Consider the following 57,671-nt stretch of genomic DNA (forward strand, 5'->3'; position numbering starts at 1 on the left):
GACAAGACAAACAGCTTGTCAACGCATCAACCGTGACCCAGTCGACTGCCAAAGAGACATCAGGTGGTTATTGCGGCGGGGTCCCACCTCTTCCCATTCCGAACAGAGAAGTTAAGCCCGCCTGCGCCGATGGTACTGCAATGCAATGCGGGAGAGTAGGTAGCCGCCTTCTTTTACTTGGAGCCCCGAGGACAGCAATGTCTTCTGGGCTCTTTTTTTGTTTTGTGGCCAGCACGATGCACCGGCGGACAAGGCTAAGTGAAATCAGTCCTGGTCAGAGGCAAGGCACCTTCAGCCTTGTTACAGTCCGATCCCAGCCATATTGCGAAGCAATCCCAGCCATATTAGGCGCTAATTACAGCCAGATTGCGTAGCAATATGGGTGAGATTGGAGCGCAATATGGCTGAAAAGAGAAGGAAAAGTCGCGACTTAGAAGTATTCGCGATAGGTTTTGATATCGAGCCAGCCCGCTTTTCCGTCCTTGATGATATGGTAGAAAGACTCGGTTTGCTGCTTTATTGCTGTGTAGCGAGGCTCTTTGTGGCGAGGAAAAAGACCGATTTTACCGTGCTTGAAGAAGTAGGTAAGACCGTCGGAGCCGAAATAAATCGAGTCGTTGTCAATGGGGAGAAGTGTTTCTCCCGTGATGTTCGCGATGGGATAAACCCGTTTTTTGCGTTCCCAACCATGATCGCGACAGACTACAGTCTTGGGTTTTGCATTATTGGGTTGGTCATATTGATAGCCAATGATGCCGGATTTCCCATTTCTCTGCACCTTTATCCACTGCGGAGAAACGTTGATATCATCAAGAAAAGAGCTGTTTCCGTCATAGCTCGTTTCCTTTCTTCCATCGGTGAAAGCAACGGAATCGCTGGGCAGACAGCCTGACAATGCAAAATATTCCTCTTTATCTTCTCGCACACCGGGGCCACCGGTATATTTTTGTAACAGGTATTTGCCGTGTTTTTTCAGGATTGTAAACGTCCAATGTGGAACGGTTCCGCATAGATAAAGGGGCTGTTTAATGGGGTTTGAGACCCTTTTTCCCAGCTCATCATAGTAAGCTGGGCCCGTTTTGTTGAGCACTTCTATACACCCGATGACGCATCTTGTGATTTCTCTTGCTTCTTTTACCGTACCCAGATTGAGTTTCTTGAGATACAGATTGAACACGTCAACCGCTTGTCCCGCCTTGGCGATGAAGAACCCCCTGTCGTATGTAATCGTGTCGTAGTCTTTTCCGAGTACATTATTGTCGAAAGCATCAATCAACCGGCATTTCCCAGCCGTACGATGTACGCCATAGAATTCTTTCATTTGGAAGAAACAGAAATCGTCCGGGGCAGTATCGTCATATTTTCTCCCGGCAAGTGTCAGATAAGCCGGCATTCTTATCCAGCCGAACCGAACCAACCGATCGCCTTTTTCGGTCGGGATGAGCATATAGCTTCTCCCGTTTGCCCTGAAAACAAACATTCTTTTGCCGCCTTTCATCTCTATTATCGTCGGCAAAAGATAATGAGAATTGGCCACACGCCACATCACCACGGAGTCAGGAATGATAGTCATTGATGTGCGATAGTCGGCATATCCTTCCTTGCAACCATGATATAACTCTTGCACGGCAACGATGTTGCGACTGAGAAACTTCAGAACGAGTGAAGAATGCTCGTGTATCCGCCTCCAAGTATTGTTGTCGTTGATGTCGAACGTGTGGCCCACATAATCGCTGAGTGTCGCCGGACGCAAGTCAAGTGCATCGATAACACCCTTTTGTGCGGCCCGTATCTCCGTTCCTGTCACAGTGTCTGCCGACTCAGAAACATTCCATTTGATGCGCCTCATGTATGAACCTTTGTCCACGCCGGCATCATCTGAGCCTATATCCACATTCCTTTTAATATAAAGATCGTTGCCAATTCTCGTGTATGCATAGAGCCCAACTCCGCCGATATCATAGCCGATGGCATCCACTTCGGGCAGTTTCAACACCTGCTGTGCCCGAAAATCAGTTGCAAAGCAGCAGCAGAACAAGAGCAAAACGGCTGTTTTTTTCATTCTATGCTTGTTCATTATGGATGTTTTTTCATTTGATTCTATTTGCAAAGATAGTTCTTTTAGGGTTCAATTCCTAATCTTTCAGCAGGAAATCTTTTGAGAAACACTTGCATATTCCAAGATTTTTTACGAATATTGCAGGCCGAAAGGCATACCGGAAACAGAATTCCATGATAAAATATCATCTGAAACGCATTTGGAACTGGCTGCGCCGCATGGGTTATTCGCGCGGATTCGGCGTCCAGTCTCCGTCGGCATATCGCTTCATTCGCTATGTGTTGACCGAGCATTACCCCTATTATGCCTATTCCGAGTTGGGGAAGAAGCACAAAGCATCGGGGCACGAAGCGAACAAGATGGGCCGGCTTTATTTCCGATTGGCCAATGATGCGCAGGCCGAATGCTGGTATGACTATCTTTCAGGCAGCGAGATTTATGCCGATTATGTGCGTTCGGGCTGCCGTACAACCGTTTTTGAGGCTATGGACAGTACCTCGGTTCCACGGCATTTCCGCATTGCACGCCTCTCGATGAGGGCCGATTACAAGACCGTTTATCGCAGACTTGTGCCCGTTGCAAGCAATGATTCGCTCTTGATTTTAGAGGGAATCAACGACAATCCCGATGCAAAAGCCTTTTGGCATGAGGTGGTTGAGAGTGCCGAGGCCGTCATTACCTATGACCTTTATGCGTGCGGCATCGTGCAGTTCGACCGTTCCAAGTACAAACATCATTACGTCGTTAACTTCTGAACAGCGTCGTTGCTTTCCCGTCTGCCTGCCGATGCATGGCTTTCCGGCCGGTTCTTTTAATTATTCTTGACTTTTCAGACGAAAAATATCTGTGTCTTTGCTTGTGGATAAGATTTATTTTGCTACTTTTGCACGCAAATTTGTAAACATAAAAAAGATAAGACTATGTATTGGACACTTGAATTGGCTTCAAAACTTGAGGATGCACCATGGCCTGCAACAAAGGAAGAATTGATAGACTATGCGATTCGGTCGGGTGCGCCCCTTGAAGTGCTTGAGAATTTACAGGAGATAGAAGACGAAGGCGATGTCTATGACAGTATAGAAGATATATGGCCAGACTATCCATCCAAGGATGATTTCCTTTGGAATGACGATGAATATTGATTGTTTTGCGCCATTAAAGGTCGCCGTTTCATACGTATAGCGAAAGGTCACTCCGAATATGAGTGGCTTTTTTTGATGCTTTTGGTAAAAGATTGTGAGCGGTAAGGGCTCTATAAGCATAAAAAATGCAGAGTTCTCTTCTAAGCATTTGAGAGATATGGGGTTATGGAGAGTCTGTAGTATGGCCCGTTTTAGTGTTCAATCTCACCCATTTTACTGCGCAATATAGTTGAGATTACACGGTAAAGTTGCCCATATTGCGCGGTGAAATGGCTGAGGTTGGAAGGCTGAATGAGCGGGGCCGAATGCGGAACGGGAAACATGCTGCAATATTCTGCAGGAAACGGCGTTATATAAACGTGCAGAAACTTCTCAGAAACATCATCATTCTTGCGGCGTGGTTGGCCGGATTGTCGGCCAAGGCACAGTATGACGCGGCCTTCAGTCACTATTTCGACATGGAACCCTCGTTCAATCCTGCGGCCGTGGGCAAGGAGAATAAACTCAATGTGAACCTTGCCTACGCGATTGACTTTGCCGGTTTCGAGCATAATCCCCGCACGATGTATGCCGCGGCCGACCTGCCTTTCTATGTCATGAGGCGTTATCAGGGGGCCGGTGTGCAGTTTGTGAACGAGAAAATCGGGCTCTTCAAGCATCAAAGGTTGGCCGTTCAATATGCCTGTCGCTTCAAGTTGGCGGGCGGAAACCTGCGGCTTGGCTTTCAAGCTGGGCTGTTGAACGAAGGCTTCGACGGCTCGAAAGTAGACCTTGAAACGCCGGGCGACCCTGCCTTTTCCACTACCGATGTCAACGGAAATGGCTTGGATTTGAGCGCAGGACTCTATTATATGCGTGGCGATTGGTATGCCGGTGCGTCGCTACAGCACCTGAATGGGCCCACAATCCGCATGGGCGACGTCAACGGACTGGGGATTCCGGCCACCTATTATTTGACGGGAGGATACAATATAAAGCTGAGAAATCCGTTCTTGAAAATAAAACCTTCGGTGTTGTTGCGCACGGATGGCACTGCCTATCGGGCCGATATTACGGGCCGATTGGTCTATACACACGAGGGAAAAATGCTCTATGGGGGCATTGGTTACAGTCCCACGAACTCCGTGACTGCCCTTTTTGGCGGCACGTTTCACGGCGTTGTGCTGGCCTATAGCTATGAGGTTTACACCTCGGGGCTTAGTCTTGGCAACGGAAGTCATGAGCTTTTCGTGGGCTATCAGATGGATATCAATCTCGTAAAGAGGGGAAAAAACAAACATCAAAGCGTTCGAATATTATAAAAAAGATGAAACATCAAATCACAATATGGGTTGGAATGCTGCTGACGAGCGTCATGTTTGCGGCTTGTTTCAGCGGAAAGACCATGTCAATGGCCGGCCGTGGCGGTGAGGTTGTGGGCGTTGGTGGCGGAAGGGCCTTCAATGAGCCGGCTCCCTACGGCATGGTGAAGGTTGACCGCGGCTTTCTTCACATGGGAATCAACAAGCAAGACTCGCTTTGGGGCAGGAAAATGCCCGTGAAAGACATCTCTGTTGACGGCTTTTGGATGGACGAAACCGAGGTAACGAACTCCAAATACAAACAGTTTCTGATGTGGGTTCGCGACAGTATTCTACGCACTCGCCTTGCCGATCCGGCCTATGCGGGCGACGATAGCTACATGATTACCGAGGATAAGAACGGAGATGCCGTCACACCGCACATCAATTGGAAGAAACCTTTACCCAGAAAACCTAACGAAGACGAGCAACGGGCCATTGAAAGTCTCTATGTCACGAACCCCGTCACAGGCGAAAAGCTCCTCGATTGGCGGCAGATGAACTATCGATATGAGATTTACGACTACACGGCGGCAGCCCTTCGGCGCAACCGTATGAATCCCGATGAACGCTCGTTTAACACAGACAGGCTCGGCGAAGCGGCCGAACCGGTGATGATTTCAAAGGATACGGCCTACGTAGATGACGAAGGACACATCGTCAGACAGACGATAGACCGACCGAGAACGGGCCCTTGGGACTTCCTTAATACCTACATCGTGAACGTCTATCCCGATACAACTTGTTGGGTAAATGACTTCAAGAACTCCGATAATGAGATGTATTTGCGCAACTATTTCAGCAATCCTGCCTATAATGATTACCCTGTCGTGGGCGTCACTTGGGAGCAGGCGAATGCCTTTTGTGCGTGGCGCACCGACTATCTGCTCAAAGGTTTGGGTGCAGAAGCACGCTATGTGCAACGCTATCGCCTGCCCACAGAGGCCGAATGGGAGTATGCTGCGCGTGGAAAATCAGGTAACGAGTTCCCTTGGGAAAACAAGGATATGAAGAATGGTAACGGCTGTTTCTATGCCAATTTCAAGCCCGACAGGGGCAATTATACCGAAGATGGCAACCTGATTACCAGCAAAGTGGGCATCTATGGAGCCAATTCTAACGGACTATATGACATGGCTGGCAACGTAGCCGAGTGGACCAGTACGGTTTATACGGAGTCGGGCGTCGACGCAATGAACGACCTTAACCCTCAACTCTCTTATAACGCGGCTCAAGAAGACCCTTATGCATTGAAGAAAAAGAGCGTGCGTGGCGGTTCATGGAAGGACCCCGAGAGCTTTATTCGCTCGGCATGGCGCACTTGGGAATACCAAAATCACCCGCGAAGTTATATCGGTTTCCGTTGCGTTCGCAGCTTAGCAAATACGACAAGCAGTAACAAAAGCAAGAAAAGATGACGAGATACAGTAAACATAATATCATCTATCGGCTGCAAAAGTGGATGGATAGCGTGCCCGGACAAACCTTTCTGAACTATGCATATAGCTGGGGTGCCGCGATTGTTGTGCTGGGTGCATTGTTCAAATTGATACATGTTGAGGGCGCAGACTTCTGGTTAATGCTCGGCATGGGCACTGAAGTTGTCGTGTTTTTCCTGTCGGCTTTCGACCGTCCCTTTGACAAAACGACCGACGGAATGGAGCTTCCTACGCACGTGACCGATGAATATTTGGAGCGAAAGGACGAAGAAGAGACTCCCATTTCAGTCTCGGTGGCACGGCCAAAACAGCCGGTCGGCCTCGCATCGCCGGTGGAAAAAGCCGCTGATGTCGTGGCCGCTACGACACAAGTTGCCCAAGTGAGCCTGCCAACGGCCGACCCTGCGATGGCCGAAGCCCAGCAAAATTATGTGGATGAGCTCAAGAAACTCACCGAAGTATTAGGGAAAGTGGGCGAGCAGAGCGTGCGGTTGACACGCGATAGTGAGGAGATGGAGAACCTGAACCGAACGCTGACAGGCATCACAAGAGTGTATGAAATGCAGTTGAAGAGTGCAAGTCAGCAGATAGGAACCATAGACCAAATCAACGAACAAAGCCGTTTACTGGCCCAACATATCGAACAACTCAACGGTATTTACGCCCGCATGATCGAGGCAATGACGATAAACATGCGCGCGGCAACGCCAAATCAAACCCCATAGTTGCATGGCTATCAAGAAAAGACCGGTATCTCCTCGTCAGAAGATGATCAACTTGATGTACATCGTCTTGTTGGCCATGCTTGCACTCAACATCTCTACGGAGGTGTTGGACGGCTTTTCAATCGTGGAAGATAGCCTGAACCGTACCACGGCCAATGCTTCCGAGGAGAACAGATCGCTCTATCGTGACTTCGAGACTCAGCTGAGGCAGAACCCTGAAAAGGTGAAAGCATGGTTCGAAAAGGCTACGGCCGTGAAGCAGATGAGCGACTCGCTCTTTGAATTTGCACGGCAATTGAAGGTGGCTATCGTCAAGAAAGCCGACGGAGCGCAGGGAAACGTTGAAGACATTGCACACAAAGACAACCTCGATGCAGCCGGCGAAGTGATGCTTGCACCGCTGACCGGAAAGGGAAAACAGCTTTTTTTGCGCATCAACAGCTATCGTGAACGCATCTTGAAACTGGTGGACGACCCCCATCAGAAACGTATCATCGCCGACAATCTCTCCACTGCCGTTCCGCGGAAAGCACGTCTTCAAGGTAAGAACTGGCAGGAATATATGTTCGAGAACATGCCGGTAGCGGCCGCTGTTACATTGCTTTCAAAGCTCCAAAGCGATATGCGTTATGCCGAAGGTGAGGTGCTTCACACGCTGGTTTCCAACATCGACGTGAAGGATATCCGTGTGAATAAGCTCAATGCCTACGTGATTCCTGAGAAGACGGTGCTGTATCCGGGCGAACGTTTCAATGCAAATATCGTCATGGCTGCCGTAGACACGACGCTCAGACCACAGATTTTTGTCAACGGTCAGCGTGTCGTGGCACGCGAAGGACGGTATTCTTTCATGGCTCCCAGCGTGGGCGAGCATGCTTTCGGTGGCTATATCATGATGCAGAACCGCAGGGGAGAGGTCGTTCGTCGCGATTTCTTGCAGAAGTATAGCGTGATTCCTGCGCCGACGAGTGCCACGGTTGCCGCCGATATGATGAACGTTTTGTATGCCGGTTACCCCAATCCAATGAGCGTCAGTGTGCCGGGTGTGCCGGCGAATGCAGTCTCCGTGTCGATGAGCGGAGGTGCAATGACGGCCAAAGGTAACGGACATTTTGTTGCCGTTCCGGCTGCCGTGGGACGCGATGTAACCATTCGTGTCACGGCACGCGACAAGGGACAGGTGCGTACGTTGCCCCCGTTCGTGTTTCATGTGCGCAAGTTGCCCGACCCAACAGCCTATATCGCCCTTGGAACCACACGCTTCAAGGGTGGTGGCATGAGCAAATCGGCATTGATGGGTGCTACGGGTATTCATGCAGCCATTGATGACGGACTGCTTGATATCCCGTTCCGTGTGCTGAGTTTCGAGACCGTATTCTTTGACAACATGGGAAATGCGGTCCCTGTCGCATCGGCTGGAGCGGATTTCTCTGACCGTCAGCGCGAAACGTTCCGTGGTTTGGCGCGTAACCGACGGTTTTATATCAGTCATGTCAAGGCCGTGGGTCCCGATGGCATAACCCGTACGTTGACAGGTGCCTTGGAAGTAATCGTAAGATAATGGAAATGAAGATGAAAAAACGATATGTAATGCTACTGATGGCAGGTTTTGTGCTGAACGGCATGGCACAATCACCGCTTCGACAGGCTGAGGCAGCTGCCAAGGTGAAGAAGAACAATGCCAATAACCTGACGATGCGGGCACAGCTCATGTTCCCCACGCAGGAAAAAATGGGCGAAGACGTGGTGTGGCGTCGCGATGTCTACCGCGAACTCAACCTCAACGACGATGCCAATGCCGGGCTCTACTATCCTGTGGAGCCTGCAGACGGGCGAATGAATCTGTTTACCTTGATATTCAAACTGATGATGGCCGGACCGAACCGTGGCGGCATCAACGTCTATCAATATCAACTTGACGGCAATGAGCGGTTCACCGACGATGCGAAACTAAAGCCGTTGACCTTCCTCGACGACCATCATATCTTCTATGAGCGCACCGATCGTGGTGTGCATATCAACAACAGCGACATACCTTCGGCAGAAGTGAAGGGCTATTACCTGAAGGAAAGTTCGTATTTCGACCAATCTACAGCGACATTCCACACCAAGGTGCTCGCTTTGTGCCCGATTATGGAGCGCGAAGACGAGTTCGGCAACGGCGCAACGAAGTATCCGCTCTTCTGGGTGAGGTATGATGACATTGCTTCGGCACTTGCCAAGCAGACCGTGATGACCAGTAATGTGAACAATGCGGCCGTGATGAGTCTTGACGACTATTTTACGATGAACCTGTATAAAGGGAAAATCTACAAAACCACCAATATGCAGGGCAAGACGCTGGCACAATATTGCAATACCGACAGTGCGCTGAATAAGGAACAGCGGCGCATTGAAAGCGAGATAGCCTCGTTTGAGAAGAACATTTGGGGCGACCAAGCACGCAAGGACTCACTCGACAGCATCTCAAGACTCGACCGCAAGCAACTCAAGGCCGTGCGTGCCAAGGGTCAACGCGCAGCAACAAGTCTGCGTCGCAGCCGTCGTTCGACCTCGGGAAGCAGTGCGCCGGTAGCAGGTTCGGCCCGTGTCACCGTGCGTCGGCAGCGTCATTGAAGTGTGACAACGTTTAACCATTAATCATAAAAGTGTATGAAAAAATCATTGGTCTTATTGACTTTCGCCATGATATTCGCAACAGCGTCACAGGCGCAGTTGAAGTTTGGTTTGAAGGGCGGCCTCAATGTCACCAACCTCTCGCTCAAAGATTTTACACATGACCGAAGCAACCAGTGTGGTTTCTTTGCCGGCCCTACAGTGAAGTTCACTTTCCCGGCCATCGGCTTAGGCTTTGACGTTGCAGCCCTTTACGATCAGCGGCAAGCTAAGATTAAGGGCACGGAAGACGACCTGAAACAACGTCAGATGATAGTTCCCGTAAACACTCGTTATAGCTTCGGTTTGGGCGATGCCGCCAGTATCTTCTTCTTTGCAGGTCCGCAGTTCGGTTTCAATATCGGCGATAAGGACCAGCCGATAGGTGTTATGGCAGATGGCCGCTATGAAAATGTTGGCGAATGGCGGTTGAAATCGTCCAACTTCAGCGTGAACCTCGGCTTCGGTGTAATGCTGTTCCATCATCTTCAAGTGAGTGCTAACTACAATATTGCCTGCGGAAAGACCGGAGAGTTGAAGTTCGGTGAAGCTGCCGGCACCGTTTGGAATGCCTTGCAAGGTAACAGCTATGAAGGACGGGCCAATGCTTGGCAGGTTGGTTTGGCTTATTATTTTTGATGAACGGCTGAAAAATAGTTGACAGGACGTCTTTGTCAGGGGCGACAGGACAACAGATACTTTCCTTTGGTTGAATACCTTATGAGCGTATTTGTTGCCTTGTCGCCCCTTGTTTTGTTTGGATTGTTGGCTTTTTTTGATAAAAAAGTGTCTATTTTCTTGCACCCTAAAAAAATAAACACTATTTTTACATGGTAAAAACAAATTGAGTATATTATCCATGAAAACAAATATCACTGAAATAAAATAGTAAGGTTGGTTATGAGATTCAAGATTACATTTCGTATAGACCGCAGTCTGGGCGATTGTTTACCAATAAACTATCAGTATGAACAGTCAGCAGTCATATATAAGATATTGTCGAATGCTGATAAAGCTTATTCGGACTGGTTGCATGATAATGGCTTTCAGCTTGATAATGGAAAGCATTTCAAGTTGTTCTGTTATTCGCGTTTCCAGTTTGAAAAATACCGGATCATGCCCAAGGTGGGTTGTATCAACATCATCGGCGATAAAGTGGAGTGGTTTGTCAGTTTCCTTCCGGAGAAAAGTACGGCCGAGTTTGTCCATGGTTTGTTTGCCAATCAGCATGTAGTGATTGGGAATAAGGATTATCGGGTAGCCTTGGATGTAGTCGGCATTGAGGCTTTATCTTCTAAGCCTTTAGAAGACGCAATGACTTTCCGTGTAAACTCTTCTATCTGTATTCGGGAGAAGAAAGATAATCGGGTACAATATCTCTCTCCTTTAGACAATCATTATAAGGAGGGCTTGTTAAAGGGGCTTCTTGCACGTTATGAATCGTTTTATGGCTGCCCTTTTGTGGGAGACATCTCTTCGTTTGGATTTGAGTTGCTGACTCATAAGCCGAAATCTGTTCTTATTACAATCAAGGCTGACACTCCCGAGCAAACTCGCGTTCGTGGCTATCGCTATGATTTCCGCTTGAAGGCTCCAATAGAATTGATGAAGATAGCCTATGAGGGTGGTTTGGGCGAATTGTGTTCTCAAGGTTTTGGATTTATAGAAATAAAATAGAAGTGTATGATAAGGGAAATAATTAATTTTACTAACGGATTGTTGTCTGATATTCCTGATATTATGCAATGGAATATTCAGCCAGACAAAGGACTTCATGTGTTTATTGATATTGATGAAACAGGAAATTGGGCAAATCAAAATCTTCAGCAAAGTATTGATTATGATTATTACGATGGAAAGAATCAAGATATCAAGTTGTGGAATGATTGTATTCGGTATCAAGAAGCTACAGAATACATAACGATGAATAAGGTCTCTAAGTTTGATAAGAAAAAGAAGATACATTCTTGTTCTCCATTTGCTGTTGCATTTAATTTTAATTTCAACGACAAGGAAAAATCAGAGTTAGGAATCAAAATTTTCAAAAAGTCAGATAAGCCTTCAAAAGAAGAGCTTAAAAGCAATAATGCTCTTATCAGGGCACAGCGCCGGATTGTTATTGAAGAAAGATTGAAAGATTATCAAAGCAATTCATTGTCGATTTATGGAATAAAGAAAAAAGATGGAGATTTGTTCTCTAATCAACCTTTTATATATGGTAAGCAAATAATGGGGTTCTTCAATAATTTGCATAAGATACTTAATGCTGTTGAATTAATAGCAGAATATTCTCTGTTGACAGGAAAGGATTATCTTCACTTATATCTTAGGACGATTCCGATTGATGTTCAAGAAGAGTTGCATAATAGGTATGTAAAACAAGAAATATTTAGTGGAGAAGTAATGTTAAAGGAGCATTTTGGCTCTGTTGGATTTTTTACGGCATATAATCAAAAAAAGCCATTTCTTAGACATCGAACAAGTTTTCTAAAAGATGGTGTAAGCCAAAGATTCTCAGAAGAGGATGCTATTACTCTTTATACCTTTGAAAAGTTATTAAGGAGGAAACCCCAATGTTTGCCAAATCCTCTACCAATTATGGTTGATGGAAGGGAATGGAATAAACGTGTAATCAAACTATTTAATGAGAGTGGTGATACGTTATCTTTTCGGGATCTTCTAAAACAACTTTTCGCAAAGTACAACATGAAATCTTTGCCTAATTACTATTTACTTAATCTGTCGAAAACTGTATCGGGCATTGTCATCAATGATTTTGATTTTGTGCCATTGTTCAGATATTATTTGGATGGCGATATTGTTGTTTCAAATGTGACAAATAGTTCAAGTCTTCAAGATAAGTCATTTGAGCGGGAGCGTGAAATCAGTATAAAAACAATATTTGATTTTGAAAGAGTTGCTGTCAGGGAAGTCTTTAATAACTCTTTAGTGAAGATTAAGGAAGATAAGTACGTGACGAATTATTTCGGTGAGATAGATTCAAATTATGTCATAGGAGGAACACTTATGTCCAATCTTATGCAAAAATACAGAAAAGCTATTTACGCATATATATATAAGTCAGATACAAATGCTATAAATGCGAGTATGTTTGATGATATAATGTATCAGTCTGTCCTGTCTAATATCAAACTGGATACTTTTGAAAATAAACGATTTGAATGGAATAATTCGATAAAAAAGAAAATAAATATATGGTTTAGTTTATATAAAATGTTCAATCAAAATGATAAAAGAGAAAATATGGTTACAAAAATTAATGAATTAAAGAATGAAATCAGTCGGGTAACTAAAGGTGAAACCGACTTGTTGTCCCCAGAGTCTTTTGCTTTTGGAGCAGGACAACTTGTTTCTTACCTTATGGATAGGAGTGTGTCAACTAACAAAACGTATGCAATGTTAGAGCCTTATTTACAAAAAGGGAAATCCCGGTTTTTGCAAGATGCTATCGCCCAAACAGTAACGGTTTATAAACATGATATAAATCAAATATATAAAGGTAGATTCGAGTTCTTGGCTTCACAAGTTTTGACTTATGGGGGAGATATAGATATGAAGCCACTGTTAAAATACTTTTTAGCAGGTTGCTTTAGTCCTTGCACTATATATGAAAAAACAAAAGAAATAACGAATAACAATTAAAATAATACAATTATGGAAAAGTTTGAAAACAGAGTGTTTGGTTGTGTCGTAGTAAAAGCTATTAATTCAAATTATAATGCGGACTTCTCAGGACAACCCAGAACCTTACCTAATGGTATCGTATATGCTACAGACAAAGCATTGAAATATACGATTAAAAATTATGTGAGGACTATAAATCCAACATTGAATATCTTTTATTTCAAAACGCTTAATGAAAATCTGAATCCTTTGTCTTTAGATGACAAATATATAAAACTTTTTGGTGATTATCCTAAAAAGAATACCAAAGAAACTGTAGCTAGAAATCTTTTATCATGCATAGATATTAGACTTTTCGGTGCAACTTTTGCAGGAAAAACAAATATATCTCTACATGGTCCTGTCCAAGTAGATCATGGTGTAAATAAGTGGAAAGAAAATAATATATTTACGGAGCAAATATTATCCCCTTTCAGTAATAAATCAGATAATCCAGAAGCGGAAAAGGGAATGACGACTAATGGACGCCAATCAAGGTTGGAAGAGGGGCACTATCTCCATCACTTTTCTGTTAATCCTCAGACACTCTATGAAATGTATAATATATTAGGTAAAGATGTATGTACATTAAGTATTGATGATATTGATAAATTGAAGGAGGCTATGCGTCGTGGAGTAACATGGCTTGACTCAGCTTCAAAGATTGGTAGTGAGAATGAAATGTTGGTTTGGATACAGTTAAAGAAGAACTCCAAACTCGTATTGCCAAGTCTAGATACTTTAGTAGAAATGGAATCCGAGAAGCAAGAAGGAAGGGTGGTTTTTGATTTTAGTAAACTTTCAAATCATTTACAGCAGATACAAGATAATGTAGAAAGTGTAGAGGTCTATCTGAACAAATTGTCGTGTGAAGCTAAAGGTCTATTAGATGTAGTAAAAATTTTTGATATATAATGAGATAATAATATATGATGTTAATATCCTTTGATTTATGTGCACAAATGGGGTTCTTAAAGAAACCCGATATTAATGATGGCATTTATCTAACATACAATATGTTGCATAAGCCTGCACTTTTAGGTATGTTAGGTGCTATTATCGGTTTAAGGGGATATTGTCAGAATGGAGAACTTCCCGAGTATTATCAAAAGTTAAAGCACCTAAAGGTCGGTATACAGCCATTGAAATGTGATAAAGGGAATTATGTAAAAGAAACTCTTTGCTATAATAACGGAACGGGATTTGCTAGTAATGAAGATGGTGGGAATTTAGTTATTAAAGAACAAGTTTTATTGAGGCCTTCATATCGATGTTTCGTATTATTAGATTTATCAAACCCTTTTGAAAAGACTTTATATGATAATATTTTGTCGTTTAGAGCAGAATTCTTACCTTATTTAGGAAAAAATGAATTCTCTGTATGGTGGACTAATGTTCAGGCTTATGAGGATGCACATATTTTTAATTTCGAGAAAGAGACTCACATTGTAAGTTTGTTTAGAAAAGAGGAAGCTGTAAGTAAGTATATAGTAAGATTTATGTCAATATCTACGTCTAATATCCCTCCCTTTCTCTATTTTGAACGTTTACCTATAGGATTTAGTGAAGAACTTTATCAATATGAATATGGCGATTTCGTTTATTCTAATGCAACATTTAAGCCCGACATGGTAAACTCACTTAGCAGTAATGATTTCTATGATATAGGTAATTCACAAATAGTACAGTTAATATAATTATGAAAGATTTTGATAAGGATTTTTTTGATGGTCTCATAAAAGACAGTTATAAGTACTATGCTCATTGTGTGGAAAATGGAGGTGAATGTAGACATGAATTACTATCAGAACATTCTGCTTTAACCTATTCTTATGCTAGAACTTTGGCAAAGGATAATAGTCTGGTGCCTATCATTAAAATTCTTATCAGAAAATCATTGGAGGGGAACTTAGAAGAGGCATTAGGTAATTTTGTCGAAGAAATGTTCTGGACTGCGATTGCATTTCATGATTTGGGGAAAATGAATGCTATATTCCAAAAGCAAAAGATGAATAATAATGAGGAACTACTATATGTAGATCATCCTTTTTCATCTCAGCATTCTGTAATAAGTATATATATATACTTAGCTATCGCTTTTCAGAAAATGTGTGAGTTGGAAGACCTGACTGACGGAGAGCAGATGTTTTTATGCAATATAATCTTATATTTAAGCTATCCTATTTATAATCATCATGAAAAAGCTTTGTTCGAGTGTCAAGATGAAGATAATTGGTGCTTCGAACAGCTTTTAACATTAAGGCCCTTTCTTTCTTTGTTAAATCTCTCATATAGTGATGAGACTGTAGAGAAGTTTCATCAAGGTTTACTCCTGAATGCAAATTTTAATTGCTTATTTGAATTCTTTAATGAAGAAAATGAGCATTTAGAACATGGCTTCCCATTATTTGCACTTGTAAAATTAGAATATTCTCTATTGACGACTGCTGATTATTTGGCAACAGCCCATTTTATGAATCATTGGGATGATATGTATAGGCATACTGGCTTTATTAATGAAACTTTGCGTAGTAAGATTATTGGTGCAGTCCAAAGTAGTAAGCCGTATAATAAAAGTATAATACAAAGATTAGAACAAGAAAAATTTATCCAAGCAGATGAGTATAAGGATGTAAGCTGTATCAACTTAAATATATTGCGTGAGGGTATGGCTGTTGAAACCTTACATAATATAGGAAAGAACTTGCGGGAAAGACTTTTTTATTTAGAAGCGCCCACGGGAGGTGGAAAAACAAATATCTCTATTCTTGCATTAGCTGAATTACTAAAGTGTGATAGTTCAATTAATAAAGTTTTTTATGTATTTCCATTTACAACACTTATTACGCAAACAGCTCAAACATTGAAGGATACTTTGAGTGTTAAGGATGTAGAAGTGTTTGAGATGCATTCTAAAGCAGAAATGGGTTCTAAAAAATATGGTGATGAATATTTGAACTATTTAGATAATATTTTTATGGATTATCCAATAGTTCTTTTATCGCATGTACGTTTCTTTAATGTAATTACAACGAATAAAAAAGATGCAAATTATCTATTGCAGAGATTAGCTAATTCTGTTGTGATTATGGACGAATTACAAACTTATCCTCCTGCTATTTGGGATAAAATGGCATATTTTATATCCGAATATGCTACGTGTTTCAATATGAGATTCATTCTCATGTCTGCAACATTGCCTAAATTGGGGAAATTATTAGATTTGCAAAATGAAGAATATGGATTTGTATCTCTTATATCTAATAAGGGAAAATATTTTCAAAATCCGAACTTTTGCAATCGAATAAAATTTGATTTCTCATTATTGGGACTTGGGAGACCTCTGAAGGAACAAAAAGGGGGATATTTGGAAAAGTTAGCAGGATTTGTAATAAAAAAATCTGCTTTTTATGCAGAACATAATCAGAGAAATCCTCAAAGCGTATTTACGGTTATTGAGTTTATTACAAAAAGAACAGCTGGTGATTTCTTAAAATGGATAAAACAATGTAACCGTTTTTTTGATGATGTTTATATTCTTTCAGGTACCATATTAGAGCCTCAAAAACAAAAGATTATAAAACAATTAAAATCTGTTTCTAATAGGAATAAAAAAATATTACTGATTACTACTCAAGTCGTAGAGGCTGGTGTAGACATTGATATGGATTTAGGCTTCAAGGATGTTTCTTTGATTGACAGTGAAGAACAAATTGCGGGAAGAGTTAATAGAAATGCAAGTAAAAAAGGTTGTAAATTATATTTGTTTGATTGCGATTCTGAAAAATTCTTGTATGGAAATGATGCAAGGCTTCAAGTAGTGGAACTAAAGAACACGCATTTATATAAAAACATATTAGAGTCAAAGGATTTTGATTTTCTTTATGATATTATAATGACTAATATTAATGAGTCAAATCAATCAATTTTTAAACAAAATATTCAGGATTTATATAATGCAGTTATATCTTTAAATTATCCTCAAGTAAATAATTGCATCAGAATAATAGATAATACTAGTATTACAGTTTTTATTCCTATGGAATTAGATAAAGACTTATTACGAGAAAAATTGCAAATAGCAAGAGATTTTAATTGTATAATAGGGAATGCTGTAGATGGTAAAGAGGTTTGGGGAAAATATTTAGAATTAGTCTTGTACAAAAATGGAAATTTTATAAATAATAAGTTGAAAATGAGACAACTGATGAGCTTAATGTCGAGTTTTACATTTTCTATCTATCCGTCAGGGAAAGACTATGAGATATTAAAAACGTTTGGTAGTTTGCAATATGGATTTTTTTATCTTGAATCTTGGGAACCTGTATATTCTCTTGAGGATGGAATAAATACTCAGATATTAAAAGATACATTATTTTTCTAAATTAGTTATGAGAATTTCTGGAACCTTAGTAAATTATTATTTTGTTTGTCATCGTGAGCTGTGGCTGTTTGCTAACGGCATAAACATGGAACATAATTCGGACTTGGTGTATGAAGGCAAACTGATACATGAAGATAGTTATCCGCAGCGCTCAGTGAAGTATGAAGAAGTTGCGATAGATGGCATAAAAGTAGATTACTATGATGCTCGGAATAAAGTTATTCATGAGATTAAAAAGTCGAATAAGGTTGCGAAGGCGCATGAATGGCAATTGAAATACTATATGTATGTTTTCGAACAGCATGGTATTAATGGGGTGAAAGGAATATTGGAATATCCTGAGCTTAGAAAGACATCGGAAGTAGTATTGACAGATGTGGATCGCGAAAATATTGCTTTAATTCAGCAAGATATCTGTAATATTATAGAACAGGATTTATGCCCTCCTATAGTGAAGAAAGGTCTATGTAAGAATTGTAGCTATTTTGAGTTCTGTTATTCAAATGAGATGGAGGAAGATTTATGAAAAGGAGTTTCTATTTGTTTAATCCGGGATTGATGGAGCGTAAAGACAATACATTGAAGTTTACGCCTATTAGCATAGATGAACAAGGAAATGAAACGAAGCAACCATCTCGTTTTATTCCGATAGAGGATGTTGCTGTATTATATGCGTTTGGTAGTTTGAAAGCGAATAGTTCTCTATATAATTTTCTGGGGCAACGCGATGTGCCTGTTCATTTCTTCGATTATTATGAGAATTATACAGGGAGTTTCATGCCTCGTGCAGGACTGCTATCAGGAAAGGCTTTGTTAGCACAGGCAAAAACATATCAAAGCTCAAAAAAACGGGTAGAACTGGCAAGAAAGTTCATTCAAGGTGCGGCATGGAATATGGTGATGAATTTGAACTATTATAATAGGAGAGGAAAAGAACTTGAAGGGCAGATTGCCGAAATGAAAGAATTTGCACAAACTCTTCCTGAAGCGAAAACTGTTGAAGAAGTGATGGGAACAGAAGGGAATATTCGTAGAATTTATTATTCTGCTTTTGATATCGTACTTGATGATTTTAAGTTTGGCAGTCGCACGAAACAACCTCCAGAGAATGAAGTGAATGCTTTAGTTTCTTTTGGTAATATGATGTGCTATACAGAAACGCTGCGCGCAATTCATCAAACTCAACTGAACCCTACGATTAGTTTTCTGCACAAGCCAGGAGAACGCCGTTATTCTTTATGCTTGGATATATCTGAAATCTTCAAACCAATTATAGTTGATCGAGTTATATTCAAAGTACTCAACAAACATGTACTTCAAAAGAGTCATTTTGATTGGAAGTTGAATAGTTGCCTGTTAAATGATAAAGGGAAAAAGATTTTTGTTGCAGCCATGGAGGAACGTTATAATGAAACATTTCGTCATCGTTCCTTGGGACGTAATGTGAGTTATCGTCATCTGATAAAACTTGAGTGTTATAAGCTCTTGAAAGATATACTCGGGATAGAAGAATATAAACCTTTTAAGATGTACTGGTAATTATATGTATGTTATCCTGATTTATGATGTGGCTGAAAAGCGTGTTGGTAAAATGTTGAAACAGTGTCGGCAATATCTTTGTTGGATACAGAATTCTGTGTTTGAAGGCGAACTGTCAGAAGTTAAACTGCGGGAGTTGCAGCATAAGATCGAAAACTTGATTGATAAAAAAGAAGATAGTGTGATAATATTCTCCAATAAAATGGGTTATCATATGAGTAAGGATATTCTTGGCAAGGAGCGAATGTCAACAGATAACTTTCTGTAAAGTTGTCGATGTGGTAATAAGATTATTTATAGTGTCTTCTAATATATAATAGAGTCGCTCTTTGACTTCTTGAAACATATTACAGCAAAAGATATGTCGAAGCCCAACGGAAAATGTATTTTTAGGTATCGACATTTTTTTGCTCTTTTTTTAGTACCTTTGTATCGCAGTAAACGGTTTATATATCGACCTTCTCATTTTCAAGAATGGTGGGTTCTAATTGTACCTTAGTGGAATTGAAACGCTTGTGCATCTTCTCGCCGCCTGTGTTTCCCTGGTTCTAATTGTACCTTAGTGGAATTGAAACAAGTCAAGTTCAGTTGAACAATGAGACCGCTAAGAAGTTCTAATTGTACCTTAGTGGAATTGAAACAAGATGAAAGAAGCATTAAAGAGTTTTCTCACCTCGTTCTAATTGTACCTTAGTGGAATTGAAACACCGGACCAATCGTGCCAGACTGCATTTGATTACCTGGTTCTAATTGTACCTTAGTGGAATTGAAACTGAGTTGCTTCTTCTCGCCGCCTGTGTTTCCCTGGTTCTAATTGTACCTTAGTGGAATTGAAACAAGTCAAGTTCAGTTGAACAATGAGACCGCTAAGAAGTTCTAATTGTACCTTAGTGGAATTGAAACAAGATGAAAGAAGCATTAAAGAGTTTTCTCACCTCGTTCTAATTGTACCTTAGTGGAATTGAAACACCGGACCAATCGTGCCAGACTGCATTTGATTACCTGGTTCTAATTGTACCTTAGTGGAATTGAAACTCCGAACGGATGGTCCCAGACTGCATTTGATTACCTGGTTCTAATTGTACCTTAGTGGAATTGAAACTCGGACAGGCGGCTCCCACCGGCAGTCTCCGTGTGGGGTTCTAATTGTACCTTAGTGGAATTGAAACTGAGTTGCTTGAACCATGATGTGTTGAAGTATTTTAGTTCTAATTGTACCTTAGTGGAATTGAAACATGGTAAGCAGGAGCTTGTTCACCAGTTCCGGGCGTTCTAATTGTACCTTAGTGGAATTGAAACTTACTCAGCTTGTTAACAAGAACGTACCGCGTGAAGTTCTAATTGTACCTTAGTGGAATTGAAACAGGATCAACGGGTAACCAAGAACGTACCGCGTGAAGTTCTAATTGTACCTTAGTGGAATTGAAACAGGATTTAAGGATACCCTTCAGAAAGGAGCCGCTGCGTTCTAATTGTACCTTAGTGGAATTGAAATATCGGAGACGCAGTCTTATTCGCCACTATCTGAGGTTCTAATTGTACCTTAGTGGAATTGAAACGCGCAAGGTCGGTGGTAGACACAACCCTAAAAGCGTTCTAATTGTACCTTAGTGGAACTAAAAATTCTTTAGTGGAGTAACCAGGCCATTCCTACACCGAGATTTACATATTTAAAAGGCTCGTTAAAGCAGATGTCGTTATACATGTTTAGCTGCAATCGCGGTATGACGATATAAGAAACGCCCGTTTCACCCATACAGTTGAAGTGGCTTCTATGGCCGGGTCTGGCCCAGTCCTCCTGCTTTTCAGAATTGAAGCGATTATAACTTTCTATGAAAAAGCACCACCTATCCGTAGGCTGGAAGTTCAAACCGGCACCGAAAAATATATCCGGGCGATGCGTCTCACCACTCCATTCCACTCCAATATCATAGCCTATACTGAAAAATTCCGTTATGTTATTTTCAAACAACAGGTGGGATTGAACGCCAATATGCTTGGGGAGATAATGAGATTGACTGCTCCCGGGAAGGAGAATTGTCCCAAGGAAGGCTGTTTTCGGCAGGCCTTTCGACCCTTCAAACACTTTTATCTTTGTCCCGACAGATGCATTGGATATGCCACCATAGAGCTTCTGAGATGCCAACGTGGCACTCTCATCTAATTGGAAACGCAGTTCTACATTGGTGGTAAGTCCTAAACGAAAGAGCGAAGTGTTGATAGTCCACGTATGTTCATGCGCTCCATTCCTTCGGTTCCACTCGTATGAGGAACCTGTCTCCCAATCAATGCTCCATTGTGGCATGATGTCTGGCCCCGTAGTTGCCCCGGACAATCGGGCGAAAAGGCAATCTCGACTTGTGCATTTGCTGTAATAACAAAGGAAAGTAGGGACAACAAACAAACGATAATTTTACACTTCATTTCTTTTTGTCGACATAATAGCTACAAAACGGCGTCAGTTCCAAACATTGTTAAAGGCCATGAAACCGCTTACAGCAATGACTCTTTGTCGTATTTGTCAGCGGTTCATTTGTCAAAATCCAATTTATGTGTTGACAATTGACCTGCGGGATAGCGGATACCCGGCTACAAATATAGTTAAAATAGGATAGAAACAGGTACAACGCGGCAAAGTTTATATACTGAATCTGCTGTTTTATCTGTTGTTGACGATTGACAACACGTCTTTCCCTTCATTTGGAATGTCGTCAATATCAGTCATATTAGCGCGCGATATCAGCCACTTTACGTGCCAATATCAGCCATTTTACCGCGCAATAAGGTTGATATTGCGTGCAAATATGGCTGATATTACAAACCGGCTGACTATCTGTAGATGTCTTCCTTCTTTAATTCTACAACACGACCATAGCGTTCGAGGGCCTTGCGGTCGATGGCTTTCAGGTTGCCGATGATGAAATAGGAACGCGGAGCGGGCTGAACAACGTCGTGATAATAGCTGATGACGGCCTCGTCGGTGGTTTGCATGATGGCCGAAGTGCGAGCCTTGCTGGGGTCTTCCGCATAACCTTTGAGGACAGCTTCGGCCATATAGTCGGGCTGATCTCGGAATGTGGGGCGCGAATTGTTGATGCTGTTGAGTGCCGATTGCCGTGCGTTTTGTAGGTTTCGACGGTCGATAGGCATGTCGTTTTGCAGACTATCGATAAGCGAAAGCGTGGTGAGCGCCTTGTCGGTTTGCGTGCCTGCCACAGTGAAGTAGCCGATATTGCGGTTTTTCCTTGCCTTAAACGACTGCGTATAAGCGATGCCGCTGCAGGTGTAAACCAGTGACCGAAGGTCGCGAAGTTCGCGGAATAGCACGCTGTTGAGGCCGCCGTTGCTGAAATAACGCTGCCATATCGTGAAGCGCGCTTGCTTTTCTTCAGTGTCAAGCGGTGGTAGAACGGTGTATGTTCCAACGACAGCTTGACGTGCATCGGGCTTGTCATAGAGGTAAATCGTGTGTTCGGGCTGCTCTACATTGAAGTCATAGCCCGTGTAATCTTGTCTTTCTACGGGCGAAACAATGGGGTTCAGCATCTCGGCCACGCTGTCTATGGCAAGTCTTCCACTGTAGGTGACGGTCAATTTTCCGTTTTGTGCCGATTTAAAGAGGTCCTCAATATCCTGCACTTCGAGTCTTTTCAGCTCGCTTGTCGGCATGTCTTGCAGGTAAGTGGAGTTCGTTCCGAGGGCGATTTTTTCCAAAACGGCGCTGCGAACCGACTCCATGTCCTTATCAAAAAACTTGTCGCCGAGGCGTGCGTCCTTCTTCATTGTCGCAACAGACGGCCGGTCGGTCTTGGGATTCTTCAGCAAATCGGTGAGCAAGTCTATCGAGGCTGCGAGGTTCTTGTCGAAGCCTGTGAGTTCAATTGTCATGCGGTTGAGCGTGTAGTCACCCTTGAGCGTGGTACCAAGTGCCTGCAATCGGGCCGCAAAAGCTTGTTTTTTGAGTGACGAAGTGCCTAAATAATCAAAGAGATCCGACATCATATGGACGGGCTTTTGCACGTGGATTTGGTACCAAGAGAGCGTGAGTTGGAAGATATCATTACGTGGATTTGGCGCGGCATATAGGTCGGCTTGCTGTGCAAGATGGCGTGTTTCGACGTCCTTTCCAAATGCAATGAACTGTGGAGAGAGCGTGGGTGTGGCAGTCAATGCCAGCTGTTCAGCATAGGCAGATTGCTTACTTTCGTTATCAGTCTTTACGGGTTTGTAGGGCGGTTTCGCTATTTTATCCTTCTTGTATTTGCCGAATTTCTTGTGAATAAGCAGGTAATGATTGTTGAAATAACGCTGGCAGGCTGCCACAATGTCAGCCTTTTTGAGTTGCGAAATCATGGAGATATGCGCCAAGTATTCGTTCCAATCCATGCCGGCTGCATAGCAACCGGCCATCAATACGATGCGATTACCAATGTTTTCAAGCTGTTGTTCCGTCTCTTTTTGATATTCTGTCTTGGCTGCTTCGAAGCTTTCTGTGGAGAAATCTCCATGTTTCAGCTTGTTGATTTGCTGCCAAAGGAGTCGCTCTGCCTTGCGTTTTGAACCGAAAGGAAGGTTGGGCACGGCCGCTAAACCTAAGAGACCGACCTCGCGGGTCATGAACATATCGGCACCTGCTGCCATGCCGTACATCACATGATGATGTACGGAGAGCGAGTCGATGAGCCCGCTATTGTTGCTGTTCGACAGTAATCGCATAGCAATCTGCATGGCGGTATAGTCGTGATCGCGTGGGGTTGGACCGCGAAACACCAATGCCGAGGCCTTGATCAAAGGAAAAGGAATCTTGATTTTCAGGGTCTTTTCGGGGTTGAAGTCAGCCAAATAGAAGGGCTTTCTCATCGGGTTTTCCCCGCTTCTGATGCGTCCGAATGTCCTTTCCAACAGGGGAATGATGTCCTTCTCCCTGAAGTTTCCACAGAGGATCAACCCCATATTACCCGCCACATAATACTTTTGATAGAAGGCATCCATATCGGATAAGCGCGGATTCTTGAGGTTTTCGGTGCTTCCGATGACTGGAAATTCGTAGTCACTACCCTTGAACACCATGCTTTGCAGGCGTGCCATGAGTTGCATACCAAAGTTATCTTCGGCCCGATTCTTCTCTTCATAGACCGTTTCAAGCTCGCCTTGGAAGAGCCGGAACACAGGGTTTATGAAGCGTTCGCTGTTGAGTTGGCACCATTGCTCAATGTATTGTGGAGCACACTCACTGTGATACACGGTTTCATCAAGGTCGGTATAGGCGTTGATGCCCGTGCCGCCGTAGCGCGTGAGCAGTTTTGAAAACTCGTTGGGAATGGCATATTGAGCCGCTTGTTGGTTAAGTTTGTTGATTTCGAGCTGTATGGTCGTGCGCTGTTTCGGGTCGGTGGTCTGTGCCAAACGGTTGTATTGCCGGCTGATGTCGTCAAGCAAAGGTTTTTCTTTGGCGTAGTCGGTGGTCCCAATCAGTTGCGTACCTTTGAACATGATGTGTTCAAAGTAGTGAGCAATGCCTGTATTGGGACAATCTCGTGCTCCTGCTTTCACAACTACGTAGCCGATGAACTTCGATTCGGCCGTGTCGGGGTTCAACCAAACGGTCATTCCGTTCGAAAGCCGATGAATACTGACCTGTTGTGCCGATGCTTGAAGGAGACCGAACAGGAAGAACAAGAGTGCAATGTGCTTTGTTTTCTTTACCATTATGCCATGAATAAGAAGATGATATGAAAGCGTATAGACGCTAAAATTTCTCACTTGCGGGGTAGTCCGTCGGGTGTTACATGCCAACCAACTCGCTTTCGATGCGCTTCAAGCCTTCCATCAACGTGGAACGTGGGCAGGCAAGGTTGATGCGGAGATAGGAATTGCCTGCTTCTCTGCCGTACATCGTGCCGCTGTTGAGCATCACCTTGGCATTTCCGAGCAACCTTCGGGCGGCTTCGTCGGCCGTAATCGGAATGCGAGAGAGGTTGATCCATGCAAGATAAGTGCCCTCGAGGCGACACACTTCGAGCCGGGAAAGCCGCTCACGGAAGAAGTCTTTGAGGGCAAGATAGTTCTCGTGGATATATTGATTGAGTGCATCAAGCCACTCACCACCGTCGTTATAGGCCGCTTGCAGGGCGATAACACCGAACGGATTAACGTCACATACTTCGTTGATATTGATGGCCCGGTTGATGCGTCGCCGCCATTCTGCATCGTGACACACGATGTTTGCAATCTGCAGACCAGCAATGTTGAAAGCCTTGGAGGGCGAGTTGAGCACTACACAGTTGTCACGACAGGCCTCATCGACGGCCGCAAAGGGTTGGAATGTGTGCCCCGGCATGACGAGTTCGCAATGGATTTCGTCGGCAATCACCTTCACATGGTGTTTCAAGCAGATATCGTTCATGCGTCGGAGTTCGTCTTTTCGCCACACGCGACCTGCCGGATTGTGGGGGTTACAAAGCAGGAACACCGTGGTTTTCTCGTCACTACAGCGGCGTTCAAAGTCGTCGAAGTCTATCACATAGCTGTCTCCTTCGCGCCGAAGTGGGTTCTCCGACACTTCGCAGCCACTGTTCTTAATGGCCGAAAAGAAGCAGTTGTACACCGGAGTCTGCACAAGTACCTTCTCGCCCGGCATGGTTGTGGCCTTCAATGTGCAGGCAATTGCGGGCACAACGCCCGAGGTGTAGAGAATATCCTCGCGTTCGATGTGCCACTGGTGTCGCCTTTTGAACCAGTTGATGATGGCATCATAGTAACTGTCGGGCACGAACGTGTAGCCGAAAATGCCGTGTTCTACGCGCCGTTTCAGCGCATCGATGATGCAAGGGGCGGTCTTGAAGTCCATGTCGGCCACCCACATCGGAATGATGTCTTCGCCTTTCGGCAGGTCCCATTTATAGGAATTGGTGCCGCGGCGCACCACAATCTCGTCGAAATCAAACTGCTTCATAGTTGTTTATTTAGTGGTTTCAATCACGCAATCCTTTTCTTTGGCAAACGCATCGTAGGTGATTCTGCCGATTTCGTCGGCCACAATGCGCCCGCTGATGGGGTTCTTTATCTCGGTGATGCGCCCTTTGATGGTGGCATCGATGTTGCGACTGTCTTCGAAAGCACGGTCGCAGGCGGCGTCAAACGTGCAGTCTTCGAGCGTGATACCGTCGAGATAGCACAGCGGTTGCTCGCCGCCGATGTGGCAACGCACCAATTTCACGTTCTTGGAATGCCAAGCCAAGTACTCGCCGTCAAGTACCGAGTCGTACACGGTGACGTTTTCACACTCCCAAAAGCTGTCTTTTGTGGTGATTTTGGCATGGTGAACCTCTACGTTCTTGCAGTATTGGAACACGTATTTTGCGTCGCTCGTGAGGCCGTCCACATAGATATTGCGCGAGAACATGAACGGATAAGTGCCGTCATGCAGGCTGACATGCTTCAGTTTCAGGCCGTCAACTCTCCAGAAAGTCTCGTCAGCATCGTTGATTTTCACGTTTTCAAGCGTCAGATTCTTCATCTCTCGGAAGAACTTCGGCCCGTCGATGACCGAGTCTTTCATGGTCATATCACTGCTATACCAAATGGCCGAACGGCTTTCGGGGGCGAAATAGCAATTCGTGATGAGGCTTTTATCAACGTGCCACCACGGATATTTGCCATAGAACTTCGAGTCGTCGCACACTAAGTTCGCGCAACATTTGATGCCCGACTCACCATCGGTGATCGTGATATGCTCCAAGTGGGTGTCCTTGATGCCGAAGAGCGGACGCTCGCCTCCAAAAGATTGATTGCTGATAACTTTCATTTTTAATACCTATTTTGTTTTATTTTCTGTTCGCCTTTGGGCTTTTCGTCGTACCAAAGGGCAAAAATCATACCAATTTATAGTTCGGATTACCATTTCAGATAGCCGTGCTTCTCTTTGTAATACAGCTGAATGGCATTGATAAGGTTCTGCCAAATCACATAGACGCAGGGCGCAATGGCAGCGTAGGGATTGAGGAATGAGAGCGTGAGCCATATACCCACCACCGTATTCTTCTGTCCCAAGGCCTGTCCGGCCCCTATACTATCGCCGTAATAATGGCCGACCAGCTTGCCAACGGAGAACTGAACGACGGCTAATAACAAGGGAATGACGCACAAAGCTACGAGCACCCAGCCTGAAACGGGGGCGCGTACGATGTGCTGCATGGCAAGTCCCATGATGATAGACAGGTTGAAACTCCAGATGTAAAAAGCGATGTTGCGCTTCGTTTTCAGCCATGCGATGAAGTCGGGCAGGCATTTTCGCGTCAGCAAAGCCAAGGCCAAGGGAACCACCAGCACCGTCAACACGCGCTTGAGCACCAGCCATGCCGCCATGACAAAGGTGATGTCGGCACTCTTTTCCATCAATGGAAAGAACAAAGGAATAATGACCGACGTGAAGCAATTGGCTATCAAGAGATACACCGTCAGCGAGGCAATGCTACCACCGAGCTTCTCTACGATCACAGGGGCAGCTGCAGCCGTCGGACAAATGGCGCAGATAAAGACGCTTTCCCATAGGAGTTTGCCCGTAGAAGTGGTGCAAAGGTTGGCCGCAATGACGCTCGCTGCCGCCAAAAACGTGCGGATTCCCTGAAGAATAAAATGCCATTTGCGCGGTGTAAGGTCGTCCATTCGTATCTTGCAGAACGTGACATAGAGCATCACAAAGAGGTTTACGGGCAGCAAGGCCACGAGTTTCGGCCCCGCAAAGTCGCCGAAAGGCACGAGCACGTCAACGTGTGTGAACACCCAATAGACGATGCTTCCGAAGCCGATGGCGCACAACAGCGTCCAATCTTTGATGAATTTAGCGATACGCATAGTCGATATTCCCTCTGCAAACTACGTGCAAAGTTACGAACTTCCCCCGGAATACGTGCCGACCTTCCCCGCTTTCTTGCCTCATTCCATGCAGAAGATTTTCCAAATGAACGACATCGCTTTCCACTATCACCCTTCTTGCCGCATAATATGCCCGATATAGGTATGTAGGGACGCACGGTCCGTGCGTCTGCTCAAGCAGAGTAGAAGGCTAAACACGTGTTTATTTGGTTGGACGCACGAGCCGTGCGTCCCTACATGCATTCGCACAGCTTTTCCCATCAATCTTTTATGCATCAATACGCCCAATATAGGTGTGTAAGGACGTACGGTCCGTGTGTCCGCTCAAGCAGAATAGAAGACTAAATACGTGTTTATTTGTGTGGACGCACGAGCCGTGCGTCCCTACATGCATTCGTGCAGCTTTTCCCATCAATCATTTTATGTATCAATACGGCTGATATAGGTATGTAGGGACGCACGGTCCGTGCGTCCGTTCAAGCAGGATAGAAGACTTAAATACATGTTTGTTTGTGTGGACGCACGAGCCGTGCGTCCCTACATGCATTCAGATTGACAATCAACGACTTGCATCTTGCTTTTCAATCTCACCCATTTTACTGTGCATTCTCAGCCATATTAGACGCTAATCTCAACCATATTACCGCGCAATATGGCTGAGATTGAAAAGTGATATGGAACATATTGGAAGTTACGGGGGCAGAGAAAGGGTGACAATGCCAACGTTTTTCCTGCCATCGGGGCTGAAATTGGGCGGCGCTTTAATTGGAAGCTGTGTCTGAAACGAGCGTAGCTTGATCTCTGCGATAGTCGCTTGGCGTCACACCACACACGTTCTTGAACGCCCGGACAAAGTTCGGATAGGCCTCGAAGCCGCATTGATAGGCCACTTCCGTGAAACTTATTATCATGTCTTTGTCTAACATGTTGCGGGCTTTCTTGATTTTGAGTCGCTGGATATAGGCGGCCGGTGCGTAACCTGTAAGCGCATGAATCTTACGGTGGAACTGTCGGGGACTCATACACATGCTCGAGGCGAGGAAGGCCACGTCGATTTCTTTGTTTTTATTGAGCTGCAGATAGACGGCCGTCGTCACTTTGATGAGGAAACGCATGTCGGCATCGGTGGTCAGTTCGCTGTCTTGCTCCTCGTTTTCGTTGAGTTCCATCGTTGTTGCGAACTTTTCTTGCAAGAGTTTCCGTCCTGTCAGCAACGCCTCTACCCGTGTTTGCAGTTCTTGACTGTTGAACGGCTTGGAAAGATAGGCGTCGGCACCGGCTTCTATGCCTTTGATTCGTTCCTCTTCCGTTATTTTTGCCGTCACAATGATAATGGGAATGTGGCTGATAATCTCGTTGGTGCGCACCTGTCGGCACACTTCCAGTCCGTCTATCTCGGGCATCATCAGGTCGGTGATGATGAGGTCGGGCACCAACTCCTGTGCCTTTTGCAGTCCTTCACGGCCGTTTGATGCGTAGGACACGGCATATTGGTCGGTAAACTGCCCGCCGATGTAGGCGGCAATGTCTGCATTGTCTTCAATGATCAGCAGTTGGCAGGCGCTTTCCTTGTGTTTGCTCTCTGCGAGCGGTGCTTTGAGTTTCGGAAGAAGCGGTTTGATAGTTTCCGGCGTAGCGGTTGCCTTCCGTTTTACGGTGTTATGGATGGGAATACAGACGTGGAAAGTGGAACCTTTGCCCATTTTGCTCTCTACCGTGATGCTTCCTGCGACGGCATCCACGATTTGTTTGACGAGTGCGAGGCCCACACCGGTCCCGATATGCTGCATTTCGTTCTTTCCTTGATAGAAAGCCTCAAACACATGAGCGGCCGTATCCTTGTCCATGCCCTCGCCTGTGTCGGCAATGTCGATGAACAAATGGTCTTTCTCGCGCCATACCGAAACGTCTATCTTGCCGTATTCAGGGGTAAATTTGAAGGCGTTGGAGAGCAGATTGTTCATCAGCTTGTTTACATAGTGGGGAATGAAATCCATAACCACGGTTTCCTTGGCAAGAAACTGCAGGTTGATGTTGCGACTGTGGGCATAATCACGATAAGTTTCAATGATCATCGTCAGGTGTGCCGTGATGTTTCCGTTGTACCAATCGCTGTTTCCCACGGCCGACTTGACTTTTGAGATGTCAAGCAGTTGGTTGATGAGCGAGAGCAGACCCTTGCCTTGCTGTTCGATGGTCGCCGGTTCGCTTGTAGTGCTTGTAATACAGGGTGTAGATGTCGGCCAGATGTTCTTTCGCAAGAATGCGTTCGGCTATCGGTTTCGCCCTGCTGAGATAGTCTAAGGTCTTGGCTTCGTCGTGCATCGCATTGGATATGCCGGCCAAGGCGATGAGTGCATTCAGGGCATGCCACTCGTCTTTCGAGTCCTTCATCAGTTGATAGGAGGTCTCATACTCGCTGATAGCCTTGTCATATTGGTGTGCTTTCTCGTAAAGCGAACCGAAATAGTTATGGCAGAGTGCCATTCCAAGCGTGTTGTGCGCCCTTTAGTTGTGCGCCATCGACAGGTGATAGTACACCCAAGCCGAGTCGGTTTTTCCTTGTTGCTCGAAGATAGAACCCAGATTGGCATAGTTGATGGCCTGTCCGATGTCGCTATTGAGGGCTTGTTCGCCTTTCAATGCCCGGCGTAATAGCTCGGTTGCCCGCTCATGATTGCCCAGAGTCATATAGATGTTGCCCAATCCATTGAGCGAAACCACGCGGTTTTTCCGGGCCGTAAACGAGGTATCGCTGCATTCTTCGCTGAGCATACACGCCTTGGTGTGGTATTCTTGCGCCATGTCGAGCACGCCCATGCGCCGGTAATCGGTCCCGATGTTGTTCAAAGCCTGCACCCATTCCGACGTGTCGCCGGCCGCTTCGGCCAACCGGAGTCCCTCGCTGTGGAAGCCGATTGCCTCTTCGAAGCGGCTTTCGTTGCGCAGTTCCTTGCCCAGTTCTCTGAGGGCGATGATGTTGCCGAGCTTGTTTCCCGCGCGTTCCTGTTGTTTTTGCAACCGTGTGAGCGCCTCGATGCCATGCGCGGCACGCACGATACTGTCGGCGACATGCCGTTCTTCGGCCGTGAAACCGGCAGCTTGCTTTTTGCACGAAGCCGCCAACAGGCAAATGAAGAGGAGGAATCCCGATGCAACGAAAGCCTGCCGGAGGCGTTTCTTTTCAAAAATAGGGAAAAACCGATGGAGGAACTGTAAATCAGACGTGTGATGGTTGCAGTGCTTCATGCGTGGCATATTTTAGGGTTGTTCATAGAAAAGGTGACCTCCGTGTGTCGGGTTCGCCGCTTTTCTGTTTGCAAAGATAATGAAATTCTGTCAATCGGCAACTAAATTCCTGCAAAACTTCTGTCGCGCGGGCAAGGTTTCTTTCTTGCAGCCTCGACCAATCGAAGCGTCGGCAGGTTCATTTCACTCGTTTTCCGGTTCCGTTCGGTTGCACTTCAAATCATGTTCGAGGGCGGAAAAAAGAAGGTTGTTAAATAGTTTAAACCTATCACTGCTAAAACATCATATATTAGCACGTTAGATAGGGCCGATGTCCGATGGTGATAGGTCGGCGGAAGATGAAAAATGTCCGATATTGATAACTTTTTGTCCGATGGTGATAGGTCGCTTTGCTGTTTTCGTGCTTAAATTTGCAACAGAGAACAATGAAACAGGAGAGGAGATGGATATGAAACAACAACGAGATGAAAAACAAGGCAGCAGACAGCAGCACAACATGCAAGTTTCGGAAGACCATTTGCAGTTGCTTGGCACGATACATGAAATGATCGACACGGAACTCGACCGACGTGGTGTGGTGCAAACGGGCCGCCCGGAGCACCCGCCGCCCGAGAAAGCTTCGCCATGCAGGCACTCACTGTGGCACAGCATCGTGAAGTTCTTTATCAACTGAATGCCTATATATAATATAATGTGTAATTCTTAACCCAACGCCCGAGCCCCCGACACGGCGTTACTCCGAAAGGAGTTTTAACAGGGGGGTACGAATATTTATGAAAACAACAAGTTTTTTTGCAAGCGCAGCGAAAGCAGCTTTCGCCCTTGCAGCAGTAGTGATGATGAGCGCGACGTTCACCTCGTGCTCGAAAGACAGTGACGACGACAATCTACCCGAATCCAAGGCGCAGACCGTGACCCTCGACGACGTGGAGATAAAAGTTGAAAAGTCAACACTGACTAATGTAGGAGACAACCCCCATTATTATTGGCTAAGTCTGGAACTTGAAGCCGGAAAAGAAGCCACTACTGTGTTAATCGCGCTCGAGACTTCGATGCACAACGGCAAGCAGATCAACCTCACCGAGCAGAAAACCAAAGAAAGCGACGGCTGGAGCGTAACGGTACTTAAAGGCTCTAAATGGCTCTTCTCCGGCCAAGAGGCGAAAAATGATGCCTACAAGTTCTCGAGTGGCACGATGAAACTCAACGTCAATCCCGCCACGAAGGATGTGGAGGTGAAGCTCACCGGCGGAGAGATAACGACACCGTCGGGGCTTTTTGGCGACGGCAAGAAGCACACCCTCGCCATCAGCTATAAAGGAACAGCGGAAAAGTAAACACCCGCACGACACGAAAAATCCCTCACCCGCTTGCCGGAACATCGGCGAAGACGGGTGAGGGAGATAACCCAAGGGAAGAAATGGAAAAACTATCGAGCGTAATGAAAGCGAAGCGAGAAGACATAAACGTAGATCATTCCGTTTGCGACGGAGTAAACAAGTCTGTGTTCCTTGTCAATGCGACGGCTCCACTTGCCCTGCAGCGGTCCTTTGAGCGGTTCGGGTTTCCCGATACCCGTAAAGGGATGCTCCACGATGTCGGCAAGCAAGGCGCTGATGCGACGCATGATTTGCTTGTTGCCGGTACGTTTCCAATAGTCGCGGTCGCGCCGCGCCTGTTCAAGGAGAACTATTTCCATAGCTCCTCGAGCTTAATGGGGGTTACGTTGCCGTCGGCAATCTCTTCATCGCCCTTATGGATAATTTCCATCATAGCGGGCGAAGCAAGGATTTGCTCCGTGGTATCCTGCTCTTCTTTCTTCTCTATGATGCGCTTGATGGCCTTGATGGTCTTGCGCATGAGATTCTCGTCGCTTGCAACGATAGCGAGTTGACGGAAAAGTTCTTGGTTGAGTTCCATGCTTGTCATAATCGTAACATATAGATGATGATGCAAAGATAAAGGATTTTCCCGAAAAGAACAACAAAACATATTTTTAATATCAACAACCCAACGCCCGAGGCCCCGACACGGCGTTACTCCGAAAGGAGTTTTTAACAGGGGGGGCACGAATATTTATGAAAACAACAAGTTTTTTGGCAAGCGCAGCGAAAGCAGCTTTCGCCCTTGCAGCAGTAGTAATGATGAGCGCGGCGTTTACCGCCTGCTCAAGTAGTGACGATGACAACGGCGGCGGAACACCTCCCCCGCCCGCACCCAAAGCGGGCTTCGTGACCCTCGACGGCACCGAGAAGCCTATCGTCAAGGCCGAATACGAAGACGGGGGCAACGGCAACTACTACCTCTACCTCTTAACCGACAGTAAAGAAATCGTGCGAATAGATTTTAACAAAGGCCTGCATATGACCGGCAGCCCCATCAGCCTGACCAAAAAGGAAGAGAAGCACGCCGGGTTTTATTGGTTGGTAAAATACTATAAGTCTGATAGCAGCAACCTCATTGGTGCTTACGGCGAGCCCGGCAGTAGTGAGCCCTCCTTCAAAACCGGCACGCTCACCATCAGCGGCTCGCCAGAGAGCACCATCAACATCAAACTCGAAAACGGGCGCGTAATGGGCGAAGACGGCAAGGAGCATACCCTCACCATCAGCTACAGCGGCACGATGACGAAGAAGTAAAACCCTAATCAATCATTCAAAATCGGGGCAATTAAGCCCTAATCAATCATCAATAATTAATAATTTTAAAATGAAAACAAAACAATTTTTGGCAAGCGCAGCGAAAGCAGCTTTCGCTCTTGCAGTAGTAGTAATGATGAGCGCAGTGTTCACCGCCTGTTCGAAAGACAATGACGACGACAACCCGCCCGCACCCAAGACACAAGTCGTAGCTCTCGACGGCGTGGAGAAGCCCATCGTCAACGCCGAATACATAGACGAGAAGGACGGCAACTACAGTCTCTATCTTTACCTCTCGGCCGACCGTAAGGAAAGGGTGATAATTACTCTGAACAAAGACCTGCACATGACTGGCAGCCCCGTCAAACTGACCGAAAAGGAAAAGAAGCACACCGGAAAGTGGTATTGGGGGGTAGAGTACGATAAGCCCGACGGCACCATACTCATTGATACTTGGGGCAACCCCAGCGAGGATGACTACCCCGTCTTCACCACCGGCACGCTCACCATCAGCGGCTCGCCCGAGAGCACCATCAACATCAAACTCGAAAACGGACTCGTAAAGGGCAAAGACGGCAAGGAGTATTCTCTCACCATCAGCTACAGCGGCCCGATGACGGAGAAGAAAAAGAAGAAGAAATAATCCCTGCCCCTGCGCCCCCGAAACAAGGAAATCAAAGGGGCGCGGGGCGGCGGGCCTCACTCTTGGGGTACAACAACCCAAAAAGCGCCAGAGTGTCGCACTCTGAAACTAAAACGTTGAGAAAAGTATAGGAGTGCCACACTCTGAAGTCGAAATGTTAAGAAAAGTATAGGAGTGCCACACTCTGAAATCAAAACGTTAAAGAAAGTATAGGAGTGCCGCACTCTGAAATTAAAATGTTAAGAAAAGTATAAGAGTGTCACACTCTGAAACCGAAATGTAAAAATAACCCTTTAAAAACCGCAACTATTGCACAAATATGTAGGTAGGCTTATCGTCAGCCCACATCATAAAATAAATTTAATATCAACCAAAAAAAAATCTATGAAAATCAATATTTTTGATAAGCAGCGCCTCCAAAATCTGGAGCACTCGCAATATGCCATTAACCTGCATGCCATTTGCACGGAGGCCAACATCGAAAAAGTTAACGCATTGCTGCCCGCACTCAAAACCTGCATCGACAAAGAAGAGCAGGCGCTGAACCTGCCCCGCGGGAAGGAGTTCATCACAGAGATACGGCAGCTCGACGCTGCCCGCGACGAGTCGTATCGCGCCCTGCAATTCACGGTGCGGGCGGCCAAGCATCGCCGTGCGGCTGACGTGCAGGCTGCGGCCGACGAGGTGGAAAAGGTGATGAGGCGTTATCCCGAATTGGCCGCGCAGAGCAACAATAAGGAAACGTCGGGTATCCGCAACCTTGCCGACGACCTGAACAGTGCCAAGTACAAGCCCCTTGTGGCCAAAATCGGCGCGAAGGCCGACCTCGACCAGCTCGTGGCCGACAACGAAGCCTTTGCGGCTATGTTCCTCAAACACTATTCGGCCACACCGCCCAGCAAAGAGTTCGACCTGAAAAAGCTGCGCGCCGCTACCGATGAGGCTGTCAATGCCGTGGTGCTGCGCATGCAGTCGCTGGCCGACCTGTTGCCCGATACGGTCGGACTGGCTGACCTTATCACCCGCTACAACAAGATGGTGGCCGACAGTCATCTCACCCTCGCCCTGCGCAAGGCCGCAAACAAAAAGAAACCCGGAACGGGCGACGGCGAGAAACCCAAGGACAAAAAAGGAAAGAAGGGCAAGAATGAGAAGCCCGGCACGGGCGGCATCGGGCAAGAGCCCAGCGAGAAAGGCATCTTGATAGACGGAGTCCGGAAGACCGTCGTTAAGGCCACCATCATGAAGTATGTCGACGACAAACACTTCCTCGCCCTGCAGTTCGACGCGGCGGGTAAGGAGATGCTCTGCGTGTACTTCGTCGCGGAGGGCAACAAGAGGGTCAACGACATGACCCGCGAGAGCGACGTCTATTGGGTTGTGTCTTACGACAAAGACGGCAGCTGCGTCTTCTTCACTACCAACGTGGGCAAAGACCAGAAATGCAAGGCCGGCACCCTGCTCTACGACATCGACATGGAGAGCGGCCGCTATCGTGTGGACGTCACCACGGCCCAAGTGGGCAAGAGCAACGGCAAGACGGGCGACGGCAATGCCCACACGTTCGCCGTGAGGATTGACGGCACGGCCGAGGTGAAGAAGTAGGGGGCTGGCGCGGGCGGAATGCTTGCGCCGGCACACGTGCCGGACTTTCCGTCGTGTGGTCAAGAAGTGAAGTGCTTAAAACAAATAACATTCAAAACAATTTAACCCAACGCCCGAGCCCCGACACGGCGTTACTCTGAAAAGAGATTTAGTAGGGGGCAAGTTGAAAGTATGATTAAAATCAATCAAATAATAACAGTATTGGCAGCCATTGTACTAACGTTTGCCATCGCAACGCCCGCAGAGGCACAGTTGGGTGGTCTGCTCAACAAGGCCCAAAAGGCCATTAAGAAAAACGTAGAAAAAATCGCCGACAACACGACCGCTACCCAAGATGACAGTCGCAAGAGCAAAAGGGAACGGGCAGAATCGCTGGTTGTTCTGCATCAAGAGGATTTCAAGCCCTCGAAAGCTGCGCTGGCAGCAAACCCGCTTGCCAACAGCAAAACCGTGCCCGAGAGATTCTCGAAAAGCTACAAAGACCTGTATGCCGCCTACGAGCATCTCGATTCGCATTATTTCCCGCTGCAACCCTACTACAAGTATCCCACCCTATATGCTTTGGGCGAGGAGCAACTCATTTATCCGTGGGCACGCTTGCTCAAAGAGGCCAAAAAGATCTTGGCCTTCCCTGTGGGCACCACTCTGGGTGATATTACAATAGGGCTTGTAGGCTACGACGACGGAGTGAAAGAACTTGTTTCGGCAGACGGACAGAAATTGGCAATGCACGCCGACGAGCTTTTCCGTTATCCCATGGCAGCACGCTTCTTTGCCGACCCCAACTGCGACGAGTCGGTGTGGAACCTTGCCATGTTGCTTGCCTACAACAACGGTCGCTTCAGGGCAGTGAAAGCATATACCACGACACAAAACTCCGGCGTGGCAGATGCAAAGCGGGGGTGGATGTTCCCCTACAGCGATGGAGGGGAATGCAACGAACGCGAAGCGCTGATGAAACTCATGGCACGCTCTGTTGTTGACATCAACCTTATTGCCAAATGCGTTCTGCAACTTTATCAAGGCATGGATACCGAGAAAGAGGCTACCAAAAAGGCTCTCTATTTGATTGCTGCCAACGAACTGTATAAACAAGTGCTGATGGAGCACGATAAATTCTCCGCGAACTCCTCGAAGCTGAACAAGCAACTGATGTACTACACCCGTTATAACGGTACCCCCGAATATTCGGAGATTGTCGACGCAGCGATAGTGAAGCCCGAACCACCTACGATGGCCCTCAAGCCCGGTGCATTGGACAAGCAACTCAATGCTCAAGTGTTGCGCATCATTCGGCAGCAGTATCCGGACATTATTCGCGTGGTGGTTATCAACGATGCGTGGAAAGTGCACACAAACGGCATTGTGCCCACCGACCGCGCCGTAATGGCATGGGCTGTTTATCGCAATAAAAAAGGTAAACTCGAAGCCCACGACTACAGTTTCTGCCAAGATTATCAAGGTGGTGGCAGATATGGCGCCCTGCGCTACAAAGGCGTCGGCACGACTACCGTTTATGTAAAGCAGTAAGGTAAAACGATGTGCCATCATATAATTAATAATGTAAAGCAATATAGATAACCCCAACGCCCGAGCCCCGACACGGCGTTCCCTTGTCAATAAGGAGGGTATAACGGGGGCGAATGACATTATGAGAATAAACGATTTGCAAGGAAGTATGGCAGGAAGATTGTTTGCCATAGCCAACGAAATCAGGCGGAACAAGGTGCTGGCTGCCCGTATAACCGGCCGGAAGAGCGAAGAAGCGGTGGGTCGGGCAAATGAAATCATCATCGACAACGTGAGGAAACAGGTGGTCAGAACCGAATATAAAGACGATGACGACGGCAACTACAGCCTCTGTCTCTATCTCTCGGCAAACGAGTGCGTGGAGGTGCAGTGGAACACGAACGTTCATGCGGATAGGACCGTGGGCCTTGTCAGGAAGGAAGAGAACCACAGTGGGTTTTATTGGGTGGTGGATTATTATGCAACAGACGGACGGCAGGTCATCGACACCGTTTCTGACCCCCATTTGACGGATGTTCCCGTCTTCCTTTCGGGCAGTCTGAGGATAACGGGCACGCCCGAGACTGTCTTCTCACTGCATGTTGAGAATGGACGTGTGGCAGGTGCCGACGCGAAAGAACACACTTTGAGCATCAGTTATCTGGGAAAACCGATGAAGAGTGAGTGAATTTTGACCATCAACAACTTATTCTCGTTTTAATTTCAGTCCTATTGCACGGTGAAATAGCTCATATTACCGCGTAATAGGACTGAAATCGTGTTGTAATTTGGCTGAAAAAAACCGCATTTGACAAGTCTTGCACACAAGCTCCGCCTCTTCTCTCTTCGGCAGAGGCGGAGGTGAGCACTCTATTTCTCCTCTTTCGCCTTCGGCTTCAGTTCGGGATACTGTATTCGCGTGTGGTAAATGGCCATCAATCTGGCGATGATAATCTTCTTGGCCAGCGTGATGTCGCGGAACGTGATGGGGCATTCTGTGAAGAAACCATCGGCAACTTGTCCGTCAATAAGCCTGTCTACAAGTTGGCTGATGCTCTCTTCGGTGTATTCATTCAATGAACGTGAGGCTGCTTCCACGGCATCGGACATCATCAGAATGGCCTGCTCGCGTGTGAAAGGATTGGGACCGGGATAGGTGAACTTCTCCATGTCGATCGCTTCATCGGGGTGTTCGTTCTTGTATTTGATATAAAAGAACTTGGTGACACCGCGCCCGTGGTGGGTCGAAATAAAGTCTTTGATGATGGTGGGCAGGTTGTTTTTCTCGGCCAGTTTCAGACCTTCGGTCACGTGACTGATGATGATTTTGGCACTATCCTCGTAGCTCATGTTGTCATGGGGGTTCACTCCGGCTTGATTTTCGGTGAAGAACACGGGGTTGGCCATCTTTCCTATGTCGTGATAGAGGGCACCGGTACGCACCAAAAGACTGTCGGCTCCGATGCAGTTTGCTATCTCTGCAGCGATGTTTCCCACCGTAATGGAGTGCTGGAAGGTGCCCGGTGCAATCTCACTCAGGTCGCGCAGCACGCCTTTGTTGGTATTTGAAAGTTCGATGAGCGTCACATTAGAGACGAAACCAAACATCTTCTCAATCAGGAACATCAGCGGATAGGCCAACAACAGCAGGATTCCGTTGACGATAAAGAAGATATACATGTCGCGGTCCATTTTTAAGAAGTCGTTGCTCTGCATGAGTTGCAAGGCAATATAGACCACGATGCTCCCCGTTGTGACGAAGAGTGCCGTCTTAAACAATTGCGAACGACTCGACAATTCGCGCAATGAATAGATGGCAATCAGGCCAGCCATGAGCTGAATAATGATGAATTCGTATTGATATTTGACCACTACTGCGCAGGAAAGCACCATCACCACGTGCACGATAAAGGCCGTTCGGGAGTCCATGAACACGCGAACGAAGATGGCAGCAATGGCAAATGGGATGATATAAACATTGAAAATGCTGTGGCTGACCATCAAGGATACCAAGATAGGATATACCGTAATGATGGCATAAAGCATGGCAATGTTGCGCGATTTCTGGAAATAATCTTTTCTGAAGAGATGCAGATAGAGGGTGAAGATGGCCACCAACAGGGTGACAAACAGGATTTGTCCGATCAGTGTATTGGTGATTTCGGCCTCCGTGGCCTTACGTCTTTGCATCTCACGCTCAAAGGAACTCAACACCCGATAGGTGTAATCGTTGACGATTTCGCCCCGGTCAATGATCTTCTGTCCGCTCATCACCATGCCTCCGGCCAAGGGAATGCTTCCCAAAAGGTCTGCCTTCTCGGCCTCACATCGCTCTTTATCATAGGTCAGGTTGGGCGAGATATAGTCGTTCAGATTGCAGCGTTGCAGGATAGAACGATAGGGAATGAGCATCTGATTGTGCAACAACGATTCGTAAGCCGCCATGGTTGAATAGATGTTTTTGATGGAAACGCTCTTGGCTTCCTTGCCGTTGACGATGCGAACCATGCCGGTTGTATCGCGTGCAATGCCGTTATACTCGGGCGTACTGATGATACCTGCCTGATAAAGTCGGTGCAAATGGTTGGCCAATTCGCGCACGACAGGAGCCGGAACGCCCTCTATTCCCGTGCTGAAATCATGGTAGAACTGTCGTAATTCTTCCTTTTCCAGCTTACTATTGTAGTTATAATAGGGCTGAAACGTCTTCATCACCGAGTCTTGTTCAGCCTTGATAGCCTCGTCGGTCTTATAGATCGGGAAGTCGAACTTGGCGATGAAAGAACCGTACATCCAGGGTTTCCCGATGTCATAGCGCAGTTGTTGACCGTAATTGCGGGGCATGAACCACACGATAATGACCACTGTGACGAAGATTAAAGTAAGGCGTATGGTCGCATTGCGCCAATAATCGCGCTTATATTTCTTGAATATATTCATTCGATTGCATTTGGTTTACCCTGCGAAAATACTAAAAAAATACGCAAAACTGAAAAAAATATATTAAATTTGCACAAAAATATCGTCAGAAAAAATGTCAGAAAGAAAAGTAAGGGTGCGTTTTGCGCCCAGCCCTACGGGTGCTTTGCATATCGGCGGTGTGCGTACTGCCCTCTATAACTACCTTTTTGCACGTCGTAACGGGGGCGAATTTATTTTCAGAATAGAGGATACCGACTCACATCGCTTTGTTCCCGGCGCCGAAGAATACATCATCGAGTCGTTCCGTTGGCTTGGAATCAAGTTCGACGAAGGCGTAGGTTTCGGCGGAAACCACGGGCCATACCGTCAGAGCGAACGTCGCGAAATCTACAAAGACTATGTGAAACAGCTACTCGATGCAGGCAAAGCATACCTCGCTTTCGATACGCCAGAAGAGCTAGAAGCCAAGCGGACCGAGATAAAGAACTTCCAATATGATGCCCATACGCGCTCGCAGATGCGCAATTCGCTGACACTCTCGCCTGCCGAAACGCAGCAACTGATGGCCGGTGGCGCACAATATACCGTTCGTTTCAAGATAGAACCGGGCAAGGAGGTGCGTGTCAACGACATGATTCGCGGCGAAGTGGTCGTCAAAAGCGACATTCTTGACGACAAGGTGCTCTACAAAAGCGCCGACGAACTACCCACCTACCACTTGGCAAACATTGTCGACGACCACCTGATGCAGATAACCCACGTCATCAGAGGCGAGGAATGGTTGCCCAGTGCACCGCTCCACGTGTTGCTTTATCAGGCATTCGGTTGGGAAGAAACGATGCCCCGGTTTGCCCATCTACCCTTGTTGCTCAAGCCAGAAGGCAAAGGCAAGCTGAGTAAACGCGACGGAGATCGGCTCGGTTTCCCCGTTTTCCCGTTGGAATGGCACGACCCCAAGACCGGAGAAGTGGCTTCGGGCTATCGCGAAAGCGGCTATTTCCCCGAGGCTGTCATTAACTTTCTGGCCCTGTTGGGCTGGAATCCGGGAACCGAACAAGAGCTTTTCACCCTCGAAGAACTTGTAGATGCCTTCGATATCAGCAAGTGTTCGCTCCACGGAGCCAAGTTCGATTATAAGAAAGGAATATGGTTCAACCACGAATATATCTTGAAAAAGAGCGACGAAGAGATAGCGACACTCTTTGCACCTATCGTTGCCAACAATGGAGTCGACGAGCCTTTGGAGCGCATTACACAGGTGGTTCACATGATGAAAGACCGTGTCAACTTCGTGAAAGAGCTGTGGCCGCTTTGCTCGTTCTTCTTTATTGCACCATCAGAATACGACGAAAAGACGGTGAAAAAGCGTTGGAAGGACTATTCGGCCCGGCAGATGAGCGAGCTGGCAACTGTGCTCGAGGGCATTGAAGACTTCACCGTGGCAGGTCAGGAGCCTGTCGTGATGAAATGGGTCGAGGACAAAGGCTACAAATTAGGCGACATCATGAATGCTTTCCGCCTGACGCTGGTCGGCGAAGGCAAGGGCCCCGGCATGTTCGACATCTCTGCTTTCTTGGGAAAAGAAGAAACCTTGAAGCGGTTGCAAAAGGCTATCGACGTGCTGAAATAAGGCTGCAACATCATAAAATGACAAAACCAACGGAAGGTCGTGTATCAAATCGTAATCTATCTTTATTTGTTCGGAGTGGCTGTAGCAAGCCTTTTCAACAAGAAAGTCAAAAAGATGTGGGCTGGAGAACGGCAGGCTATTCGACTGTTGAAGGCGAAAGTAGACCCCGATGCCCGGTATGTTTGGTTCCATGCAGCCTCACTCGGTGAGTTCGAACAGGGGCGTCCGCTGATCGAACGCATTCGGAACGAGCACCCGGAGTATAAGATTTTGCTCACGTTCTTCTCGCCTTCGGGCTACGAAGTGCGCAAAAACTACGACGGAGCCGACATCATTTGCTACCTGCCTTTGGACACCATACGCAACGCCCGCCGCTTTCTTAGGGCGGTAAGGCCCGTGATGGCCTTCTTCATCAAGTATGAATTCTGGTATAACTACCTCCACATTCTTCAACATCGTGGCGTTCCTGCCTACAGTGTCAGCAGCATTTTCCGTCCCGATCAGATTTTCTTTCAGTGGTATGGGCGCAGCTATGGGCGTGTATTGAAGTGCTTTACGCGCTTCTTTGTGCAGAACGAAGAGAGCAAACTTCTGCTGAGTAGGTTGGGAATAACGGCAGTCGAGGTTGTCGGCGACACGCGTTTCGACCGCGTACTCCAGATTAAAGAGGCCAGCAAACGGCTGCCCCTCGTCGAGAAGTTCACTGCCGGCGCGCAGAAAGTCTTTGTGGCCGGCTCGTCATGGTTGCCCGATGAAGAGATTTTCCTCAAGTATTTCTCAACGCATAAAGACTGGAAAGTCATCGTGGCCCCACACGTAGTCAGTGAGGAACACATTGCTGAAATCCTCGATTTGCTGAAAGGTAGGCGGGTGATTCGCTATTCGGAGGCCACCGAAACCAACGTTTCCGCGGCCGATGTGCTGCTCATCGACTGCTTCGGGTTGCTTTCTTCGATTTATCATTACGGCACGGTTTCCTATGTGGGTGGCGGCTTCGGTGTGGGCATTCACAACGTTTTGGAGGCTGCGGTGTGGGATATTCCCGTCATCATCGGGCCAAATAACAAGCATTTCCAAGAGGCTCAAGGCCTGATGACGGCGCAGGGTGGCTTTGAAATCGATGACTATCAGGCGTTCAGCGCCCTCATGATGCGGTTCGAAACCGATGCTTCTTTCCTGCAATCCGCTGGCCGCAATGCCGGAGAATTCGTGAAAAGCCGTGTCGGGTCCACCGAAAGAATTCTTGGCGACATCGCACTTTAGCCTTAATAGTCCCATGCGTGTTTCCTTAAAAAGATAATGCAAATTGCCTTCATAACCCCATCAACTCACCGGCAATCGCATGCATGCTTCCTTAAAATGAAGAGGAAGTGCGCCACTCTCCATTTCTTCGCCGCGTTATCTCAGCTGTTTTGCACGCTAATCTCACCCATCTTGCACGCTAATCCCACCCATTTTACGCGGTAAAATGGGTGAGATTGAAAAGCAATATATAAGTCGTTGATTATCAATCGGACTGATGCGACGAACCATTTGATGGTATGTAGGGACGCACGGCTCGTGCGTCCGCTCCAATAAATGTGCATATTTACTCGCATGGTTTATCAAATACGTCAACAATCAAACAACAAATACTCCCCATTTATTATCAACTGCGCCCACATTCCTGCACAAAAAAGGAGATTTGCGCAAGAATAATGCCTCGTTACGTTAACTGATTTTAAAATAAACGGCAATTATATCGACATTCAGAACAATATAGATAACTTTGCGACGAATTTCATTAAGGTTTTTAAAGATGAATAAATTAAAATTCGCTTTCATTGCAATTGCAATCTCAGCGTCGCAAACAACGTGGGCAGGTGGCCTGCTGACGAACACCAATCAAAATGTAGCCTTCGACAGAATGTTGAGCCGTGAGGCTTCCATCGGCATCGATGGTGTGTATTCCAACCCTGCCGGCGTGGCATTTATGGAAGATGGGTTGCATCTTTCATTGAATTGGCAGCTTGTTTTCCAAAGCCGAACGATTAACAACGACTATCTGCTCTTCGGACATAACCAAAACAACGCCTCAACCACACGCGAATTCAAGGGAACGGCCTTTGCGCCGGTGCTCCCATCCTTTCAGGTTGCCTACAACTGGAAGAAGTTTTCGTTTCAAGCCATGTTCGGTGTGACCGGAGGTGGCGGAAAATGCACCTTTGATAACGGCCTTGGGTCGTTTGAAAAGATTGTCGGTGAGATTGGAATGGGCGTTTCCGGGTTGGCAAAGGCTTTGGATCACGCCACAGGAAGCCGTTTAGGACTGAGCAGCGACCGTATGTTTGGCACGCAAGGCACCTATGCTTTCGACAGTTATATGCGTGGTCGGCAGTATTATTACAGTCTTTCGCTCGGAACGGCCTATCGTTTGCGCCCCGACCTGAGCGTATTTGCCGGCGTTCGCGGCGTATATGCCATGAGCAACTACTATGGTTACGTGCGTAATATCAGGGTGGGAAAAGTGCCGCTCTATACAATGCTCGACGCCAGCAAGACAAATGCTTCGGACATTCAGCTGAACTGTGACCAAACGGGCGTGGGCTTCACTCCTATTCTTGGTATCGACTACAAGACAGGTCGCTGGAACTTTGCCGCAAAATATGAGTTCAAGACCCGAATGCGCTTGAAGAACGAGGCCGTGAACCAGTTGCCAAGCATCGGTAACCTGCCCAACACCTTGGGAGTGATGTTTGTAAAGGCCGGAATGACGGCTGCTCAGGCCCAAGCCGTGCTGACCAATCCCCAAATTTCAGGAGCAATGCAGGCCATCAAGACGCAATTCGACCAGAAGATAGAAGAAGCGACCGGCGAATTTGCTGACGGAAAGAAGATAGCGAGCGATATTCCGGCCTATCTTGCTGTGGGTGCGGGCTATACCCCTGTCGATGGATTGAAAATCAACGCGGGGTTCCATTACTTTTTTGATAAGCAAGCCACCTCATATCAGCACCGTGAGGACAAACTCAAGCGAGGTACGGTGGAATGGAATGCCGGTGTGGAGTTTGATGCAAGCAAAATGGTGACTGTTAGCGCAGGTTGGCAGAACACAAGCTATGGTCTGACCAAGGAATACATGGACGATAAGTCGTTTGTTACCAATTCCAACTCTGTCGGAGTAGGTGTCTGTTTGCATCTAAGCAAGAAAGTAGATCTCAATCTGGCCTACTTCCACACGTTCTACAGCCATTTCAAGAGCGACAAGACCGAGAACTTGGGTGGAACACCACTCACTTACAAGGCCGACTTCAACCGAAACAACAATGTATTCGGGGCCGGAGTGGACATCAACTTCTAAGATTTACGTCGCATCTACAGCGGATCGACATCATAATATATGTGCAGGGCGGCGTAATGCTTGTCCTGCATCATTTGTTTTTGGACGTAACGCAAGGCCTCTCGCACTCGGTTTCGGTCGATGCTGCTCTCAAGTTTGATAACAATCTTACGGATATGCATCGTCTTCACACGGGCTACGGCGGGCTTATCGGGTCCGAGTACACGGTCGGCAAAGTATTGTCGGAGCCGACCGCCCATCTCCAGCGAGGCCGTTTCTACCACTTCGTTCTTGGCATGCTTGAGGTAGACGTACACCAAATGGTAGAAAGGCGGATAATGGAACAGCGATCGCTCGTCAAGTAAGTCGCGGGCGAACGCTTTGAAATCGTGGTTCACCACCTGATTGATAACAGGTAGGTCCGCATTCTTGGTCTGTAGGACGACCAATCCGCGCCGGCCTTTCCGACCGGCACGCCCACTCACTTGGCTCATCATCATGAAAGCATGTTCGTAGGCACGGAAATCGGGATAGTTGAGCATGGCGTCGGCATCGAGAATACCCACTACACTGACGTTGTCGAAGTCAAGTCCCTTGCTAATCATCTGTGTTCCGATGAGAATATTCGTGCGGCCGGCCGAGAAATCGTCGATAATCCGCTCGTAGGCATTGCGTGTATGCGTCGTATCAAGGTCCATTCGGGCGACGCGGGCCTCGGGAAAGAGTTCTCTCACCTTGTCTTCTATCTTCTCTGTACCGTAACCTCGCCCCGTGAGATGCACGCCGCCGCACTTGGGACACGTTTCCGGAACGCCGTATGTGAAGCCGCAATAATGGCAGGAGAGCTGGTTGAACTGCTTGTGATAGGTGAGTGTGACGTCGCAGTTCGTGCATCTCGGCACCCAACCGCAGTCTTTACATTCTATTCTTGGCGCGAAACCGCGGCGATTCTGAAACAAAATGACTTGCTTTTCTTCGGACATCGCTTTGTGGATGGCCTCTAACAGGCGGGGAGAGAATGGTCCTGTCATCATCTTTCGGTGTTGCAGGTCTTTGGTGTCCACGACTTCGATTTCAGGCAGCCCGATGTTCTTGAACCGTGTGGAAAGTGTCACGAGCCCATATTTGCCCTGCTGCGCATTAAAATAGCTTTCCATCGAGGGCGTAGCCGTGCCGAGCAAGGTCTTGGCTCGGTACATTGCCGCCAGCATGATGGCCGCACTGCGTGCATGATAGCGGGGAGACGGCTCTTGTTGCTTGAAACTCGTCTCGTGTTCCTCGTCAATAATCACGAGTCCCAAGCTTTTAAAAGGAAGAAAAACGGCACTGCGCGCGCCTAAGATAATGTCGTAAGGCGCATCAGAAAGCTGTTTTTTCCAAATTTCAACGCGTTCGGCGTCGCTGTATTTGGAGTGATAAATGCCCAAACGACTGCCGAAAACCTTTTTCAGTCGGCTCATCATCTGCACGGTCAAGGCGATTTCGGGCAACAGATAGAGCACCTGTCGGCCCCGGTCGAGCTCTTGTTGAATGAGATGTACATAGATTTCGGTCTTGCCACTCGACGTAACACCGTGTAACAGCACGACATTCTTCGTCGAAAACTGCGCACAGATAGCCGAGAAAGCCTTGGCCTGCGCCTCGCTCAAAGGCTTTATTTGCTTGGCCTGTGCCTCCTCGGAAGTGTTCAGTCGCCCCACTTCTCGCTCGTAAAGGCTGAGCATCTTGCGGTCGACGAGCGCCTTGACGACCGTAGAAGAGCAGTTCGCGGCGTTCATCAGCTCCTCGCGTGTGAGTTCAGTCAATGGTTCTTGCGTCGTATTTCCCGACAGCGAGTCCCAATGCGACAGCGAAAGAAAATCCGTAAAGGCCTTAAATTGCTTCGTGGCACGCGCCAAAATGTTCAGGGCCACATGCAAAGCTTGCTCGCTACGGTAGGCTTCGGCGAGCGTGACATAGGTCTCCGTCTTCGGCTTGTAGCCCTCCTCGGCCTTCAATCCCGCCGGCAACGCCGCCTTGTAGATGTCGCCCAAGGGCGAAAGATAGTAGTTGGAAATCCATTGCCACAGCCGCATTTGCCGGGGAAGCAAGATGGGTTGCCGGTCGACCACCGCTACAATCGGCTTCACATCGAATGCGGGTTCCACCTCAACCACGTGCATCACGATGCCGACATACCGCTTACTCTTGCCCAACGGCACGAGTACACGGCAGCCTTCCCTTATCATTGCCTCCGAGTCTCCGGCAACGGAATAGGTGAAAAGCCCGTCCAAGGGCAACGGAAGTACGACCTCGACATATTTCATGTGCTTGCAAAGTTACTGAAAAAACAGGATTAAAACATCGAATAGGAAGAATATTCTCCCCAAGAGCAGTGTCAATCTTGCAGAAGGTTCGCCCAGCTTGCTCCCCGATGCTTCCTCGTTGGTATGTAGGGACGCACGGCTCGTGCGTCCGCTCAGGCTTTTTGTTCGCCGATGCTTCCTTGCAAGCAATATCAACTAAAGACTCTTGTAAGCTATTTTTGGCCGACAGCGCAACAGTTGTCCATCAGATTGCTTGCCAATTCAGCTGCAAGACCCACCGAAAACGGCTTTTACTGCAAGATAAGAACCCGTTTTTACGAAATAAATGCAAGGATTTTCCGTTATAAATACGAGAAAATTCTATGCCAACCCGGCACGAACGGCAGGTCGTGGCACGACTTTTGCCATTGTCTGTTAGCCCAAAGCGAGCTATTTTTCATGCTGTAGCGGAGTTTGGTAAAGTTTAATGAAATGACAAATCACGATAAGAAGCTCATCGTCATATTGCCTCCGGAGTTCGAACTCTACAAGGCCATCGAGAAAAACCTTAAATATTTGGGGTTCAGCAAGGCTATTGTGCTGGCTCCCAAGTTCAGGCACACGTTCAAGACACTGATGGTGAATTTCGTGCTGAAGCATATTCTCGGCAGAAAGGAGTATAAAAAGCGGATAGCAGCCGCTTATTATTCCAAAAGGGTGGGGCAGGTGCTGCGGCGTTTCCACTCGAAGTATTTCGACTATGCCATTGTGATGCGTTCCGACATGCTGGAACCGGCGACCATCGACGAGCTGTTGCGCGTTGCCGTCAAGACGACGGGCTACCAATGGGACGGTTTGGAGCGGTTTCCACGGGTGTTTGAGGTGATACCTTGCTTTGATCGCTTCTTTGTTTTCGACCCCAACGACGCACCAAAGTACAAGTCGCGCTACCCGAACCTGCTGTCGTGTACCAATTTCTACTTCGATTTTCCGATGCCCAATGTAGAGGTAAACCCCACGGAAGTGATGTATGCGGGGGCTTATTTAGAGAACCGCGTGGGCTCGCTGCTGAAGATGGTAGACGAACTTCAGAAATATAACCTCACGTTGAACATTCATTTGGTGCTGGGGTGGCGTTCGGTGGCGTTCGAACACCCCATTATCACCTTTTCAAAGAAGGGAGTCGGCTTCCTTACCTACTTGAAAGCGTCGCAAAAAGCAGGTATACTGCTCGACATCAAGGCCTGCGAACACAACGGATTATCGTTCAGGGTGTTCGAGGCTATCAGGTATAGTAAGAAGCTGATTACCGACAACAAGAGCGTCAAACGGTATGACTTCTATCGTCCGGAGAACATTTTTGTGGTCGAAGACGGCTGCTTCGATGGACTTGGAGCATTCCTTGCGGGCCCTTACATGCCGCTTTCCGAAGAAATCAAGCAAAAATATAGTTTCACAAACTGGTTGAGGTATGCCTTGGACCTACCTCCATATCAGGCAACAAACAGTAAGACATGAAGACATCAGTTATCGTAACGTGCTACAATCAAGAGGCTTTCCTCGACGAATGCCTGAACAGCGTGGCCCAGCAGACTTGTCCCGATTGGGAATGTATCATCGTTGACGACGGCTCTACCGACACTTCGGCCCAGATAGCCAAGGGCTGGCAAGCGAAAGATGCCCGCTTCAAGTATGTGTTTCAGGCGAACAAAGGGTGCGCCGGCGCACGCAATACGGGATTGAGTAAGGCCGAAGGCGAATGGATCCAGTTCTTAGACGGCGACGATATCCTGCGACCAACAAAGCTCGAAGAGAGCGTAAAGGCTTTCGAAAGGGAGAAATGCGATGTCGTGGTCACGAATTTTTCGGAAGAACATAACGGTAAGCCGCAGCCTCCTTTCAGCGATTTGTCGAAGTACGACTTCACGTATAAGAACCTGTTGCTGCAATGGGACATCGATTTCACGGTGCCTCCGCATTGCTTTTGTTTTACGAAAGAGATACTACACGGGCTCACTTTCAAGGAATTCCTGCGGGCGAAAGAAGACTGGGTAATGTGGCTGGAGGTGTTCAAACGCCACCCCAAGGTGTATTTCATCGACAAACCGCTTGTGATGTACAGGATACATGGCGGCAATATCACGCGCGATGCAGCCATCATGGAGCAGTATACGGAGGCAGCCTTGATTCATATACTGAAGAACGAAGACACTTATTTCGAGGAGTTTTACCTTAAAACGGTGAAACGATACAAGGATCAGCTCAACAGAATCCTTTCGCGTCCATGGCATAAGCAGGTGTTTTATGCCATTACGGGCAAGCGATAGCCCCTTTTCGCGGCTTGTGTCTCAATGCAAGCGCACTCATGTCGGAGCACAAAATGAGTGAGATTATGGGTTATGCGAATGTATGCAGGGACGCACGGCCCGTACGTCCGCTCCAACAACCATGTATATTCGTTTGCTATTCTGCTTGAGTGGACGCACGACTCGTGCGTCCCTACATATCCGTCTTGGCCCTATTGCATTGCAATTTCAGCTATATTGAGTTATAAAATATTCTTGGATATCCTATGATTTACTTTGATATACCGCTTGCCGTTAGGAGAACAAAAGTTTAAGGACTAATCATTGGAAATCAATAACTTATATCTTGCATTTCAATATCAGCCATATTACAGTACAATCTCAGCCATATTGCACGACGAAATGGGTCATATTGCGCGGTAATAGGACTGATATTGAAAAACAAAAAAGGCTGTGACAATCATGTCACAGCCTTTTTTCATAGCTATTTTAACGGAAATTTATTCCGTAACAACGCTCTGTTCGGAGAAGTCGAGCACATTCTTGCGGTTGGCTTGCATGCGTTCGTATTCCTCTTTCGAGCCAACGATGAGCTTGTCCCACTGGCGGAGACCCGTTCCCGCAGGAATCAAGTGGCCGCAGATGACGTTCTCTTTCATGCCTTCGAGCCGGTCTTGCTTGCCACGGATGGCTGCTTCGTTGAGCACCTTGGTGGTCTCTTGGAACGAAGCGGCACTCATGAAGCTCTTGGTTGCAAGGGCCGCACGCGTGATGCCTTGTAGAATCTGGGTCGAAGTGGCTGCAACGGCATCGCGCACCTGAACGGGTTTCAGGTCACGGCGCTTCAATGAGGAGTTCTCATCGCGCAGTTTGCGGACCGAAATGATTTGTCCGGGCCTCAGAACTTCAGAGTCTCCGGCGTCGGTCACTACTTTCTTGCCCCAAATGCGGTCGTTCTCCTCGGCAAAGTCGAGCTTATCGACCATTTCCTGCTCGAGGAACGTGGTGTCACCCGGGTCATCAATGCGCACTTTACGCATCATCTGGCGCACGATAATCTCGAAGTGCTTGTCGTTAATCTTCACTCCTTGCAGGCGATATACGTCCTGAACCTCGTTAACGATGTATTCCTGAACGGCCGTCGGACCCTTGATGGCAAGGATATCGCTTGGTGTGATGATGCCATCTGACAGCGGTGTGCCCGCCCGGACGGCGTCATGCTCCTGCACGAGCACTTGGCGTGACAGCGAAACAAGGTATTTCTTTTGGTCGCCTGTCTTGGAAGTGACGATGATTTCGCGGTTTCCGCGCTTCACTTTGCCCATGGTCACCTCGCCATCAATCTCGGAAACGACGGCAGGATTTGACGGATTGCGGGCCTCGAACAGCTCGGTCACGCGCGGCAGACCACCGGTGATGTCGCCGGCACCGCCGACTGCACGTGGAATCTTGACCAATGTGGCACCGGTTTTGACAGTTGCACCGTCTTCAACGACGACGTGTCCGCCTACAGGGAAGTTGTAAGTGCCGAGCACTTTACCGTTGGCGCCGATGATATCGCAGGTAGGAACCTTCGACTTGTCCTTGGCCTCGGTGATAATCTTCTCGGTTAGACCGGTCGTATCGTCGGTTTCGGCATGGAAGGTGACGCCTTCAACGACATCTTTGAACTTCAATGTTCCGGCATATTCGGTGACAATAACGGCATTGAATGGGTCCCATTTGGCCACCAAGTCGCCTTGTTTCACGCGATCGCCCTGTTTGAAGTAGAGCGAAGAACCGTAGGGAACGTTCAATGTGCTCAAAACAATCTCGGTATTCGGGTCGATGAAGCGTACTTCGGCCAGTCGGCTCACGACCATCTGGCACTCCTTGTCGTCCTCATCGGTGAATGGAACGGTGCGAATCTCGTCGAATTCGACCTTAGCGTCGTTCTTTGCAACGATACTTGCATTGGCTGCGGCGTTACCGGCAACTCCTCCGGCGTGGAAGGTTCGCAGCGTAAGCTGTGTACCCGGCTCACCAATCGCCTGAGCTGCAATAACACCGGCTGCCTCGCCAAGCTGAACCATGCGGGCAGTAGCAAGGTTTCGGCCGTAACATTTCATGCAGACACCGCGCTTGCTTTCGCAGGTGAGCACCGAACGGATTTCAACCATCTCGATAGGTGACTCATCGATGACCTTGGCCTTGGCCTCACTGATTTCCTCGCCGGCCCGGACAATGACCTCACCTGTTGTCGGGTGGATGACATCATGGACGGAAACACGGCCCAAGATGCGCTCGTAGAGCGTGGAGATGACCTCGTTTCCATTCTTCAATGCCCGACATTCGAGGCCACGCAACGTGCCACAGTCTTCCTCGGTGATGATGACATCATGGGAAACATCGACAAGACGGCGTGTCAGGTATCCGGCATCGGCCGTCTTCATGGCCGTATCGGCCAGACCCTTGCGGGCACCGTGAGACGAAATGAAGTATTCGAGCACGGACATTCCCTCTTTGAAGTTGGAAAGAATTGGGTTCTCGATGATTTGCTGACCCTCGGCACCGGCTTTCTGTGGCTTGGCCATCAGTCCGCGCATACCCGAAAGCTGCTTGATTTGGTCTTTTGAACCGCGGGCTCCTGAGTCGAGCATCATGTAAACGGCGTTAAAGCCTTGGTCAGCCTCTGTCATCTGCTTCATCAAGAGGTTTCCAAGGTCGTTGTTAACGTGTGTCCATGCGTCGATGACCTGATTGTAGCGTTCGGTATCGGTGATGAAGCCCATCTCGTAGTTGGCTTTGATTTGGTCAACTTCAGTCTGTCCCTTGCTGACGATACCTGCCTTCTCCTCGGGGATAATGATATCGTCGAGGTTGAACGACAGGCCGGCAGTGTAGGCCATGCGATAACCTAAGTTCTTGATGCCATCGAGGAATGCGCAGGCACGTGCCATGCCGACCGCTTTGATGACATCGGAGATGATGCTACGCAGGGTTTTCTTTGAGATGATGTCGTTGAAGAACCCTACTTCATCAGGGATAATCTGATTGACGATGACCCGACCAACGGAAGTCGCTACCATATGACGGACGGGTTTGCCATCAATCAAGTCGTCAACCACACAATTTATCTTGGCATGCAGGTCGCAACGGCCTTCATTGTGAGCAATGATGGCCTCTTCAGGGCCATAGAACTTGAGTCCTTCGCCCTTTGCCCCCGGACGCAACTTGGTGATATAGTACAGACCGAGCACCATGTCTTGAGACGGAACAGTGATAGGTGCACCATTGGCAGGGTTGAGAATGTTATGACTTTGAAGCATCAGGATCTGTGCTTCGAGCACGGCTTCATTGCTCAATGGAAGATGGACGGCCATTTGGTCGCCATCGAAGTCGGCATTGAACGCCGTACAAGCCAACGGGTGCAGCTGAATGGCCTTTCCTTCGATGAGTTTGGGTTGGAAAGCCTGTATACCCAGACGGTGAAGTGTCGGTGCACGGTTCAGCATGACGGGGTGACCTTTCATTACGTTCTCAAGAATATCCCAGATAACCGGCTCGCGGCGGTCTACAATCTTCTTGGCACTCTTCACGGTCTTCACGATGCCGCGCTCGATGAGCTTGCGAATGATGAACGGTTTGTAGAGTTCGGCTGCCATCAGCTTTGGTAAACCGCATTCACCCATCTTCAATTCGGGGCCAACAACAATGACGGAGCGTGCAGAATAGTCGACACGCTTGCCAAGGAGGTTCTGACGGAAGCGCCCTTGCTTACCTTTCAGGGAATCGGACAGGGACTTCAACGGACGGTTGCTCTCACTCTTCACGGCTGAAGCCTTGCGCGAGTTGTCGAATAGCGAGTCTACGGCTTCCTGAAGCATGCGCTTTTCATTGCGCAGAATGACTTCCGGTGCCTTGATTTCCATTAGTCGCTTCAAACGGTTGTTACGAATGATGACACGACGATAGAGATCGTTGAGATCGGAGGTTGCGAAACGACCACCATCCAACGGAACCAGTGGACGAAGTTCGGGAGGAATCACCGGAACAATCTTCAAAATCATCCACTCCGGTCTGTTGATACCTTGTGAAGCACGGAAGGCTTCTACGACCTGCAAGCGTTTCAGCGCCTCGGCCTTGCGCTGCTGGCTACTGTCATTGTTGGCACGGTCGCGGAGTTCATAGCTCAGACTGTCGAGATCAAGGTCTCTCAACAAATCGTAGATGGCCTCTGCACCCATCTTGGCAATGAACTTATTGGGATCATTGTCGTCAAGATAGTCGTTGTTAGGGTCGACTTGATGGTCGAGAATGTCGAAATATTCTTCTTCAGAGAGAAGATCCATCTTTTGTGAGCCGTTCAGTTCGATACCATCCGCGTCTTTCTTGCCTTCCATGACACCGGGCTTGATGACGATATATTTCTCGTAATAAACGACAGCATCGAGCTTCTTGGTCGGCATGCCGAGCAGATAACCAATCTTGTTGGGCAATGAACGGAAGTACCAAATGTGTGCAACGGGGACAACGAGTTCGATATGCCCCGACCGTTCACGGCGAACTTTCTTCTCGGTGACCTCTACACCACATCGATCGCAGACAATGCCCTTGTAACGGATACGCTTGTATTTGCCACAAGCGCACTCATAGTCGCGCGTGGGACCGAAGATGCGCTCACAGAAAAGGCCGTCACGTTCGGGCTTATAGGTTCGATAATTTATGGTTTCGGGCTTGGTAACCTCACCATACGAATTTTCCAGTATCTCTTCGGGAGAGGCTAAACCGATGGTAATCTTCGTAAAATTATTCTTTACTTTTGAATCTTTCTTAAAAGCCATATTCATCTTTTAATTAGGAGTGTTCACATTAATCAAGTTTGATGCTCAGACCGAGACCACGAAGTTCGTGCAACAACACGTTGAGAGACTCCGGAATGCCGGGCGTCGGCATGGGATCGCCTTTCACGATCGCCTCGTAGGCCTTACTACGTCCTACAGTGTCATCAGACTTGATGGTCAGAATCTCCTGCAATACGTGGCTTGCACCGAAGGCTTCGATGGCCCAGACTTCCATTTCTCCAAAACGCTGACCGCCAAACTGTGCCTTACCGCCGAGTGGTTGTTGCGTGATGAGAGAGTACGGACCGATGGAACGGGAGTGCATCTTGTCTTCAACCATGTGTCCCAGCTTCAAGAAGTAGGTGATACCGACGGTTGCAGGTTGGTCGAACTTCTCACCTGTCTCGCCATCATAGATGTAAGTGGAGCATAGGTTTGGCAGACCGGCCTTGTCGGTCCATTCTTTCAGGTCTTCCAACTTGGCTCCGTCGAAGATTGGTGTTGCGAACTTGCACCCCAACTTCTGGCCGGCAGCACCGAGGATAGCCTCGAAAATCTGGCCAAGGTTCATACGCGAAGGTACGCCCATCGGGTTCAATACCAAGTCTACAGGGCGGCCATCCTCCAAGAACGGCATGTCTTCAGTACGTACTACCTTTGAAACAATACCCTTGTTACCGTGGCGTCCGGCAAGTTTATCGCCCACCTGTATCTTACGTTTCTTGGCAACATAGACTTTGGCCATCTGGAGAATGCCCGAAGGAAGCTCATCACCGATAGAGATTGCAAATTTCTTGCGCTTCATCTCTGCATCTAACAGTTTGTACTTGTGGATGTAGTTCATGATGAGTTTCTGAATCAGTATGTTCGTATGGTCGTCATTCGTCCAATTGTTGCTCTGGATGCCATCGAATTCGAGATTTTTGAGAGCCGTAATCGTGAACTTGCTACCTTTGGTGATAATTTCTGCACCGGTATAATCCTTTACACCTTGTGAAACCTTACCCTTAGTCAAAGTCATCAACTTGTCGACAAGGATATCTTTCAAGTCATTATTCTTTGCCTCATACTCTTCGTCGATTTTGGTCAAAAGTTCTTTGTCCTGTTTTTTCGACTCACGGGTCTTGATGGCACGTGAGAATAGCTTCTTATCAATAACGACACCACTCAGTGAAGGATTGGCTTTCAAGGAAGAGTCTTTTACGTCGCCGGCCTTATCTCCAAAGATGGCACGGAGTAATTTCTCTTCTGGAGAAGGGTCGCTCTCTCCCTTTGGAGAAATCTTTCCAATGAGGATATCGCCCGGTTCAACACGCGCACCGACACGGATAATGCCATTTCCATCAAGGTCTTTGGTAGCCTCTTCGCTTACGTTTGGAATATCAGCAGTAAACTCTTCCACACCGCGTTTGGTTTCACGCACATCGAGTGAGTATTCGTCAACATGAACAGACGTAAGTATGTCCTCGCGAACCATACGTTCTGAAATAACCACGGCGTCTTCATAGTTATAGCCTTTCCAAGGAATGTAAGCAACAAGCAGATTACGTCCCAATGCCAATTCTCCGTTCTCGGTTGCATAGCCTTCTGTAAGGATATCGCCGGCCTTCACACGTTGACCCTTATCGCAAATGGGGCGGAGATCGATAGTCATGTTCTGGTTGGTGCGACGGAATTTGGGAATGCGATATTCCTTCAAAGCGGGTTCGAAGCTGACAAACTCATCTTCTTCTGTGCGGTCATAAAGTATGCGGATCGTTGTTGCATCAACATATTCGATGACACCATCGCCTTCTGCGGTAATCATTGTGCGTGAATCTTCGCACACTTGCTTCTCAAGACCGGTACCAACGATAGGTGCATCATTGTGTATCAATGGTACGGCTTGACGCATCATATTACAACCCATCAGTGCACGGTGGCCGTCATCATGTTCCAAGAATGGAATCAAAGAGGCAGAAACAGAGGCAATCTGTTGGGGAGATACGTCTACGAGGTCGACCTGATCAGGAGTTACAACCGGATAATCGGCATCTTGTCGGCATTTCACCGTATCTTTTAAGAAAGTACCGTCTGTAGATAGTGGTGCATTACCTTGGCCGATGATTTTCTCTTCCTCTTCCTCAGCCGTGAGGTAAACGACATCTTTGTTGTCCATATCGACTTTGGCCTTAGAGGTTTTGCGATATGGCGTTACAATGAAGCCGAGGTCGTTGATCTTCGCATAGATACAAAGTGAAGAGATCAAACCGATATTCGGTCCTTCAGGGCTTTCAATGGGACAAAGGCGCCCATAGTGAGTATAGTGAACATCACGGACCTCGAAGCCAGCACGCTCGCGTGACAGACCGCCCGGGCCAAGGGCAGACAGACGGCGCTTGTGGGTTACCTCGGCAAGCGGGTTGGTCTGGTCCATAAACTGGCTCAGTGGGTTGGTCCCGAAGAACGAGTTGATAACGCTTGAGATAGTCTTTGCATTGATCAAATCAGTCGGAGTGAACACTTCATTATCACGAACATTCATGCGTTCACGGATAGTACGGCTCATACGTGCTAATCCGATAGCAAATTGGTTGGCCAATTGCTCTCCGACCGTACGTACACGACGGTTGCTCAGATGGTCGATATCGTCAACAGTTGCATTGGAATTAACCAGTTGGATAAGATATTTGATAATCTCAATGACGTCGTCCTTGGTCAGAACGCGGGTATCCATATCTGTGTCAAGTCCTAATTTCTTGTTGATACGATAGCGACCAACTTCGCCGAGGTCATAACGCTTGTCAGAGAAAAACAGATTTTGGAACACTTCGCGTGCGCTGGCATCATCAGCAGGGTCGGCATTACGTAACTGGCGATAGATGTAGTTGACAGCCTCTTTCTCGGAATTGCTCGGG

Annotated in this window: 40 protein-coding genes, 1 rRNA gene, 1 pseudogene and 1 CRISPR repeat array (1 of these 43 running past the window's edge); of the genes and pseudogenes, 29 read left to right on the plus strand and 13 right to left on the minus strand. The window is 47.2% G+C overall.

Annotated features, from left to right (window positions below):
- Window positions 1–59: 59 nt before the first annotated feature.
- A 5S ribosomal RNA gene (rrf, locus tag HMPREF9944_RS08335) occupies window positions 60–172 on the plus strand.
- A gap of 258 nt (window positions 173–430) precedes the next feature.
- On the opposite strand, the gene HMPREF9944_RS08340 is transcribed toward rrf, so the two are convergent.
- A complete protein-coding gene (locus tag HMPREF9944_RS08340) occupies window positions 431–2,077 on the minus strand; it encodes a hypothetical protein (protein WP_008565729.1) in 1,647 nt (548 codons plus the stop codon).
- Window positions 2,078–2,232: 155 nt separating this feature from the next.
- Here HMPREF9944_RS08340 and HMPREF9944_RS08345 point away from each other — a divergent pair, with 155 nt between their 5' ends.
- From HMPREF9944_RS08345 to cas2, 16 genes are all read left to right on the plus strand, one after another.
- Complete coding sequence (locus tag HMPREF9944_RS08345; RefSeq protein ID WP_008565730.1) at window positions 2,233–2,814, plus strand: hypothetical protein; 582 nt, start codon at window positions 2,233–2,235, stop codon at window positions 2,812–2,814.
- Between the two features lie 165 nt (window positions 2,815–2,979).
- Entirely contained in the window at window positions 2,980–3,201 is a 222-nt protein-coding gene (locus HMPREF9944_RS08350) for a DUF2795 domain-containing protein (RefSeq protein ID WP_008565731.1), read from the plus strand.
- Between the two features lie 305 nt (window positions 3,202–3,506).
- A complete protein-coding gene (locus HMPREF9944_RS08355) occupies window positions 3,507–4,502 on the plus strand; it encodes a PorP/SprF family type IX secretion system membrane protein (protein ID WP_454877241.1) in 996 nt (331 codons plus the stop codon).
- A 5-nt stretch (window positions 4,503–4,507) separates the two neighbouring features.
- Window positions 4,508–5,959, plus strand: coding sequence for a T9SS ring complex lipoprotein PorK/GldK (gene porK, locus HMPREF9944_RS08360; RefSeq protein WP_008565735.1), 1,452 nt, complete (start codon window positions 4,508–4,510; stop codon window positions 5,957–5,959).
- The gene (gene porL, locus HMPREF9944_RS08365) at window positions 5,956–6,705 is read left to right on the plus strand and encodes a type IX secretion system motor protein PorL/GldL (protein WP_008565737.1); all 750 of its coding nucleotides are present in this window, start codon (window positions 5,956–5,958) and stop codon (window positions 6,703–6,705) included. The genes porK and porL overlap by 4 nt, the downstream gene beginning before the upstream one ends.
- Before the next feature lie 4 nt (window positions 6,706–6,709).
- The gene (gene porM / locus HMPREF9944_RS08370; protein ID WP_008565739.1) at window positions 6,710–8,266 is read left to right on the plus strand and encodes a type IX secretion system motor protein PorM/GldM; all 1,557 of its coding nucleotides are present in this window, start codon (window positions 6,710–6,712) and stop codon (window positions 8,264–8,266) included.
- A gap of 11 nt (window positions 8,267–8,277) precedes the next feature.
- Window positions 8,278–9,321 (plus strand): type IX secretion system ring subunit PorN/GldN, encoded by a 1,044-nt coding sequence (porN, locus tag HMPREF9944_RS08375; protein WP_044113569.1) that lies wholly within the window; start codon window positions 8,278–8,280, stop codon window positions 9,319–9,321.
- Window positions 9,322–9,357: 36 nt separating this feature from the next.
- Entirely contained in the window at window positions 9,358–9,999 is a 642-nt protein-coding gene (locus HMPREF9944_RS08380; RefSeq protein WP_008565741.1) for a porin family protein, read from the plus strand.
- A 261-nt stretch (window positions 10,000–10,260) separates the two neighbouring features.
- Window positions 10,261–11,037, plus strand: coding sequence for a CRISPR-associated endoribonuclease Cas6 (gene cas6 / locus HMPREF9944_RS08385; protein WP_008565742.1), 777 nt, complete (start codon window positions 10,261–10,263; stop codon window positions 11,035–11,037).
- A 6-nt stretch (window positions 11,038–11,043) separates the two neighbouring features.
- Window positions 11,044–13,023: a hypothetical protein gene (locus HMPREF9944_RS08390; protein ID WP_008565743.1), complete on the plus strand. Its 1,980-nt coding sequence runs from the start codon at window positions 11,044–11,046 to the stop codon at window positions 13,021–13,023.
- A gap of 12 nt (window positions 13,024–13,035) precedes the next feature.
- Window positions 13,036–13,959 carry a type I CRISPR-associated protein Cas7 gene (locus HMPREF9944_RS08395; protein WP_008565744.1) on the plus strand — a complete coding sequence of 308 codons (924 nt, stop codon included), beginning with the start codon at window positions 13,036–13,038 and terminating at the stop codon, window positions 13,957–13,959.
- A 14-nt stretch (window positions 13,960–13,973) separates the two neighbouring features.
- Window positions 13,974–14,741, plus strand: coding sequence for a type I-B CRISPR-associated protein Cas5b (gene cas5b, locus HMPREF9944_RS08400; RefSeq protein ID WP_044113548.1), 768 nt, complete (start codon window positions 13,974–13,976; stop codon window positions 14,739–14,741).
- Window positions 14,742–14,743: 2 nt separating this feature from the next.
- Window positions 14,744–17,428: a CRISPR-associated helicase/endonuclease Cas3 gene (locus HMPREF9944_RS08405; protein WP_008565746.1), complete on the plus strand. Its 2,685-nt coding sequence runs from the start codon at window positions 14,744–14,746 to the stop codon at window positions 17,426–17,428.
- Between the two features lie 7 nt (window positions 17,429–17,435).
- On the plus strand, window positions 17,436–17,954 hold the full coding sequence (gene cas4, locus HMPREF9944_RS08410) for a CRISPR-associated protein Cas4 (RefSeq protein ID WP_008565747.1): 519 nt from the start codon (window positions 17,436–17,438) through the stop codon (window positions 17,952–17,954).
- The gene (gene cas1b / locus HMPREF9944_RS08415; RefSeq protein WP_008565748.1) at window positions 17,951–18,967 is read left to right on the plus strand and encodes a type I-B CRISPR-associated endonuclease Cas1b; all 1,017 of its coding nucleotides are present in this window, start codon (window positions 17,951–17,953) and stop codon (window positions 18,965–18,967) included. Before cas4 ends, cas1b begins: the two co-directional genes overlap by 4 nt.
- A gap of 4 nt (window positions 18,968–18,971) precedes the next feature.
- Entirely contained in the window at window positions 18,972–19,235 is a 264-nt protein-coding gene (cas2, locus tag HMPREF9944_RS08420) for a CRISPR-associated endonuclease Cas2 (protein ID WP_008565749.1), read from the plus strand.
- Window positions 19,236–19,448: 213 nt separating this feature from the next.
- Window positions 19,449–20,590: direct repeats of the CRISPR family, unit length 30 nt; unit sequence GTTCTAATTGTACCTTAGTGGAATTGAAAC.
- A 4-nt stretch (window positions 20,591–20,594) separates the two neighbouring features.
- Here the strand turns inward: cas2 and HMPREF9944_RS08425 are convergent.
- From HMPREF9944_RS08425 to HMPREF9944_RS13520, 6 genes and pseudogenes are all read right to left on the minus strand, one after another.
- Window positions 20,595–21,272 (minus strand): transporter, encoded by a 678-nt coding sequence (locus HMPREF9944_RS08425; protein WP_244861142.1) that lies wholly within the window; start codon window positions 21,270–21,272, stop codon window positions 20,595–20,597.
- A 524-nt stretch (window positions 21,273–21,796) separates the two neighbouring features.
- The gene (locus HMPREF9944_RS08430) at window positions 21,797–24,676 is read right to left on the minus strand and encodes a M16 family metallopeptidase (RefSeq protein ID WP_008565753.1); all 2,880 of its coding nucleotides are present in this window, start codon (window positions 24,674–24,676) and stop codon (window positions 21,797–21,799) included.
- Between the two features lie 76 nt (window positions 24,677–24,752).
- Entirely contained in the window at window positions 24,753–25,922 is a 1,170-nt protein-coding gene (locus tag HMPREF9944_RS08435) for a MalY/PatB family protein (RefSeq protein WP_008565755.1), read from the minus strand.
- Between the two features lie 6 nt (window positions 25,923–25,928).
- Window positions 25,929–26,774 (minus strand): DUF3737 family protein, encoded by an 846-nt coding sequence (locus tag HMPREF9944_RS08440; protein WP_008565756.1) that lies wholly within the window; start codon window positions 26,772–26,774, stop codon window positions 25,929–25,931.
- Between the two features lie 89 nt (window positions 26,775–26,863).
- A complete protein-coding gene (locus HMPREF9944_RS08445) occupies window positions 26,864–27,823 on the minus strand; it encodes a hypothetical protein (RefSeq protein WP_008565757.1) in 960 nt (319 codons plus the stop codon).
- A 782-nt stretch (window positions 27,824–28,605) separates the two neighbouring features.
- A pseudogene (locus HMPREF9944_RS13520) lies at window positions 28,606–31,102 on the minus strand (response regulator).
- Window positions 31,103–31,541: 439 nt separating this feature from the next.
- Between HMPREF9944_RS13520 and HMPREF9944_RS08460 the strand changes: the two are divergent.
- Both HMPREF9944_RS08460 and HMPREF9944_RS08465 read left to right on the plus strand, forming a co-directional pair.
- The gene (locus tag HMPREF9944_RS08460; protein ID WP_244861143.1) at window positions 31,542–31,766 is read left to right on the plus strand and encodes a hypothetical protein; all 225 of its coding nucleotides are present in this window, start codon (window positions 31,542–31,544) and stop codon (window positions 31,764–31,766) included.
- 100 nt (window positions 31,767–31,866) lie between these two features.
- Window positions 31,867–32,430: a hypothetical protein gene (locus HMPREF9944_RS08465; protein ID WP_008565762.1), complete on the plus strand. Its 564-nt coding sequence runs from the start codon at window positions 31,867–31,869 to the stop codon at window positions 32,428–32,430.
- Window positions 32,431–32,522: 92 nt separating this feature from the next.
- Here HMPREF9944_RS08465 and HMPREF9944_RS08470 read toward each other — a convergent pair whose 3' ends face one another.
- Window positions 32,523–32,792: a Txe/YoeB family addiction module toxin gene (locus HMPREF9944_RS08470; RefSeq protein WP_008565763.1), complete on the minus strand. Its 270-nt coding sequence runs from the start codon at window positions 32,790–32,792 to the stop codon at window positions 32,523–32,525.
- The gene (locus HMPREF9944_RS08475) at window positions 32,783–33,022 is read right to left on the minus strand and encodes a hypothetical protein (protein ID WP_008565764.1); all 240 of its coding nucleotides are present in this window, start codon (window positions 33,020–33,022) and stop codon (window positions 32,783–32,785) included. The genes HMPREF9944_RS08470 and HMPREF9944_RS08475 overlap by 10 nt, the downstream gene beginning before the upstream one ends.
- A gap of 149 nt (window positions 33,023–33,171) precedes the next feature.
- Between HMPREF9944_RS08475 and HMPREF9944_RS08480 the strand changes: the two genes are divergently transcribed.
- The 5 genes from HMPREF9944_RS08480 (at window position 33,172) to HMPREF9944_RS08500 (ending at window position 38,177) form a co-directional block, all read left to right on the plus strand.
- A complete protein-coding gene (locus HMPREF9944_RS08480) occupies window positions 33,172–33,732 on the plus strand; it encodes a hypothetical protein (RefSeq protein ID WP_008565765.1) in 561 nt (186 codons plus the stop codon).
- A gap of 70 nt (window positions 33,733–33,802) precedes the next feature.
- Window positions 33,803–34,375 (plus strand): hypothetical protein, encoded by a 573-nt coding sequence (locus HMPREF9944_RS08485; RefSeq protein WP_008565766.1) that lies wholly within the window; start codon window positions 33,803–33,805, stop codon window positions 34,373–34,375.
- Between the two features lie 384 nt (window positions 34,376–34,759).
- Window positions 34,760–35,980 carry a DUF6261 family protein gene (locus tag HMPREF9944_RS08490; RefSeq protein ID WP_008565767.1) on the plus strand — a complete coding sequence of 407 codons (1,221 nt, stop codon included), beginning with the start codon at window positions 34,760–34,762 and terminating at the stop codon, window positions 35,978–35,980.
- A 171-nt stretch (window positions 35,981–36,151) separates the two neighbouring features.
- The gene (locus HMPREF9944_RS08495) at window positions 36,152–37,510 is read left to right on the plus strand and encodes a hypothetical protein (protein ID WP_008565769.1); all 1,359 of its coding nucleotides are present in this window, start codon (window positions 36,152–36,154) and stop codon (window positions 37,508–37,510) included.
- 121 nt (window positions 37,511–37,631) lie between these two features.
- Complete coding sequence (locus HMPREF9944_RS08500) at window positions 37,632–38,177, plus strand: hypothetical protein (RefSeq protein WP_044113551.1); 546 nt, start codon at window positions 37,632–37,634, stop codon at window positions 38,175–38,177.
- A 182-nt stretch (window positions 38,178–38,359) separates the two neighbouring features.
- Here HMPREF9944_RS08500 and HMPREF9944_RS08505 read toward each other — a convergent pair whose 3' ends face one another.
- Window positions 38,360–40,429: an HD family phosphohydrolase gene (locus HMPREF9944_RS08505; RefSeq protein ID WP_008565771.1), complete on the minus strand. Its 2,070-nt coding sequence runs from the start codon at window positions 40,427–40,429 to the stop codon at window positions 38,360–38,362.
- A gap of 94 nt (window positions 40,430–40,523) precedes the next feature.
- Here HMPREF9944_RS08505 and gltX point away from each other — a divergent pair, with 94 nt between their 5' ends.
- The 3 genes from gltX (at window position 40,524) to HMPREF9944_RS08520 (ending at window position 45,381) form a co-directional block, all read left to right on the plus strand.
- Window positions 40,524–42,041, plus strand: a complete 1,518-nt coding sequence (gene gltX / locus HMPREF9944_RS08510) for a glutamate--tRNA ligase (protein WP_008565772.1) — start codon at window positions 40,524–40,526, stop codon at window positions 42,039–42,041.
- A gap of 39 nt (window positions 42,042–42,080) precedes the next feature.
- Complete coding sequence (locus tag HMPREF9944_RS08515) at window positions 42,081–43,304, plus strand: 3-deoxy-D-manno-octulosonic acid transferase (protein WP_008565773.1); 1,224 nt, start codon at window positions 42,081–42,083, stop codon at window positions 43,302–43,304.
- A 535-nt stretch (window positions 43,305–43,839) separates the two neighbouring features.
- Entirely contained in the window at window positions 43,840–45,381 is a 1,542-nt protein-coding gene (locus tag HMPREF9944_RS08520) for an OmpP1/FadL family transporter (RefSeq protein ID WP_008565775.1), read from the plus strand.
- A 14-nt stretch (window positions 45,382–45,395) separates the two neighbouring features.
- Here HMPREF9944_RS08520 and priA read toward each other — a convergent pair whose 3' ends face one another.
- On the minus strand, window positions 45,396–47,666 hold the full coding sequence (gene priA / locus HMPREF9944_RS08525) for a replication restart helicase PriA (RefSeq protein WP_008565776.1): 2,271 nt from the start codon (window positions 47,664–47,666) through the stop codon (window positions 45,396–45,398).
- A 471-nt stretch (window positions 47,667–48,137) separates the two neighbouring features.
- On the opposite strand from priA, the gene HMPREF9944_RS08530 reads away from it, so the two are divergent.
- Both HMPREF9944_RS08530 and HMPREF9944_RS08535 read left to right on the plus strand, forming a co-directional pair.
- Window positions 48,138–49,163, plus strand: coding sequence for a CgeB family protein (locus tag HMPREF9944_RS08530; RefSeq protein ID WP_008565777.1), 1,026 nt, complete (start codon window positions 48,138–48,140; stop codon window positions 49,161–49,163).
- Window positions 49,160–49,972: a glycosyltransferase family 2 protein gene (locus HMPREF9944_RS08535; RefSeq protein WP_008565778.1), complete on the plus strand. Its 813-nt coding sequence runs from the start codon at window positions 49,160–49,162 to the stop codon at window positions 49,970–49,972. The genes HMPREF9944_RS08530 and HMPREF9944_RS08535 overlap by 4 nt, the downstream gene beginning before the upstream one ends.
- Before the next feature lie 479 nt (window positions 49,973–50,451).
- Here HMPREF9944_RS08535 and rpoC read toward each other — a convergent pair whose 3' ends face one another.
- Both rpoC and rpoB read right to left on the minus strand, forming a co-directional pair.
- Window positions 50,452–54,774 carry a DNA-directed RNA polymerase subunit beta' gene (gene rpoC, locus HMPREF9944_RS08540; protein WP_008565779.1) on the minus strand — a complete coding sequence of 1,441 codons (4,323 nt, stop codon included), beginning with the start codon at window positions 54,772–54,774 and terminating at the stop codon, window positions 50,452–50,454.
- A 28-nt stretch (window positions 54,775–54,802) separates the two neighbouring features.
- On the minus strand, window positions 54,803–57,671 hold the 3' portion of the coding sequence (gene rpoB, locus HMPREF9944_RS08545) for a DNA-directed RNA polymerase subunit beta (protein WP_008565780.1). 941 nt of this gene lie beyond the right edge of the window; 2,869 of the gene's 3,810 nt are visible here — the last part of the coding sequence; the start codon falls outside the window, past its right edge; the stop codon is at window positions 54,803–54,805.

Source organism: Segatella maculosa OT 289 (assembly GCF_000243015.1).
Taxonomy (GTDB): domain Bacteria; phylum Bacteroidota; class Bacteroidia; order Bacteroidales; family Bacteroidaceae; genus Prevotella; species Prevotella maculosa.

Excerpts from the sequence above, each read along its gene's own strand:
- HMPREF9944_RS08340 (WP_008565729.1), bottom strand. The coding sequence starts at position 2,077 with ATGAACAAGCATAGAATGAAAAAAACAGCCGTTTTGCTCTTGTTCTGC.
- HMPREF9944_RS08345 (WP_008565730.1), top strand. The coding sequence starts at position 2,233 with ATGATAAAATATCATCTGAAACGCATTTGGAACTGGCTGCGCCGCATG.
- HMPREF9944_RS08350 (WP_008565731.1), top strand. The coding sequence starts at position 2,980 with ATGTATTGGACACTTGAATTGGCTTCAAAACTTGAGGATGCACCATGG.
- HMPREF9944_RS08355 (WP_454877241.1), top strand. The coding sequence starts at position 3,507 with ATGCGGAACGGGAAACATGCTGCAATATTCTGCAGGAAACGGCGTTAT.
- porK (WP_008565735.1), top strand. The coding sequence starts at position 4,508 with ATGAAACATCAAATCACAATATGGGTTGGAATGCTGCTGACGAGCGTC.
- porL (WP_008565737.1), top strand. The coding sequence starts at position 5,956 with ATGACGAGATACAGTAAACATAATATCATCTATCGGCTGCAAAAGTGG.
- porM (WP_008565739.1), top strand. The coding sequence starts at position 6,710 with ATGGCTATCAAGAAAAGACCGGTATCTCCTCGTCAGAAGATGATCAAC.
- porN (WP_044113569.1), top strand. The coding sequence starts at position 8,278 with ATGAAAAAACGATATGTAATGCTACTGATGGCAGGTTTTGTGCTGAAC.
- HMPREF9944_RS08380 (WP_008565741.1), top strand. The coding sequence starts at position 9,358 with ATGAAAAAATCATTGGTCTTATTGACTTTCGCCATGATATTCGCAACA.
- cas6 (WP_008565742.1), top strand. The coding sequence starts at position 10,261 with ATGAGATTCAAGATTACATTTCGTATAGACCGCAGTCTGGGCGATTGT.
- HMPREF9944_RS08390 (WP_008565743.1), top strand. The coding sequence starts at position 11,044 with ATGATAAGGGAAATAATTAATTTTACTAACGGATTGTTGTCTGATATT.
- HMPREF9944_RS08395 (WP_008565744.1), top strand. The coding sequence starts at position 13,036 with ATGGAAAAGTTTGAAAACAGAGTGTTTGGTTGTGTCGTAGTAAAAGCT.
- cas5b (WP_044113548.1), top strand. The coding sequence starts at position 13,974 with ATGATGTTAATATCCTTTGATTTATGTGCACAAATGGGGTTCTTAAAG.
- HMPREF9944_RS08405 (WP_008565746.1), top strand. The coding sequence starts at position 14,744 with ATGAAAGATTTTGATAAGGATTTTTTTGATGGTCTCATAAAAGACAGT.
- cas4 (WP_008565747.1), top strand. The coding sequence starts at position 17,436 with ATGAGAATTTCTGGAACCTTAGTAAATTATTATTTTGTTTGTCATCGT.
- cas1b (WP_008565748.1), top strand. The coding sequence starts at position 17,951 with ATGAAAAGGAGTTTCTATTTGTTTAATCCGGGATTGATGGAGCGTAAA.
- cas2 (WP_008565749.1), top strand. The coding sequence starts at position 18,972 with ATGTATGTTATCCTGATTTATGATGTGGCTGAAAAGCGTGTTGGTAAA.
- HMPREF9944_RS08425 (WP_244861142.1), bottom strand. The coding sequence starts at position 21,272 with ATGCCACAATGGAGCATTGATTGGGAGACAGGTTCCTCATACGAGTGG.
- HMPREF9944_RS08430 (WP_008565753.1), bottom strand. The coding sequence starts at position 24,676 with ATGGTAAAGAAAACAAAGCACATTGCACTCTTGTTCTTCCTGTTCGGT.
- HMPREF9944_RS08435 (WP_008565755.1), bottom strand. The coding sequence starts at position 25,922 with ATGAAGCAGTTTGATTTCGACGAGATTGTGGTGCGCCGCGGCACCAAT.
- HMPREF9944_RS08440 (WP_008565756.1), bottom strand. The coding sequence starts at position 26,774 with ATGAAAGTTATCAGCAATCAATCTTTTGGAGGCGAGCGTCCGCTCTTC.
- HMPREF9944_RS08445 (WP_008565757.1), bottom strand. The coding sequence starts at position 27,823 with ATGCGTATCGCTAAATTCATCAAAGATTGGACGCTGTTGTGCGCCATC.
- HMPREF9944_RS08460 (WP_244861143.1), top strand. The coding sequence starts at position 31,542 with ATGAAACAACAACGAGATGAAAAACAAGGCAGCAGACAGCAGCACAAC.
- HMPREF9944_RS08465 (WP_008565762.1), top strand. The coding sequence starts at position 31,867 with ATGAAAACAACAAGTTTTTTTGCAAGCGCAGCGAAAGCAGCTTTCGCC.
- HMPREF9944_RS08470 (WP_008565763.1), bottom strand. The coding sequence starts at position 32,792 with ATGGAAATAGTTCTCCTTGAACAGGCGCGGCGCGACCGCGACTATTGG.
- HMPREF9944_RS08475 (WP_008565764.1), bottom strand. The coding sequence starts at position 33,022 with ATGACAAGCATGGAACTCAACCAAGAACTTTTCCGTCAACTCGCTATC.
- HMPREF9944_RS08480 (WP_008565765.1), top strand. The coding sequence starts at position 33,172 with ATGAAAACAACAAGTTTTTTGGCAAGCGCAGCGAAAGCAGCTTTCGCC.
- HMPREF9944_RS08485 (WP_008565766.1), top strand. The coding sequence starts at position 33,803 with ATGAAAACAAAACAATTTTTGGCAAGCGCAGCGAAAGCAGCTTTCGCT.
- HMPREF9944_RS08490 (WP_008565767.1), top strand. The coding sequence starts at position 34,760 with ATGAAAATCAATATTTTTGATAAGCAGCGCCTCCAAAATCTGGAGCAC.
- HMPREF9944_RS08495 (WP_008565769.1), top strand. The coding sequence starts at position 36,152 with ATGATTAAAATCAATCAAATAATAACAGTATTGGCAGCCATTGTACTA.
- HMPREF9944_RS08500 (WP_044113551.1), top strand. The coding sequence starts at position 37,632 with ATGAGAATAAACGATTTGCAAGGAAGTATGGCAGGAAGATTGTTTGCC.
- HMPREF9944_RS08505 (WP_008565771.1), bottom strand. The coding sequence starts at position 40,429 with ATGAATATATTCAAGAAATATAAGCGCGATTATTGGCGCAATGCGACC.
- gltX (WP_008565772.1), top strand. The coding sequence starts at position 40,524 with ATGTCAGAAAGAAAAGTAAGGGTGCGTTTTGCGCCCAGCCCTACGGGT.
- HMPREF9944_RS08520 (WP_008565775.1), top strand. The coding sequence starts at position 43,840 with ATGAATAAATTAAAATTCGCTTTCATTGCAATTGCAATCTCAGCGTCG.
- priA (WP_008565776.1), bottom strand. The coding sequence starts at position 47,666 with ATGAAATATGTCGAGGTCGTACTTCCGTTGCCCTTGGACGGGCTTTTC.
- HMPREF9944_RS08530 (WP_008565777.1), top strand. The coding sequence starts at position 48,138 with ATGACAAATCACGATAAGAAGCTCATCGTCATATTGCCTCCGGAGTTC.
- HMPREF9944_RS08535 (WP_008565778.1), top strand. The coding sequence starts at position 49,160 with ATGAAGACATCAGTTATCGTAACGTGCTACAATCAAGAGGCTTTCCTC.
- rpoC (WP_008565779.1), bottom strand. The coding sequence starts at position 54,774 with ATGGCTTTTAAGAAAGATTCAAAAGTAAAGAATAATTTTACGAAGATT.